The organism is Kitasatospora sp. NPDC003701 (assembly GCF_053587085.1).
Window position 1 is genome coordinate 57,672 of sequence record NZ_JBSFNM010000018.1, and the last position, 57,039, is coordinate 114,710.

The 57,039-nt window shown below is 72.3% G+C and carries 51 protein-coding genes and 1 pseudogene (2 of these 52 running past the window's edge); 33 read left to right on the forward strand and 19 right to left on the reverse strand.

Going from position 1 to position 57,039, the window contains the following annotated elements:
* On the forward strand, window positions 1-1,178 hold the 3' portion of the coding sequence (gene hemG / locus ACWDRR_RS19170; protein WP_449773371.1) for a protoporphyrinogen oxidase. 256 nt of this gene lie to the left of the window's left edge; only the last 1,178 of its 1,434 coding nucleotides appear in the window; its start codon lies off the left edge, out of view; its stop codon occupies window positions 1,176-1,178.
* The gene (hemQ, locus tag ACWDRR_RS19175) at window positions 1,175-1,900 is read left to right on the forward strand and encodes a hydrogen peroxide-dependent heme synthase (RefSeq protein WP_360633713.1); all 726 of its coding nucleotides are present in this window, start codon (window positions 1,175-1,177) and stop codon (window positions 1,898-1,900) included. The genes hemG and hemQ overlap by 4 nt, the downstream gene beginning before the upstream one ends.
* 82 nt (window positions 1,901-1,982) lie before the next feature.
* Here the strand turns inward: hemQ and ACWDRR_RS19180 are convergent, their stop codons facing one another.
* The 3 genes and pseudogenes from ACWDRR_RS19180 to ACWDRR_RS19190 all read right to left on the reverse strand — a co-directional run bounded on the left by ACWDRR_RS19180 (window position 1,983) and on the right by ACWDRR_RS19190 (window position 5,229).
* A complete protein-coding gene (locus ACWDRR_RS19180; protein ID WP_449773443.1) occupies window positions 1,983-2,765 on the reverse strand; it encodes a TIGR04222 domain-containing membrane protein in 783 nt (260 codons plus the stop codon).
* An 86-nt stretch (window positions 2,766-2,851) separates the two neighbouring features.
* The gene (locus ACWDRR_RS19185) at window positions 2,852-3,916 is read right to left on the reverse strand and encodes a TIGR04222 domain-containing membrane protein (RefSeq protein WP_449773372.1); all 1,065 of its coding nucleotides are present in this window, start codon (window positions 3,914-3,916) and stop codon (window positions 2,852-2,854) included.
* 36 nt (window positions 3,917-3,952) lie between these two features.
* Window positions 3,953-5,229, reverse strand: a pseudogene (locus ACWDRR_RS19190) (DUF692 domain-containing protein).
* A 384-nt stretch (window positions 5,230-5,613) separates the two neighbouring features.
* Between ACWDRR_RS19190 and ACWDRR_RS19195 the strand changes: the two are divergent.
* The 8 genes from ACWDRR_RS19195 (at window position 5,614) to ACWDRR_RS19230 (ending at window position 13,402) form a co-directional block, all read left to right on the forward strand.
* Window positions 5,614-6,537 carry a GNAT family N-acetyltransferase gene (locus tag ACWDRR_RS19195; RefSeq protein ID WP_449773373.1) on the forward strand — a complete coding sequence of 308 codons (924 nt, stop codon included), beginning with the start codon at window positions 5,614-5,616 and terminating at the stop codon, window positions 6,535-6,537.
* A 165-nt stretch (window positions 6,538-6,702) separates the two neighbouring features.
* Complete coding sequence (locus ACWDRR_RS19200) at window positions 6,703-7,449, forward strand: hypothetical protein (RefSeq protein WP_449773374.1); 747 nt, start codon at window positions 6,703-6,705, stop codon at window positions 7,447-7,449.
* Window positions 7,450-7,649: 200 nt separating this feature from the next.
* Window positions 7,650-8,675, forward strand: coding sequence for an MBL fold metallo-hydrolase (locus ACWDRR_RS19205; protein ID WP_449773375.1), 1,026 nt, complete (start codon window positions 7,650-7,652; stop codon window positions 8,673-8,675).
* A gap of 106 nt (window positions 8,676-8,781) precedes the next feature.
* Complete coding sequence (locus ACWDRR_RS19210) at window positions 8,782-10,728, forward strand: ATP-binding protein (protein WP_449773376.1); 1,947 nt, start codon at window positions 8,782-8,784, stop codon at window positions 10,726-10,728.
* The gene (locus tag ACWDRR_RS19215) at window positions 10,725-11,153 is read left to right on the forward strand and encodes a roadblock/LC7 domain-containing protein (protein WP_329489993.1); all 429 of its coding nucleotides are present in this window, start codon (window positions 10,725-10,727) and stop codon (window positions 11,151-11,153) included. The genes ACWDRR_RS19210 and ACWDRR_RS19215 overlap by 4 nt, the downstream gene beginning before the upstream one ends.
* A complete protein-coding gene (locus ACWDRR_RS19220; RefSeq protein WP_449773377.1) occupies window positions 11,150-11,503 on the forward strand; it encodes a DUF742 domain-containing protein in 354 nt (117 codons plus the stop codon). The genes ACWDRR_RS19215 and ACWDRR_RS19220 overlap by 4 nt, the downstream gene beginning before the upstream one ends.
* Window positions 11,481-12,119: a GTP-binding protein gene (locus ACWDRR_RS19225; RefSeq protein ID WP_449773378.1), complete on the forward strand. Its 639-nt coding sequence runs from the start codon at window positions 11,481-11,483 to the stop codon at window positions 12,117-12,119. Before ACWDRR_RS19220 ends, ACWDRR_RS19225 begins: the two co-directional genes overlap by 23 nt.
* A gap of 59 nt (window positions 12,120-12,178) precedes the next feature.
* On the forward strand, window positions 12,179-13,402 hold the full coding sequence (locus ACWDRR_RS19230) for a cytochrome P450 (protein WP_449773444.1): 1,224 nt from the start codon (window positions 12,179-12,181) through the stop codon (window positions 13,400-13,402).
* Window positions 13,403-13,483: 81 nt separating this feature from the next.
* On the opposite strand, the gene msrB is transcribed toward ACWDRR_RS19230, so the two are convergent.
* The 4 genes from msrB to ACWDRR_RS19250 form a co-directional block, all read right to left on the reverse strand.
* Window positions 13,484-13,894, reverse strand: coding sequence for a peptide-methionine (R)-S-oxide reductase MsrB (gene msrB / locus ACWDRR_RS19235; protein ID WP_449773379.1), 411 nt, complete (start codon window positions 13,892-13,894; stop codon window positions 13,484-13,486).
* On the reverse strand, window positions 13,891-15,327 hold the full coding sequence (murC, locus tag ACWDRR_RS19240; RefSeq protein ID WP_449773380.1) for a UDP-N-acetylmuramate--L-alanine ligase: 1,437 nt from the start codon (window positions 15,325-15,327) through the stop codon (window positions 13,891-13,893). The genes msrB and murC overlap by 4 nt, the downstream gene beginning before the upstream one ends.
* Before the next feature lie 116 nt (window positions 15,328-15,443).
* Entirely contained in the window at window positions 15,444-15,905 is a 462-nt protein-coding gene (locus tag ACWDRR_RS19245) for an indole-3-glycerol phosphate synthase (protein WP_449773381.1), read from the reverse strand.
* 143 nt (window positions 15,906-16,048) lie between these two features.
* Window positions 16,049-16,834, reverse strand: coding sequence for a pyrimidine reductase family protein (locus ACWDRR_RS19250; RefSeq protein WP_449773382.1), 786 nt, complete (start codon window positions 16,832-16,834; stop codon window positions 16,049-16,051).
* 87 nt (window positions 16,835-16,921) lie between these two features.
* Between ACWDRR_RS19250 and zapE the strand changes: the two genes are divergently transcribed.
* The 4 genes from zapE (at window position 16,922) to ACWDRR_RS19270 (ending at window position 22,288) form a co-directional block, all read left to right on the forward strand.
* On the forward strand, window positions 16,922-18,034 hold the full coding sequence (gene zapE / locus ACWDRR_RS19255) for a cell division protein ZapE (RefSeq protein ID WP_449773383.1): 1,113 nt from the start codon (window positions 16,922-16,924) through the stop codon (window positions 18,032-18,034).
* A 41-nt stretch (window positions 18,035-18,075) separates the two neighbouring features.
* Window positions 18,076-20,175, forward strand: a complete 2,100-nt coding sequence (gene uvrB / locus ACWDRR_RS19260) for an excinuclease ABC subunit UvrB (protein WP_449773384.1) — start codon at window positions 18,076-18,078, stop codon at window positions 20,173-20,175.
* 268 nt (window positions 20,176-20,443) lie between these two features.
* Entirely contained in the window at window positions 20,444-21,025 is a 582-nt protein-coding gene (locus ACWDRR_RS19265) for a TerD family protein (RefSeq protein ID WP_449773385.1), read from the forward strand.
* 282 nt (window positions 21,026-21,307) lie between these two features.
* Window positions 21,308-22,288: a TerC family protein gene (locus ACWDRR_RS19270; RefSeq protein ID WP_449773386.1), complete on the forward strand. Its 981-nt coding sequence runs from the start codon at window positions 21,308-21,310 to the stop codon at window positions 22,286-22,288.
* Between the two features lie 100 nt (window positions 22,289-22,388).
* Here ACWDRR_RS19270 and ACWDRR_RS19275 read toward each other — a convergent pair whose 3' ends face one another.
* Window positions 22,389-23,042, reverse strand: a complete 654-nt coding sequence (locus tag ACWDRR_RS19275) for an MBL fold metallo-hydrolase (RefSeq protein WP_449773387.1) — start codon at window positions 23,040-23,042, stop codon at window positions 22,389-22,391.
* A 128-nt stretch (window positions 23,043-23,170) separates the two neighbouring features.
* On the reverse strand, window positions 23,171-23,947 hold the full coding sequence (locus tag ACWDRR_RS19280; protein ID WP_449773388.1) for a maleylpyruvate isomerase family mycothiol-dependent enzyme: 777 nt from the start codon (window positions 23,945-23,947) through the stop codon (window positions 23,171-23,173).
* A 294-nt stretch (window positions 23,948-24,241) separates the two neighbouring features.
* Between ACWDRR_RS19280 and uvrA the strand changes: the two genes are divergently transcribed.
* From uvrA to ACWDRR_RS19335, 11 genes are all read left to right on the forward strand, one after another.
* Complete coding sequence (gene uvrA / locus ACWDRR_RS19285; protein ID WP_449773389.1) at window positions 24,242-27,145, forward strand: excinuclease ABC subunit UvrA; 2,904 nt, start codon at window positions 24,242-24,244, stop codon at window positions 27,143-27,145.
* Window positions 27,146-27,283: 138 nt separating this feature from the next.
* The gene (locus ACWDRR_RS19290) at window positions 27,284-27,736 is read left to right on the forward strand and encodes a Rieske (2Fe-2S) protein (RefSeq protein WP_449773390.1); all 453 of its coding nucleotides are present in this window, start codon (window positions 27,284-27,286) and stop codon (window positions 27,734-27,736) included.
* Between the two features lie 111 nt (window positions 27,737-27,847).
* Window positions 27,848-29,971 carry an excinuclease ABC subunit UvrC gene (uvrC, locus tag ACWDRR_RS19295; RefSeq protein WP_449773391.1) on the forward strand — a complete coding sequence of 708 codons (2,124 nt, stop codon included), beginning with the start codon at window positions 27,848-27,850 and terminating at the stop codon, window positions 29,969-29,971.
* Window positions 29,972-30,095: 124 nt separating this feature from the next.
* Window positions 30,096-31,001, forward strand: coding sequence for an RNase adapter RapZ (rapZ, locus tag ACWDRR_RS19300; RefSeq protein WP_449773392.1), 906 nt, complete (start codon window positions 30,096-30,098; stop codon window positions 30,999-31,001).
* Between the two features lie 223 nt (window positions 31,002-31,224).
* Entirely contained in the window at window positions 31,225-32,196 is a 972-nt protein-coding gene (locus ACWDRR_RS19305) for a gluconeogenesis factor YvcK family protein (RefSeq protein ID WP_449773445.1), read from the forward strand.
* Complete coding sequence (gene whiA / locus ACWDRR_RS19310) at window positions 32,187-33,167, forward strand: DNA-binding protein WhiA (RefSeq protein ID WP_329490008.1); 981 nt, start codon at window positions 32,187-32,189, stop codon at window positions 33,165-33,167. The genes ACWDRR_RS19305 and whiA overlap by 10 nt, the downstream gene beginning before the upstream one ends.
* A gap of 298 nt (window positions 33,168-33,465) precedes the next feature.
* Window positions 33,466-34,470 carry a type I glyceraldehyde-3-phosphate dehydrogenase gene (gap, locus tag ACWDRR_RS19315; RefSeq protein WP_329490009.1) on the forward strand — a complete coding sequence of 335 codons (1,005 nt, stop codon included), beginning with the start codon at window positions 33,466-33,468 and terminating at the stop codon, window positions 34,468-34,470.
* A gap of 155 nt (window positions 34,471-34,625) precedes the next feature.
* A complete protein-coding gene (locus tag ACWDRR_RS19320; protein WP_449773393.1) occupies window positions 34,626-35,831 on the forward strand; it encodes a phosphoglycerate kinase in 1,206 nt (401 codons plus the stop codon).
* Between the two features lie 4 nt (window positions 35,832-35,835).
* Window positions 35,836-36,621: a triose-phosphate isomerase gene (tpiA, locus tag ACWDRR_RS19325; RefSeq protein ID WP_449773394.1), complete on the forward strand. Its 786-nt coding sequence runs from the start codon at window positions 35,836-35,838 to the stop codon at window positions 36,619-36,621.
* Between the two features lie 88 nt (window positions 36,622-36,709).
* Window positions 36,710-36,946: a preprotein translocase subunit SecG gene (gene secG, locus ACWDRR_RS19330; RefSeq protein ID WP_449773395.1), complete on the forward strand. Its 237-nt coding sequence runs from the start codon at window positions 36,710-36,712 to the stop codon at window positions 36,944-36,946.
* 205 nt (window positions 36,947-37,151) lie between these two features.
* The gene (locus ACWDRR_RS19335) at window positions 37,152-37,439 is read left to right on the forward strand and encodes an RNA polymerase-binding protein RbpA (RefSeq protein ID WP_030308030.1); all 288 of its coding nucleotides are present in this window, start codon (window positions 37,152-37,154) and stop codon (window positions 37,437-37,439) included.
* Between the two features lie 60 nt (window positions 37,440-37,499).
* Here the strand turns inward: ACWDRR_RS19335 and pgl are convergent, their stop codons facing one another.
* The 5 genes from pgl to tkt all read right to left on the reverse strand — a co-directional run bounded on the left by pgl (window position 37,500) and on the right by tkt (window position 44,339).
* A complete protein-coding gene (pgl, locus tag ACWDRR_RS19340) occupies window positions 37,500-38,288 on the reverse strand; it encodes a 6-phosphogluconolactonase (protein WP_449773396.1) in 789 nt (262 codons plus the stop codon).
* Entirely contained in the window at window positions 38,285-39,388 is a 1,104-nt protein-coding gene (gene opcA, locus ACWDRR_RS19345) for a glucose-6-phosphate dehydrogenase assembly protein OpcA (protein WP_449773397.1), read from the reverse strand. The genes pgl and opcA overlap by 4 nt, the downstream gene beginning before the upstream one ends.
* Window positions 39,385-40,941, reverse strand: a complete 1,557-nt coding sequence (gene zwf, locus ACWDRR_RS19350; protein ID WP_449773446.1) for a glucose-6-phosphate dehydrogenase — start codon at window positions 40,939-40,941, stop codon at window positions 39,385-39,387. The genes opcA and zwf overlap by 4 nt, the downstream gene beginning before the upstream one ends.
* Before the next feature lie 61 nt (window positions 40,942-41,002).
* On the reverse strand, window positions 41,003-42,142 hold the full coding sequence (gene tal / locus ACWDRR_RS19355; protein WP_449773398.1) for a transaldolase: 1,140 nt from the start codon (window positions 42,140-42,142) through the stop codon (window positions 41,003-41,005).
* Window positions 42,143-42,239: 97 nt separating this feature from the next.
* The gene (gene tkt, locus ACWDRR_RS19360; RefSeq protein WP_449773399.1) at window positions 42,240-44,339 is read right to left on the reverse strand and encodes a transketolase; all 2,100 of its coding nucleotides are present in this window, start codon (window positions 44,337-44,339) and stop codon (window positions 42,240-42,242) included.
* A gap of 466 nt (window positions 44,340-44,805) precedes the next feature.
* On the opposite strand from tkt, the gene ACWDRR_RS19365 reads away from it, so the two are divergent.
* Window positions 44,806-45,747: a heme o synthase gene (locus tag ACWDRR_RS19365; protein WP_449773400.1), complete on the forward strand. Its 942-nt coding sequence runs from the start codon at window positions 44,806-44,808 to the stop codon at window positions 45,745-45,747.
* Between the two features lie 53 nt (window positions 45,748-45,800).
* Here ACWDRR_RS19365 and ACWDRR_RS19370 read toward each other — a convergent pair whose 3' ends face one another.
* Window positions 45,801-46,442, reverse strand: a complete 642-nt coding sequence (locus ACWDRR_RS19370) for a DUF2461 domain-containing protein (RefSeq protein ID WP_449773401.1) — start codon at window positions 46,440-46,442, stop codon at window positions 45,801-45,803.
* Between the two features lie 72 nt (window positions 46,443-46,514).
* Here ACWDRR_RS19370 and ACWDRR_RS19375 point away from each other — a divergent pair, with 72 nt between their 5' ends.
* On the forward strand, window positions 46,515-46,853 hold the full coding sequence (locus ACWDRR_RS19375) for a hypothetical protein (protein WP_449773402.1): 339 nt from the start codon (window positions 46,515-46,517) through the stop codon (window positions 46,851-46,853).
* Window positions 46,854-46,922: 69 nt separating this feature from the next.
* Here ACWDRR_RS19375 and ACWDRR_RS19380 read toward each other — a convergent pair whose 3' ends face one another.
* On the reverse strand, window positions 46,923-47,924 hold the full coding sequence (locus ACWDRR_RS19380) for a COX15/CtaA family protein (protein WP_449773403.1): 1,002 nt from the start codon (window positions 47,922-47,924) through the stop codon (window positions 46,923-46,925).
* Between the two features lie 263 nt (window positions 47,925-48,187).
* Between ACWDRR_RS19380 and ACWDRR_RS19385 the strand changes: the two genes are divergently transcribed.
* The 3 genes from ACWDRR_RS19385 to ACWDRR_RS19395 all read left to right on the forward strand — a co-directional run bounded on the left by ACWDRR_RS19385 (window position 48,188) and on the right by ACWDRR_RS19395 (window position 51,164).
* Entirely contained in the window at window positions 48,188-49,540 is a 1,353-nt protein-coding gene (locus ACWDRR_RS19385) for a choice-of-anchor A family protein (protein ID WP_449773404.1), read from the forward strand.
* 300 nt (window positions 49,541-49,840) lie between these two features.
* Complete coding sequence (locus tag ACWDRR_RS19390) at window positions 49,841-50,554, forward strand: LAETG motif-containing sortase-dependent surface protein (protein ID WP_449773405.1); 714 nt, start codon at window positions 49,841-49,843, stop codon at window positions 50,552-50,554.
* Between the two features lie 313 nt (window positions 50,555-50,867).
* Window positions 50,868-51,164: a hypothetical protein gene (locus tag ACWDRR_RS19395; protein ID WP_449773406.1), complete on the forward strand. Its 297-nt coding sequence runs from the start codon at window positions 50,868-50,870 to the stop codon at window positions 51,162-51,164.
* Between the two features lie 170 nt (window positions 51,165-51,334).
* Here ACWDRR_RS19395 and ACWDRR_RS19400 read toward each other — a convergent pair whose 3' ends face one another.
* The 3 genes from ACWDRR_RS19400 to ACWDRR_RS19410 form a co-directional block, all read right to left on the reverse strand.
* On the reverse strand, window positions 51,335-51,913 hold the full coding sequence (locus ACWDRR_RS19400) for a maltokinase N-terminal cap-like domain-containing protein (protein WP_449773407.1): 579 nt from the start codon (window positions 51,911-51,913) through the stop codon (window positions 51,335-51,337).
* 152 nt (window positions 51,914-52,065) lie between these two features.
* Window positions 52,066-52,785, reverse strand: a complete 720-nt coding sequence (locus ACWDRR_RS19405; RefSeq protein ID WP_449773447.1) for an ABC transporter permease — start codon at window positions 52,783-52,785, stop codon at window positions 52,066-52,068.
* A gap of 47 nt (window positions 52,786-52,832) precedes the next feature.
* Complete coding sequence (locus tag ACWDRR_RS19410; protein WP_449773408.1) at window positions 52,833-53,759, reverse strand: ABC transporter ATP-binding protein; 927 nt, start codon at window positions 53,757-53,759, stop codon at window positions 52,833-52,835.
* A gap of 277 nt (window positions 53,760-54,036) precedes the next feature.
* Between ACWDRR_RS19410 and ACWDRR_RS19415 the strand changes: the two genes are divergently transcribed.
* The 3 genes in view from ACWDRR_RS19415 to sufD are tightly spaced (at most 57 nt apart) and all read left to right on the forward strand, a layout consistent with a single transcriptional unit that may run on beyond the window.
* The gene (locus tag ACWDRR_RS19415; RefSeq protein ID WP_449773409.1) at window positions 54,037-54,879 is read left to right on the forward strand and encodes a helix-turn-helix transcriptional regulator; all 843 of its coding nucleotides are present in this window, start codon (window positions 54,037-54,039) and stop codon (window positions 54,877-54,879) included.
* 9 nt (window positions 54,880-54,888) lie between these two features.
* Window positions 54,889-56,304, forward strand: coding sequence for a Fe-S cluster assembly protein SufB (gene sufB, locus ACWDRR_RS19420; protein WP_449773410.1), 1,416 nt, complete (start codon window positions 54,889-54,891; stop codon window positions 56,302-56,304).
* A gap of 57 nt (window positions 56,305-56,361) precedes the next feature.
* Window positions 56,362-57,039, forward strand: the 5' portion of a protein-coding gene (gene sufD, locus ACWDRR_RS19425; RefSeq protein ID WP_449773411.1) for a Fe-S cluster assembly protein SufD. Its footprint extends 570 nt past the window's final position; the window shows 678 of its 1,248 coding nt (coding positions 1-678); the start codon lies at window positions 56,362-56,364; its stop codon lies off the right edge, out of view.

A 57,039-nucleotide genomic window follows, 5' to 3' on the forward strand; every position in this document is an offset into this window, starting at 1 on the left:
CGCCCACCACCGCCAAGGCCGCGATCTGGACCAGGGGCGCCCTGCGCCCGCTGCCCGGCGGCCAGGTGATGGGCGTCCCCGGCGACCTGGCGGCGCTCGCCGCCTCCGAGGTGCTCAGCGCCGAGGGCCTGGAGCGGGCCCGGCACGAGGGGGCCACCGAGGTCACGGACGACGTCGCGATCGGGCGGTACGTCGCGGACCGGCTGGGCCGCGAGGTGGTGGACCGGCTGGTCGAACCGCTGCTCGGCGGCGTCTACGCCGGGCACGCCGACGAGATCTCGCTGCGCGCGGCCGTGCCGCAGCTGCTGGAGATCGCGCGGGGCGGGGGCTCGCTGGTCGAGGGCGTGCACGAGCTGGCCACCCGGCCGAGGACCGTCGGCACCCCCGTCTTCCAGGGCCTGCGCGGCGGCATCGGCACGCTGCCCGAGGCGGTCGCCGCGGCCTGCGCCGAGGCCGGCGTCGAGCTGCGCACCCGCACCGCGGTGGACGGGCTGCACCGGACCGCCGGCGGCTGGCGGGTGGTCACCGCCGGGGGCGGGGCCCTGGAGGCGGACGCCGTCGTGCTCGCGGTGCCCGCGCCCGCCGCCGCCCGGCTGCTGCGCCCGGAGGTACCGGGGGCGGCCACCGAGCTGGACACCGTCGAGTACGCGGGGATGGCGCTGGTCACCCTGGCGTTCCGGCGGGCCGACCTGCCGGAGCCGCCGGCCGGCAGCGGTTTCCTGGTGCCGCCGGTGGACGGCCGCCGGATCAAGGCGTCCACCTTTTCCTCCAACAAGTGGGGCTGGCTGGAGCGCTCGGCCCCCGACACCTTCGTGCTGCGCACCTCGCTCGGCCGGCTGCGCGAGGAGCAGCCGCTGGAGCTGTCGGACGAGGAGCTGGTGGCGCAGTCGCTGGCCGACCTGGGCGAGGCGATCGGTCTGACCGCCCGTCCGTACGACACCGCCGTCACCCGCTGGCGGTCCGGCCTGCCGCAGTACCCCGTCGGCCACCTGGACCGGGTGGCCCGGATCCGGGCGGCCGTCGGCCGGGCGGGCGCGCTGGCCGTCTGCGGGGCCGCCTACGACGGAGTGGGCATCCCGGCCTGCATCGCGAGCGCGCGGGCGGCCGTCGCCGCGCTCGACGAAGTGTTGACCCCGACGACCGGGGAGAACGTCACGGAGAGGACAATGGGCGCATGACTGAGACCGTTGAGCAGCAGCCGGAGCAGCAGCCCGAGAAGAAGAAGGCGCGCGACCTGAACCAGGTCATCCGCTACACCATGTGGTCGGTGTTCAAGCTCAAGGGCGAGCTGCCCGAGGACCGGACCGCCCTGGCCGCCGAGGTGGACGAGCTGTTCGCACAGCTCGCCGCCAAGGACGTCACGGTGCGCGGCACCTACGACGTCTCCGGTCTGCGGGCGGACGCCGACATCCTGGTCTGGTGGCACGCGGCGGACTCGGACGACCTCCAGGAGGCGTACAACCGCTTCCGCCGCACCGGCCTCGGCCGCGTGCTGGAGCCGGTCTGGTCCAACATGGCGCTGCACCGCCCGGCGGAGTTCAACAAGTCGCACATCCCGGCCTTCCTGGCCGACGAGCGCGCGCGCGACTACGTCTGCGTCTACCCCTTCGTCCGCTCCTACGAGTGGTACCTGCTGCCCGACGCCGAGCGGCGCGCGATGCTCGCCGAGCACGGCCAGATGGCGCGCGGCTACCCGGACGTCCGGGCCAACACGGTGGCCTCGTTCGCGCTCGGCGACTACGAGTGGCTGCTCGCCTTCGAGGCGGACGAGCTGCACCGGATCGTCGACCTGATGCGCGACCTGCGCCCGTCCCGGGCCCGGCTGCACGTCCGCGAGGAGGTCCCGTTCTTCACCGGGCGCCGCAAGCCGGTCAGCGAGCTGCTGAACGGCCTGGTCTGACGCGTTCGCCCAGGGGCCGGCCCTCCCCGTCGCGGGGGGAGCCGGCCCCTCGGCGCCCTCCGGTGCTCCGGCCGCCGGCCGGTCAGCTCCGGTGCGGGCGCAGGGCCGCGCGCAGGCGGGCGTCCGGGAGCGCGGCGGGGCCGATCATGGCGACCGCGGTGAGCAACTCGCGCTCGTCGTCGTCGGTGAGGCCGTGCTGGCGCGGCGGACGGACTTCGCGCAGCACCTCCTGACCGATCGGGGAGGCCCAGCGGGTGTAGGGGTAGACGTCGACCCGGGCCATCAGCAGGGTGCCCGAGGTCAGCACCAGCGGCAGGGAGAACCAGGCCAGCGGCGTCAGCGCGTCACCGCCGGAGAGCCCGCCGACGGCCAGCGCGGCGGCCAGCAGCACCAACGAGAACAGCAGCGCCTGCCGGACCTGCCGGACCACCAGGACGGTCTGCCGCTGCACCAGCACCGGGGTGGCCAGGCCGGCCAGCGCGAGGCGGCCGCCGATCTCCAGCACGGTGGGGTGGACGGACATCGCCCGGCGCAGGTCGTCCGTCCGGCACTGGCCCTCGGGCCCGACGGCCGCGACCACCGCCCGCTCCAGGCGGCTGCGGCCCCTGGGGTCGACGACGGTGGTCCAGCCGGTGTGGGCGAGGTGCAGCCGGCCCCGGGAGGCCATCAGGACCAGGGCCAGCTCGACCACCCGGTCCGGGCCGCCCGCCAGGTAGGCCGTCTCGTACAGCCCGATCCCGACCGCCTCGGGCGGCCGGAGCCCCTCCTGCCCGGCGAGTGCGTCGGCCGTCGCCGTCATCCGGACCAGCCGGATGCAGGAGAGCACAGCGGTGACGCAGGCCGGGATCAGGAAGAGCAACCACATGGGCCTGTTGTAGACCTGCGGCGGCTCCGGGCGGAACGAATTTCCGCTCCGCGAGACCGAACTGTGACTCGGGAGGACACCGGGCCTCAGGATCCGCAGCTGCTGCCGCCACCGCAGCTGGAGGACGAGGACCCGCAGCTGCTGGAGCCGGAGCCGCAGCTCGACGAGGACGAGGAGCCGCAACTCGACGAGGAGGAGCCGCAGCTGCTGGATCCGCAGCTCGACCCCGAGGAGCCCGAGCCGGAGCCGCTGCCGCACCAGGTGACGCTTCCGCCGCAGGAGGAGCCGGCGGAGGAGCACGAGGTGGTGGTGTAGGACGAGGACGAGGACGACGAGGAACCGCCCGTCGCCAGGGACTTGGCGGCCGCCAGGTCGGCCGCGGCGGCGAGCAGCGCCTCCTGCAGCTCCGCGTCGTCCAGCCCGGAGGCGGCCAGCCCGCCGAGCGCGATCGCGCCGATCAGGGCGCTGCCGGCCGACCGCGGCGCCAGCCCGGTAGTGGGCTTCCACGGCTTGCCGACGGCCATCAGGGCGAGCTGACGCCGGCCGGCCGGGGTGATCCGGCCCTTGAGCGGCCAGGTCACCAGCAGCGACACCAGACCGAACAGCAGCGCCACGGGCGGCAGCCAGAGCGACGGGTGCTCCGCCTCGCCGTTGTCGACCAGGTAGGCGACGACGGTGGTGGCCACCATGAGCAGCAGGGCCAGCCAGAGCAGCCGCCGGGCGGTCCTGGCCTGGCGCATCAGGACGGGCCGGCGCAGCAGCCCGCGGTCGGCGAGCCGGTCGCCGAGCTCCTGCACGGCCGGCGCGCGCATCACCTCGCGGCGCAGAGCGGTGAGGTCCCGCTGCCGGGTGGGCCCGACGGCCTCGATGATCGCCAGGTCGACGGCGTCGTAGGGCTGCTCGGTGGTCAGGGTGACCAGGCCGGCCCGGTTGACGACGACCCGGCCGGCCTGGTGCATCCGGACGAGAGCGGTGTCGAAGACCCGGCCGGGACCGCCGGAGAGGAACGCGGTGTCCAGCAGCGGCAGGCCGCGGCCGGGCAGGCCCTTGGCCTGCGGTACCCGCTTGACCAGCTTCTTGGTGTGCGAGGCGTACGACGCGGCCGTGAACAGCAGCATCGCCGGGATGACGAAGTAGACGTTGTGCCACATGGGCGGTTCCCCCGGAACGGTGTGGGTGGTTCTGGTTCAGTGCCGCGGGCCGGGCCGCAGGGCCCGGCGCAGGCGGGTGAGCGGGCCGGGCGGGCGCTCGGGTGCGGGGCCCCGGAGCCACTGTTCCAGGGCCCGCCGCTGCTCGGCGCCGAGCCGCCCGGCGTCCGGCCCCGTGCCGTCGGGGCCCGCGTCCGGGCCAAAGGCGAGCGCCCACTCGGCGAAGGCGCGGGCGTCGGCGCGGTAGCCGCCGGTCTGCGGGTGGGTGCCCGCGTAGGCGAGGAACAGCGGCCGGTACTGCCGGCCGAGCAGGCGGGGCAGCTCCGGGGCCACCTTGGCGGTGGTGTCCCGGCGCTTGGCGGCCAGACCGGCCGACTGCGCGCGGACCTGGGCCGGGTCGAAGCCGGGCGGGACGGGCCCGCCGGCCACCAGGGCGGCCAGCAGCTCCTCCTGGCGCCGGGCCAGCGCGGCGCGGGCGGCGGTGAGGTCGCCGGCCTCGTCCGTCGGGGTGGTCATCCGGTCCGGCCCCCCTCCAACACGCGGCGGACGGCGTCCAGTTCGGCGGCCAGCTCGGCGGGCGGCGGGAAGTTGGCGTCCCGTTCCAGCAGGACGCCGGGCGGCGCGACCCGGGCGCACAGCTCGGCCAGCACCTCCAGCACCGGCTCGGTGACGGGGTGGGCGTGGGTGTCGTGCCAGACGCCGTCGATCATGGTGCCGCCGGCCACGTGGACGTAGGCCAGCGCCTCCAGCGGCAGGCGGTCCAGCTCGGTGGCCGGGTCCAGACCGAGGTTGACCCGGTTGGTGTGCAGATTGGCGACGTCGATCAGCAGCCGGACGCCGGTGCGCTCGACCAGCTCGGCGAGGAACTGCCCCTCGGTCAGCTCGTCGTCCGGCCAGGCCAGCTGGGCGGCGATGTTCTCCAGGGCCAGCGGCACCGGGAGGTGGTCCTGCGCGATCCGGACGTTCTCGGCGATCACCTTGAGGGCGTCGCGCGAGCGGGGGACGGGCAGCAGGTGCCCGGCCTCCAGACCGCCGGCCCGGACGAACGCCAGGTGCTCGGTCACCAGCGGGGAGCCGAGCGCCCCGGCCGCCTCGGCGAGCCGGTCGAGCCGGGCCGGGTCGGGCCGGTCGGCGCCGCCGAGGCCGAGCGAGACGCCGTGCGGGACCACGGTGACGCCGCGGGCCCGCAGGATCCGCAGCGACTCGGGGAGGTGGTCGGCGCAGATGTTCTCCGCGACCACCTCGACCCAGTCCAGGCCGGGTTGCCGCTCGACGACGGTGTCGATCTCGCTGCGCCAGCCGAGGCCGACGCCCAGCGTGGTGCCGGTGGTTCCCGTGGTGCCGGTCGTGCCGGCCGCGTCCGTGGTGCCGGTCGTGCCCGCTGCGTGCGCGGCGGCCCGGGCCGGAGCGGCGGGCGTCCTGCGCCGGACGGCAGGAGAGGTCATGGTTCGCCCCCTTCGGAGGGCTGGGTGGGAAGCCGTCGGCCGACGCGGGCGCCGTCGCCAGGATCGGGCCGGGCTGTGCTGCTGAGGATGTCCCCGGCTGGGGCGGCTGCCAAGCCCCACCCGGTCTTCTCAGAGCATTATTTGAGCTTGTCGACCCGGTGATGAGGGACTTTGGTCCCGTTCGCGCCGCAGTCCCGCCGGTGGGGCGGAAATTCGGAGGCGAACCGGATGCCGGGCGGTTACCGTGACCCGCCTATGACGACACTGACGATTCGTGACTTCCGCCCCGCCGACGCCGGGGCCGTCGCGGCCGCCCACCGGGCCGGCCGTGAGCACCTGGTGCTCACCGCCGAGGTCTTCACCTGGCTGAACGCCCGCCGGGCCGGGGGCGAGCACTTCCGTACCTTCGTCGCCGAGCTGGACGGCGAGGTGGTCGGCTCGGTCCGGTGCGGCGTGGTCGTCGGCACGACCACCCGGGGCGTCGGCTACGCCAACGGCAGTGTGCTCCCGGCGTTCCGGCGGCGCGGGGCGTTCACCGCGCTGCTGGCGGCGGCCGAGCGGCACCTGGCCGGGCACGGCGTGGTGGAGGTGCACAGCTGGGTGGACGAGGAGCCGCAGTCGCGGGCCTTCGCCGTCGCCCGCGGCTACACGGAGGGGCGCCTGGCCCACTTCGCCGGCCGGGACCTCACCCTGCCGCTGCCCGGCGTCCCGGCGCTGCCGCCCGGTGTCGAGCTGCGCCCGGCCGCCGACTGGGCGGACGACCCGTACCCGATCTTCGTGATCGAGGCGGACGCGATCCGGGACGAGCCGGGCGAGGTCGAGATGGACGCCGCCGACTACGAGGCGTTCCTCACGGGGGAGTGGGCCCGGCCCGACCTCGACCGCGAACTGACCGTGGTGGCGGTGGTGGAGGGCGAGCCGGCCGCGTTCAGCGCGGTGCAGACGGACGGCGCCGAGCGCTACTGGTCGGCGTTCACCGCCTGCCGGCGGGCCTTCCGCGGCCGGGGGCTGAGCAAGCTGGCCAAGGCGGAGTCGCTGCGCCGGGCGAAGGAGGCCGGCTACCGCCGGGCCTACACCAGCAACGACGCGACCAACGCGCCGATGCTCGCGATCAACGCGTGGCTCGGGTACGAGCGGTGCGCGAACGAGCGGAAGTTCACCAAGCGGTTGGACGGCTGACGAGCGGGGAAGGGGAGGCGGATTTGGTTCACTCGAAGGGGTGAACCAGGCGCGCTTTCCGCGCGAAGCGCCGGGTGGGCTGCAGTGTCGAGAGTTCCTGGTGTTCTACGGGGCATCACCTCACGGCAGACAGTTCGTGCCCGAGTCTTCCGTGCGGGGGATGGTATGGAGATCCTGCTTCAGGTCCTGGTCGGGTTCGTTCCGGCCGTGATCGGCTTTCTTGCGGCCCGCTCCCTCGCCCGTACCCGGTTGTTCCTGCGGTACGGCTTCCTCCGGGTCCTGCTCGCCCCGTACAGCCGGGTCCAGATCGTCACCCCCAGCATCGAGGCGGCGGAGTTCGCCTTCGCCAAGGACGGCCGCCCGCTGATCAGCCGGGGGCCGAAGAACGTCCTCTTCATGCCGATGGCCGAGGCGCGGGCGATAGCCCAGCTCACCGATCTGCTCCGGAAGATCAACCGCAAGGCGACGATCGAGCTGGTCACGGCCGGGGCGCAGGACCCGAGGATGCCGACGTTCTCGATCGGCGGCCCGAGCGTCAATCCGTACTCGGCGACCGTGCTCGGTGCGGGATTTCCGGACTTCTGCATCGAGTACCCGGAGGCGGCCCGGGCCCGCTGGGGCGGCATGACCTTCGAGGCGCAGTACAACGCGGCCGACGAACTGATCCGGGACCACGGTTTCGTCTTCGTCACCCGCACCACGCGGCACGCACCCTGCATCGTGCTCTGCGGGGTCTTCGCCTTCGGCTCGGCGATGGCCGTCGAGGCGCTGGCGGCCGCCACCCGCAAGTCGCCGCTGGCGGCGCTGTTCCGCGCCGGGGAGAAAGGATTCGCCGCCGTCGAGGGCCGGGTGATCGGTCTCGACACGGTCGATGTGACCGTCGAGGTCTGCCGGTTGCTGCCGGCGGTCTGAGCGGGCGCGTTCCGGGGCCCCGGCGCCGCCCGGTCGCCTCGGCGGCGCCGCCCGGACACCCCCGTCCTGCCCCTTGAGACGGTGTGGTCCAGACCGCACCGGTGCGAATCGGGACAGGTCGGGAGGGTCTGGGGCAGGAAGTGGCTTGAATAGCAAGGGTTTTGCTTCACTGTCATCACATCATCGGCATAATCGCGCCCATGACGATCAGCCGCGCGAACGTGAGCGCGATTGCCGAAGACCTGTACGTGTGGCTTCCGCCGAAGCGGGGCTGGGGCCTGGCCAACTGCGGGCTGCTGGTGTCGCCGCGGACCGCACTCTGGATCGACACGCCCTACGACCCCTCCCTCGCCGCGGAGTTCCTCGCGCAGAGCCGGCAGCGGCTGGCCGACGGAGTGGACGTCGACCGGGTGATCGTCACCCACGCCAACGGCGACCACCTCTGGGGCGCCGGGGTGGTTCCGGACGCCGAGGTGATCGCCACCCGGGAGGCGCTGGACCACATCCACTACGAGCCGACCCCGAAGCAGCAGCACGCGCTGGTCGTGGGCAGCGACCCGGCCTCGCCGCTCGGCGGCTACCTCCGGGAGCACTTCGGCCCGTTCGACTGGTCGCAGACCGATCCCGTCCACCCGCACACCGTCTTCAGCGGCGAGCTGGAGCTGCGGGTGGGGGAGTACCCCGTGCAGATCACCGGTCTGCCGTCCGCGCACACCGGCGGGGACCTGATGGTCCATCTGCCGCACCAGCGGGTGGTGTTCACCGGCGACGTGATCTTCGGCTCGACGCCCGAGCAGCCCGGTGACCACCCCTCGCACTGGGCCGGCCCGCTGGAGAACATCATCGGCGCCTGCGAGCGGGCGCTGGCCACCGGCGCCGAGATCTTCGTCCCCGGGCACGGCCCGGTGCTCGACCGGTCCGGCGTCGAGGCCCACATCGGCTACCTCGGGTACGTCCGCGACCGTGCGCACGCGCTGCAGCGCGCCGGGATACCGGCCCTGGACGCCGCCCGGCGGATCATCGCCGAGCAGCGCCACCCCGAACTCGGCCTGCCCGAGCGGCTGGTGCTCACCGTCGCGGCCGAGTACCGGCACCTGGACGGCAGCGCGGTGCCGAACGTCCTGGAGGCGATGGGCCAGGTCGCCCTGGTGGCGCGGGAGCTGGCCCAGGACGCCGTCCGCGCGCCGCGCTCCCGCCCCAGGCGGTTCCCCTCCTCGCCGGCCTGACCGTCCGGCCGTCCGTCGGCCCGGTCCGTCCGTCGGCCCGTCCGGCGCCGGCCCGCCGGCCCCGCCACCTCCGTACCCCTTCGAGCGAGGACTTCCGAGGACTTCGATGACCCAGATCGCGCTGCTCGCCCTCGCGGTGACCGCGGTCGCCGCACTCGCGGCGGCCGCTGTCCTGGCCCGCGGCCGGGCCCGGGCCCTCGCCCGGGCCACCGCCGCCGAGGCGGCCACCGCCCACGGCGAGGAGCGCACCCGCGCCGCCGAGGGCCGGCTGGCCCGGGGCGAGCAGCAACTGCGCGAGGCCCAGACGGCCGCCCGCCGGGCGGACGAGGAGGCCCGGCGGGTCGAGACCAGGGCGCTCGCCGCCGAGGGCCGGGTCCGCGAGGCGGAACAGCACACCGCCGCCGCGGAGCACCGCGCGGCCGAGGCGGAGCTGCACGCCCGCGCGGCCGAGGAGCGCACCGCCGAGTCCGGGCGCAGGCTCGCGGCCGCCGAGGAGCGGGCGGCCGCCCTGCTGGCCGAGGTCGGCCACCTGGCCGGGGAGCGGGTGGCGGCCGCCGCGCTGCGGCTGAGCCACCCCAACGCGCCCGTCACCGGGCCGCTGGACGCGCGGGCCGTGGGGCCGGAGGCGGTGCAGGCCCTGCAGGCCGTGCTGGACGCCTCGGCCGCCGCCGTCACCGACGAGCGCGAGCGGGTCGACGCCGCCGCCCGGTCCGCCATGCGCGGTGCCACCTCCAAGATCCAGACCCTGCTCTACCAGATCCAGAGCCTGGTCCAGCAGCTCCAGCACGACAACGACGATCCGCGGCTGCTGGAGGTCGACTTCCGCAACGAGGTCGCGCTGCGCCGGATCCAGACCATCGCGGTGCTCTGCGAGGCCTGGCCCGGGCTGGCCCGGACCGACTCGCCGCTGGCCGAGGTGGTGGTCGGCGCGCTCTCCCGGGTGCCCGGCTACGCCCGGATCAAGGTGGCCAACCACCTGCGCGAGGGCCGGTTGGCCGTGGTGGCCCGGGCCGCCGAGCCGCTCGCCATCGCGGTCGCCGAGCTGCTCGCCAACGCCACCTCGTACTCGCACCCGGAGACCGACGTCCCGGTCACCGTCCAGCAGGGTGGTCGCGGTGCGCTGGTGATCATCGACGACAGCGGCATCGGCATGGAGGAGGACCAGCTGGGCCGGGCCCGCCGGCTGCTGGCCGGTCCGGCGCAGGTGCTGCTCACCGAGCTGGGTAACCCGCCCAAGACCGGCTTCGCGGTGGTCGGCAAGCTCGCCCGGCAGTACGGGTTCTCCTGCCACATCGAGCCCTCGCCGTACGGCGGCATGCGGACCATCGTGCGGATCCCGGCCGCCCTGCTGACGGTCGTGGACGAGGAGCAGCCGCTCTCCGTGCTCACCCCGCTGCCGCTGCGGGCCGGGGCCGGTCCGGCTCCCGCGCCCACCGTCCAGGCGGTGCCGGCCCCGCGCGAAGGATCGGACGATCCGAACGGGCAGGACGTGCCGGAGCGGCACGATGTGCCGGACGGGCACGACCTGCCGACCCGGCACACCGTGCCGGCCATGCACGTCGTGCCACCGGTGCGGGACGTGTCCTTCGACGACAGCGGTCTGCCCAGCCGGCGCCGGCGCCAGCCGCTCGCCCCGCAGGCGCCGGCGGCCCGGGCGTCCGGTGAGGCGGCCGCGCGGGCCACCGGGCCGGCGGACGGAACGTCGGCGCAGGCCCCGGGCGGCGGCGTGGAGCCCGCGCCCACCGGCCGGCCCGCCCGGACGCCCGAGCGGGCCGCCGCCTGTTGGGAGGCACTGCAGCAGGGCACCGGCTCCGGCCGGGCCGCGGTCGCGCAGGCGGCCGCGACGGCCGCCGCGGCCGACGGGGCCGCCGACGCAGTCCCCGACCGCACGAGCACTACCGGTGCCACCACGAGCACCGGCGCCGACGCCACCACGAGCACCACCAGCGCCGAGGCCGACGGAGCGGAGGCCGCCGACCACACCGGCTCCGCCGACCGCCCGGGCCAGACCGGCCACCGCCCCGCCCAGACCTCCGAAGGAGCCGAGCAGTGAGCACGCCCAGCCCTACCGCCACCGATGAGATCTCGTGGGTGCTGACCCCGCTGCTGGAGCTGCCGGGCGTCCTGCACGCGGTGATCGCGACCGGTGACGGCCTCGTCGAGGGCGCCTCGGCCGGCCTCGGCCGGGCCTCGGCGGAGCGGGTCGCCGCGATGACCGCCACCGTGCACGCCGCCGCCCGCGCGTTCACCACCGCCTTCACCGACGTCGAGCAGCCCCGGCTGGCCCAGACCGTGGTGGAGTCGGAGCTGGGCTTCGCCATCGTCGTCCCGGCCGGTGAGAACACCTCGCTGGCGGTGTTCACCACCCCGGAGGCCCAACTCGGCAACGTGGCCTACCAGATGCAGGTGCAGGTCGCCGCTCTGGGCCGCGCACTGGCGAGCCCGGCCCGGCAGCAGGACACCACCGCCCGGTCATGACCGCCGTACCCCGCAGGCGGATGGTCCCCGCCTACCTGGCCACCGGCGGCCGGACCAGGTCCGGTGCGGCGGGCTTCGACCGGCTCACCGTCCTGTACGCGGCCGGCACGGAACCGCCGCAGGAGCTGGAGGACGAGCACCGGCGGCTCTGGGAGTTGCTGCGCCCCGGCGCGCTGACCGTGGTGGAGGCCGCCGCCCACCTGTGCCTGCCGGTCAGCGCCACCGTCTTCCTCGCGGCCGACCTGGTCGAGACGGGCTGCTTACGGGCCCGTGCCCCGATCCCCCGCGCACAGCAGACCGACCGCTCCATCGTCGAGAGGCTCCTCGTTGGACTCCGCACGCTCCGGTAGCCCGACCGGCCGGACCGACCGGGTGGGCTACCTGCCCGACCGGGACCAGACGCTGATGAAGCTGGTGGTCGCCGGTCCGTTCGGCGTCGGCAAGACCACGTTGATCCGCACCCTGTCGGAGATCCCCACGCTGCACACCGAGGAGGCGATGACCGAGACCGGCGCGCCCGTCGACGACGCGCAGGGCCTGCCGGGCAAGACCACCACCACGGTCGCGGTCGACTTCGGCCGCCTCACGCTGCCCGGTCAGGTGGTGCTCTACATGTTCGGCACCCCCGGCCAGCGCCGGTTCTTCCCGCTCTGGCAGGACATCGCCCGCGGCGCGCTCGGCGCCCTGGTGCTGGCCGACACCCGCAGGCTCGCCGACTCCTTCGAGATCATGGACATGGTCGAGGAGCAGGGCCTGCCCTACGCGGTCGCCGTCAACTGCTTCCCCGGCGCGCCCGCGCACCCGATCGAGGTGCTCCGGGCCCATCTGGACCTGCACTCCGCCACCCCGCTGGTGCTCTGCGACGCCCGTGAGCGCGGCTCCAGCCTCGACGCACTGATCGCGCTGACCGAGCACGTCCTGCACGGTCTGCCCGCCGCACCCGACGCCGCCCCGGAGCAGCCGTGACCAGCACCGACGCACCCGTGACCAGCACCGACGCACCCGTGACCGACGAGGGCGCACCCGTGACCGACGAGGGCGCCGGCACGGCCGGCACCGCGGCCGGCGCCCGTCCGGTCCCGATCCACGGCCCCGCCTTCGCCGCCGACCCGCAGCTCGTCTACGAGCGGCTGCGCCGCTACGGCGCCGTCGCCCCGGTGGAGATCGCCCCCGGCGTGGAGGCCCTGCTGGTCACCGACTACCAGGCCGCGCTGGACCTGCTGCGCGACACCGACACCTTCTCCAAGGACTCCCGCGCCTGGCAGCGGACGGTCTCGCCGACCTCCCCGCTCCTGCCGGTGCTCGGCTACCGCCCCACCGCCTTCTTCAGCGACGGCGAGGTGCACGCCCGCTACCGCCAGGTGATCACCGACGGCCTGGCCCTGCTCGAACCGCACCTGCTCCAGCGCCGGGTCGCCGAGGTCGCGCACCGGCTGATCGACGCCTTCGTGGCCACCGGTTCGGCCGATCTGATCGCCCAGTACGCCCAGCAGCTGCCGGTGTTCGTGTTCAACACCTGGTTCGGCGTGCCCGAGGAGCACAGCGCCCGGCTGGTGGCCGGCATCGCCGGCATGATGGAGTCCACCGAGAAGGCCGTCGCCGCCTACGGGGACCTCGTCTCCGTGGTCACCGGCATGGTCGCCGAGCGGCGCGAGCGCCCCCGGCACGACCTCACCTCGTGGTTCCTCACCCACCCGGCCGGGCTGGACAACGACGAGGTGGTCCGGCAGATCACCCTCACCATGATCGCCGGGCACCAGCCGACCACCAATCTGATCGGCAACGCGCTGCTGCGGCTGCTCACCGACGCCCGGTACGCGGGCTCGCTGTTCGGCGGCGCCATGACGGCCTACCAGGCGATCGACGAGGTGCTCTGGCACGAGCCGCCGCTGGCCAACCTCTCCGCCCACTACCCGCGCTACGACATCACCTTCCACGGCCGGGAGATCCCCGCCGGCTCGCTGGTGCTGGTCTCCTACGGGGCGGCCAACTCGCAGGCCGCGCCGGCCACCGACGGCGCCGAACTGCGCAGCGGCGAGTCCGCCCACCTGGCCTGGGCGGCCGGCCCGCACGCCTGCCCGGCCCGCGACCCCGCGCTGCTGATCGCGATCACCGCGATCGAGCAGCTCACCAGCCGGCTGAGCGACCTCGAACTGAGCACCCCGGCCGAGGACCTCCGCTGGCGCCCGGGCCCCTTCCACCGCGCCCTGGTCCACCTCCCGGTCCACTTCCACCCGGTCGGCGGGTAGCCGGCCAGGCCGCGGGCCCGGGCGCCGGACAGCCCGCGGGCCCGGGAGCCGAAGCGACTCCCGGGCCCGCGGGCGGTGCCGTCAGCTCTCGTCGGCCGGGCGCAGCGTCAGCGAGATGCTGTTGATGCAGTACCGCTGGTCCGTCGGCGTGCCGTAGCCCTCGCCCTCGAAGACGTGGCCCAGGTGCCCGCCGCAGCGGGCGCAGCGGACCTCCACCCGGCGCATGCCGAGCGTGGTGTCCTCGATGTACTGCACCCGGTCCTGGGCGAGCGGGGCGTAGTAGGACGGCCAGCCGCAGTGGCTGTCGAACTTGGTCTCCGAGCTGAACAGCTCCGCCCCGCAGGCGCGGCAGCCGTAGACGCCGACCGTCTTGGTGTCGGTGTACTCACCGGTGAACGGGCGCTCGGTGCCGGCCTCGCGGAGCACGTGGTACTCCTCGGGGCTCAGCTCGGCACGCCACTCGGCGTCGCTCTTCTCGATCTCGTAGCTCATCGCAGACTCCCGGTCGGCAGGTCTCGGACGTCGGTGGAAACGCTCGCGAGGTGCTCAAGGATTTCCGGCCCGAGGTTGGTGACGTCGCCGGCGCCCATGGTGAGCAGCAGGTCGCCGGGCCGGGCCAGGCCGGCCAGCAGGGCGGGGGCGGCGTCGAAGGCGTGCTCGGCGGTGACGTCGGCGCCGGCGCGCTTCGCCGCGTCGATGATCAGCTCGCTGGTGACGCCGGGGATCGGGTCCTCGCGGGCCGGGTAGATGTCGAGCACCACCGAGGCGTCGGCGAGGGCTAGCGCCCGGCCCATCTCCTCGGCGAGCTGCTGGGTGCGGCTGAACAGGTGCGGCTGGAAGACCACGAGCACCCGTCCGGCGCCGTCCAGGCCCTCCCGGATCGCCTCCAGGTCGGCGGTCATCTCGGTCGGGTGGTGGGCGTAGGAGTCGACCACCTGGACGCCGGCCGCCTCGCCCTTCAGCTGGAGCCGGCGCCGCACGCCGGTGTAGGCGCCGATCGCCTTGGCGAGGTCGGCGGCCGGCACGCCCAGCGCGACACCGGCGGCCAGCGCGGCGACCGCGTTGTGGGCGTAGTGCCGGCCGGGCACCGAGACGGTGAAGGCCAGCTCGGCGCCGTCCAGCCGCACGGTGACCTCGCTGGTCATGCCGTGCGCGACCACCGACAGGACGCGGACGTCGGCGTCCTCGGCGGCGCCGACGGTGACGACGTTCAGGCCCTCGCGGGCGGCGACCCGGGCGGTCAGCTCGCGGGCGCCGTCGTGGTCGGCGGAGACCACCAGGGTGCCGCCGGGGGTGATCCGGCCGACGAAGGTCTCGAAGGACTCGTAGATCTCTTCGATCGAGGCGTAGTTCGCATGGTGGTCGAGCTCGACGTTGAGCACGATCGCCACCTCGGGCGCGTACTTGTGGAAGCTGCGGTCGCTCTCGTCCGCCTCGGCGACGAAGATCTCGCCGGTGCCGTGGTGGGCGTTGGAGCCGGGCGCGTCGAGGTCGCCGCCGATCGCGTACGAGGGGTCGAGGCCCAGCTCGCCGAGGGCGACGGCGAGCATGCTGGTGGTGGTGGTCTTGCCGTGGGTGCCGGCCACGGCCAGCGCCCGGCGCCCGCCCATCAGCGCGGCCAGCGCGTCGGAGCGGTGGACCACCGGGACGCCCCGCTCGCGGGCGGCGGCCAGCTCCGGGTTGTCCGCGCGGATGGCGCTGGAGACGACCACGCTGCTGACGCCGTCCGGCACGTGCTCGGCGGCGTGGCCGATGTGCACGCTGGCGCCGAGCGCGCGCAGCGCCAGGACGGTCTCGGACTCCTTGGAGTCGCTGCCGGAGACGCTGGCGCCGCGCACCGCGAGGATCTTCGCCAGGCCGGACATCCCGGCGCCGCCGATACCGATGAAGTGCGGGGCGTGCAGGTCGTGCGCGGCGTCGTTCAAGGCAAGGCTCCGTACGGGCGGGGGCAGACAAGGGGCACAGCGGGTACAGCGGACAGCGGGCGAATCGTCCTCGCGGACGGGCCGCAAGGACGATTCTGCACCACCGGCGGGTCCGTTCAGGAGTCGCTGGCGAACAGTCGCAGGACCGGGACGCCCACCTTGTGCCGGGCCTGGGAGGCCCAGTCCCGGTGGAAGAACTCCTCCACGAAGTGCGGCGAGGTGAGCACCACGACCTCGTCGGCGCGGTGCTCCTCGACCACCGCGCGCAGCCGCTCCAGCGGCTTGTCCTCGACCAGCTCGCCGACCGCCTCGGCACCGGCCCGGCGCAGGTGGCGCAGGCTGTGCTCGAGCGATTCGCTGGCCACCGTCGGCCCGCTCTCGGACTCGTCGTGCTCGCGCACCACCTTGTCGAGGTGGCCGAGGGCGACGTCGTCCAGCGCCCGCAGCAGCTCGTCCTGCTTGCCGCGCGGTTGCATCAGGACGACGAAGGACACCTTCTCGTCGCTGTGGAGCGTGGTGACCAGCTCCACATCGGCGTCGGAGAGCGCCTTTTCGATCATCAGTACCGTCTTGAACACGTGAGTCCCTTCCAGTGACCGGCCCCCGGGCCCCGGCATCGCATCCCATACTGCCCGGCGGGAAGCTTTCCGCACGCTGCCCGTCGGGCCCGCGGGCCACGCGGGCGGCGGTCCCGGAGGAGAGCGGGATCACTGCCCGGCGGTCACGGGGCCGGTGGCGCGGCGTGCGGGTGAAGACGCAGGTAGCGGGTGAAGAGGAATCCTTTCTGCTCGATCAATGAGACCAGTCGCATCTGCTGCACGTCAGGCATTTCCGCATCGTGGATGATGCGCGGCGCGTCGCCGCCGGTGATCAGCGGCGCCACCGACAGGCACAGCTCGTCCAGCAGGTCCGCGGCGGCCAGCTGCCCCAGCAGCCGCGGGCCGCCCTCGCTCAGCAACCTCGTCCAGCCCCGTTCGGCCAGCGCCGCGACCGCCGCCGGCAGGTCCACCGAGCCCTTCCCGGCCACCACCACGTCGGCCACCTCGGCCACCGCGCGGCGGCTCCGCGCCGGTGCGTCCTCGGTGGTGATCACCACCGTCCGCACCAGCGGCTCGGTGAACAGCGGCGCCGCCAGGTCCAGCCCCAGCGAGCGGCTGACGATCGCGATCACCGGCGCCGGGGCCTGCCCGGCCGCCCGGCGCGCCCCGGCGAAGTCGGCCCGGGCCCGGCCCGGCCGGTACCCCTCGGCGCGGACCGTCTCGGCCCCCACCAGCACCACGTCCGACAGCGCCCGCAGCACCCCGAAGATCCGCTTGTCGGCGTCCCCGGACAGCCCCTCGGACAGGCCCGCCAGCTTCGCCCCGCCGTCCAGCCCGGCCACCATGTTGGCCCGCAGCCAGGGCCGGCCGTGATTCACCTGGTCGGGGTACGCGTAGACGGCGGCCAGCGACTCCAGCGACGCCGGATCGGCGAGCGGTCGGGACAGCGGGCTGATCAACTGTTGCATGCCGTCCAGTCTCGTCGTCCGCCGGGCGACAATCCACCGGCGGCCCTCCGCCCGCCCGGCGCGGCGGCAGGCGTACCCTCTAGTACCGTGCCCGCAGCCGCCCCCCTCCCCGACGCGCCGACCGAGCCGATAGCGACCGCAGACGCGGCCTCCGCTCCCATCGCGCTCACCGACCGGCGCCCCGTCGTCCCCGCCGAGCGCCTGGTCGCCGAGATGGTCCCGCCACCGCGCTTCTCCGTCGTCAGCTTCGGGACGTACCTCCCGGACCCGAACCAGCCCAGCCAGTACGAGGCGGTCCAGGTCCTGGAGCAGTTCGCGGGCACCCTCAACGGCGGTGACGCCGCCCCGAAGCGGAGCTGGTTCCGCCGCGGCGCCCCCGCGCCCACCGGCCCCGCCGGGGTCTACCTGGACGGCGGCTACGGCGTCGGCAAGACCCACCTGCTGGCCTCGCTCTGGCACGCCGCTCCCGGCCCCAAGGCGTTCGGCACCTTCGTCGAGCTGACCAACCTGGTCGGCGCGCTCGGCTTCCAGCAGGCCGTCCGGACCCTCTCCGGGCACCGCCTGCTCTGCATCGACGAGTTCGAGCTGGACGACCCGGGCGACACCGTGCTGGTCTCCACCCTGCTCGGCCGCCTGGTCGACAACGGCGTCAAGCTCTGCGCCACCTCCAACACCCTGCCGGAGAAGCTCGGCGAGGGCCGGTTCGCCGCCGCCGACTTCCTGCGCGAGATCCAGGGCCTCTCCGCGCACTTCCGCCCGATGCGGATCGACGGCCAGGACTACCGCCACCGCGGCCTGCCGGACGCCCCGCCGCCGTACGACGACGCGACCGTGGCCGCCGTCGCCGACCGCACCCCGGGCGCCTCGCTGGACGACTTCCCCGCGCTGCTCGACCACCTCTCCGCCGTCCACCCGAGCCGCTACGGCGCGCTGCTGGACGACGTTCAGGCGGTCTGCCTGCGCGGTGTGCGACAGGTCGACGACCAGTCCACCGCGCTGCGCCTGGTCGTCCTCGCCGACCGGATGTACGACCGCGAGCTGCCGATCACCGCCTCCGGGATCCCCTTCGACCAGGTCTTCCCCGAGGAGATGCTGCGCGGCGGCTACCGCAAGAAGTACCTCCGGGCGGTCTCCCGCCTGGTCGCGCTGGCCCGGGACAGCGCCCGCGAGGCCAACCGGGACACCGGCCGGGAGAGCTGAAAGCGGCTCGCGTTGTCAGTGGTGGGTCGTACGGTGGACACGTGCGACCCATCACGAGTATTGAGCGGTCAGTGGCGCCCTTCGAGGTCGTCAGCCCCTTCCAGCCCAACGGCGACCAGCCCGCCGCCATCGCCGAGCTGGAGCGCCGCATCCGCGGCGGGGAGAAGGACGTCGTCCTGCTCGGCGCCACCGGCACCGGCAAGTCGGCCACCACGGCCTGGATGATCGAGAAGCTGCAGCGCCCCACCCTGGTGATGGCGCCGAACAAGACCCTGGCCGCCCAGCTGGCCAACGAGTTCCGCGAGCTGCTGCCGAACAACGCGGTCGAGTACTTCGTCTCGTACTACGACTACTACCAGCCCGAGGCGTACGTCCCGCAGACGGACACCTACATCGAGAAGGACTCCTCGATCAACGAGGAGGTCGAGCGGCTGCGCCACTCCGCGACCAACTCGCTGCTCACCCGCCGGGACGTGATCGTGGTCGCGTCGGTCTCCTGCATCTACGGCCTCGGCACCCCGCAGGAGTACGTCGACCGGATGGTCCGGCTCCGGGTGGGCGAGGAGATCGACCGCGACGTGCTGCTGCGCCGCTTCGTCGACATCCAGTACACCCGCAACGACCTCGCCTTCACCCGCGGCACCTTCCGGGTGCGCGGCGACACCATCGAGATCTTCCCGGTCTACGAGGAGCTCGCCCTGCGGATCGAGATGTTCGGCGACGAGATCGAGGCGCTGTACACCCTGCACCCGCTGACCGGCGAGATCATCAGCCAGGACGACTCCGTCCACGTCTTCCCCGCCTCGCACTACGTGGCCGGCCCGGAGCGGATGGAGCGGGCGGTCAACGGCATCGAGAAGGAGCTGGAGGAGACGCTCGCCCGGCTGGAGAAGCAGGGGAAGCTGCTGGAGGCCCAGCGGCTGCGGATGCGCACCACCTACGACATCGAGATGCTCCGCCAGATCGGCACCTGCTCGGGCGTGGAGAACTACTCGATGCACTTCGACGGCCGCGAGCCCGGCTCCCCGCCGAACACCCTGCTCGACTACTTCCCGGAGGACTTCCTCCTGGTCATCGACGAGTCGCACGTCACCGTCCCGCAGATCGGCGCGATGTACGAGGGCGACGCCTCCCGCAAGCGCACCCTGGTCGAGCACGGCTTCCGGCTGCCCTCCGCGATGGACAACCGCCCGCTGAAGTGGGAGGAGTTCCTGGAGCGGATCGACCAGACCGTCTACCTCTCGGCCACCCCCGGCCCGTACGAGCTGTCCCGCGGCGACGGCCAGGTCGAGCAGATCATCCGCCCGACCGGCCTGATCGACCCGGAGGTGATCGTCAAGCCGACCGAGGGCCAGATCGACGACCTGGTGCACGAGGTCCGCACCCGGGTGGAGCGGGACGAGCGCGTCCTGGTCACCACCCTCACCAAGAAGATGGCCGAGGACCTCACCGACTACATGCTCGGCCTGGACATCCGGGTCCGGTACCTGCACAGCGACGTCGACACGCTGCGCCGGGTCGAGCTGCTGCGCGAGCTGCGGGCCGGCCGGTACGACGTGCTGGTCGGCATCAACCTGCTCCGCGAGGGCCTGGACCTGCCCGAGGTCTCCCTGGTGGCGATCCTGGACGCGGACAAGGAGGGCTTCCTGCGCTCCGGCACCTCGCTGATCCAGACCATCGGCCGGGCCGCCCGCAACGTCTCCGGCCAGGTCCACATGTACGCGGACCGGATCACCCCCTCGATGGAGAAGGCGATCGAGGAGACCAACCGCCGCCGGGTCGTGCAGCAGGCCTACAACAAGAAGCACGGGATCGACCCGCAGCCGCTCCGCAAGAAGATCGGCGACATCCTGGACACCCTCGCCCGCGAGGAGGTGGACACCGACGAGCTGCTCTCCTCCGGGTACCGGGGTTCACCGGGCAAGGGCAAGGGCAAGGCCCCGGTGCCGGCGCTGGGCGCGGACCGCAAGCCGGCCAAGAGCCTGCCGGCCGCCGAGCTCGCCGAGCTGATCCAGTCGATGACGGACCGGATGCACGCGGCCGCGACGGACCTCCAGTTCGAGGTCGCGGCCCGGCTGCGGGACGAGGTCAAGGAGCTGAAGAAGGAGCTCCGGCAGATGCGCGAGGCGGGGATGGCGTAGCGGCGGGCCGGCCGGTCCGGTGGCACCCGCACGGCCCGTGCCGGGCTTGGCCGGTTCTGGCACCGGTCAAGCCCGGCGGTGTCTCAGCCTTGCCACAAACGGGTAGACGCTGACCGGTGCGCCCGACCGCAGGCCCTAGGCTGGCCTGCGGTGCCGCCCGGGTCGGGCGGTCGCACCAGGGGGCCTCAGCCGGGGGACGGCAAGGGGGTGTTCCACCGTGAAGCCGGCGCGGAGACCGACCGCGTGGCTGGGCAGAGAGGACAATGCCGTGTCGGTGAACCTTGCCAAGGGGCAGCAGGTCAGCCTGCAGAAGGGTTCGGGCGAGTCGCTGACGGTCGTCCGGATGGGGCTGGGCTGGAAGGCGGCGCCGAAGCGGGGCCTCTTCGGCAGCCGGACGCGGCAGATCGACCTGGACGCCTCGGCGCTGCTGTACGCCGAGCAGACCCCGTCCGACGTGGTCTTCTTCCAGCACCTGGAGAGCGACGACGGCTCGGTCCGGCACACCGGGGACAACCTGGTCGGCGGCACCGGGGCGGGCGAGGACGACGAGTCGATCCTGGTCGACCTGGCCCATGTGCCGGCGCACATCACCCAGGTGGTGTTCACGGTCAGCTCGTACACCGGGCAGACCTTCGCCGAGGTGCAGAACGCGTACTGCCGGCTGGTGGACGACTCGACCGGGCTGGAGCTGGCCCGGTACGAGCTGGCCGGCGGGGGCCCGCACACCGGGCAGATCATGGCGAAGGTGTTCCGCGAGCCGTCCGGCGGCTGGGGGATGCTGGCGATCGGCGCACCGGCCCGGGGCCGGACCTTCCAGGACCTGCTGCCGGCCATCGAGCCCTTCCTCTAGGCCGCGGCCGCGGGCGGGCGGCGCCGTTCCGGTCGCGGGCGGCGGCCCCCGGGCGGCGGTCGCGCGGGGTCGTTCTTTACCTTCTTTACCTTCTCTTGGTTCTTCTGTTAGCCTCGTGGGAGCGGAGGGGAGTATTCCCTCGCAGTTGTCCCGTCATCACGGGCGCCCCCGAAGCGGCGTCCCGGGGCGCTGGTCCGCGGGCGCGTCGCAGTGCGCCCGGCGGGCGGAAGAGACCTCCGGCAGTGACGATGACTGTCTCGCCTACCTGCCGGAGGAGCAGTAGTGGACGTTTCCGTAAGCATGTGGATCGGCACGATCGGTGTGCTGTTGGCCCTGATCGTGGCCGACTTCTTCATCGGCGGCCGCAAGCCGCACGAGGTGTCGGTCAAGGAAGCCGGTATCTGGACCACGGTCTGGATCGTGCTGGCCGCCCTCTTCGGCGGGTTCCTCTGGTGGCACTCCGGCTCGAAGCCGGCCGGTGAGTTCTTCGCCGGGTACATCACCGAGAAGTCGCTCAGCGTCGACAACCTGTTCGTGTTCATTCTGATCATGGGCAAGTTCGCGGTGCCGAAGATCTACCAGCAGCGCGTGCTGATGTTCGGTGTGATCATCGCGCTGGTGCTGCGCGCGGTCTTCATCGCCGGCGGCGCGGCCCTGGTGGCGCAGTTCTCCTGGGTGTTCTTCATCTTCGGCGGCTTCCTGGTCTGGACGGCCTGGAAGCTGATCAAGGAGGCCCGGGCCGACGAGGAGGACGAGGAGTTCGAGGAGAACCGCCTGCTCAAGTCGATCGAGCAGCGCTTCCCGTCGACCGACAAGTACCACGGCACCAAGCTCTTCATCCGGGAGAACGGCCGTCGGCTGATGACGCCGATGCTGATCGTCATGCTGGCGATCGGCACCACGGACGTCCTGTTCGCCCTGGACTCGATCCCCGCGATCTTCGGCCTCACCCAGGACCCGTACATCGTCTTCACCGCCAACGCCTTCGCCCTGATGGGTCTGCGCCAGCTGTACTTCCTGATCGGCGGACTGCTGAAGAAGCTGGTCCACCTCTCGTACGGCCTGTCGGTGATCCTGGGCTTCATCGGCGTGAAGCTGGTGCTGCACGCGCTGCACGAGCAGGGTGTGCACGTCCCCGAGATCGGCATCCCGTTCTCGCTGGGCTTCATCGTGGTGGTGCTGGCCGTCACCACGGTGACCAGCCTGATCGCCGCGAAGAAGCAGGAGCGGGCCGGGGAGTCCCCGGAGAAGATCGACGCCTGAGCCCCGGGCGGCCCGGACCCCGGGCCGCCCGGGCCGGGGCCCCGACGACGGCGGGCCCGCGACCGAGCAGTGGTCGCGGGCCCGCCGTCGTCGTACCGGGCTACCAGCCGCGCTCGCGCCACTCCCGGAGGTGCGGGCGCTCGGCGCCGAGGGTGGTGTCGTTGCCGTGGCCGGGGTACACCCAGGCCTCGTCCGGGAGGACGTCGAAGAGCTTCTCGTTGACGTCGCGATAGAGGCTCTCGAAGGCCGCCTTGTCGCCCCGGGTGTTGCCCACCCCGCCCGGGAAGAGGCAGTCGCCGGTGAAGACGTGCGGGTGGCCCTGCGGGTCGTCGTAGACCAGCACGACGGCGCCGGGGGTGTGGCCGACCAGGTGCCGGACGGTCAGCTCGATCTGCCCGAACCGCAGCGGCTCGCCGTCCTCCAGCAACAGCCCGGTGGGGACGTCGATGCCCTCGGCGTCGTACCGCCCGGCGGCGGTGCGGGCGCCGGTGGCCGCGACCACCTCGGCGAGCGCGCCCCAGTGGTCGTGGTGGCGGTGCGTGGTCACCACGGTGCCCAGGCCGTCCCCGACCGTCTCCAGCAGCACCGGTGCGTCGGCGGCGGCGTCGATCAGCAGCTGCTCGTCGGTGGCCCGGCAGCGCAGCAGGTAGGCGTTGTTGTCGTACGGGCCGACGGCCGCCTTGGTGATGATCAAGTGGGCCAGCTCGCGCACGTCCGGCGGCCCGCCGACCTTGACCGCTCCGTGGTACGTCATCCGTCCGCTCCTCGTCGTGTCGGGGCCGCCGTCGGCGTCGCCCCTCCTGCCAGCATCGTCGCGCGGCCGGGCCGCGTCTTGTGGATCTTCCCGCGGGCGGGCCCCGGCCGGGGCCCGCCCGGCGTGACTCAGCCCAGCGCCGGGAGCGCGGGCAGCGCGGCGCGGCCGTCGGTGAGCTGGACGCCGCCGCGGTGGACCTGCAGGCCGTCGCCGTCGGAGCGGCCGGAGAGCCAGGCGGTGAGCGCCCGCACCGGGCCCTCGGCGGTCAGCCCGGGCCCGCCGTCGGCCGTGCCGATCACGGCCCGGTCCGCGGAGTCGTCGGCGACCAGCTCGACCGCGGGCAGGCCCTCGGCGCCGGCCAGCCGGGCGGCCAGGCGGTGGAACTCGGCCACCGCGAAGGCCTCCGGCCAGTGCGCGGGGGTGTAGCCGGCGGCCAGGTCGACGTGGTGGTATTCGACCTCCATCAGCCGCTTCCACGGGATGTCGACGGCCGGGAAGACGTACCCGGTCCGGTGGCGCACCTCGGCCGTCCAGGCCTCGTCGGGCAGCAGCGCGGCGGCCGCGGCGAAGCTCCGGTCCGATTCGGTCAGGTCGTCGAGCTGGACGGCCGGCGGGCGCCCGGCGCCGTCCTCGATGCCCTGGTCGCGGGCCTCCTCGCTGCTGTACTGGGGGATGTCGGTGCCCGTCCGGGCGCCGTTCAGGAGGTTGACCAGCGAGTCGGCGTTGCGGGCGAGGTGGGCGAGGACGTGGCCCCTGGTCCAGCCGGGCAGGGCGGAGGGCCCGGCGACGGACTTCTCGTCGAGCGTCGTCACGGTGTGCAGCAGGTGCCCGGTGGCGACGGCGACCAGGCGCAGCCGCTCGTCCGCGAGGGCCGCGGCGGCGGCGGGGTTCTGCGGGTCGGTCATCGGATGCGGCCTCCGTCGGAGTGGTCGGCAGCGTTGCCCGCATGGGCTCTCGCTCGTTGACGAGGGTGACGCTATCTCCGATGTCGCGGCTGAGCAGGCCTTTTCTCGAACAGCCGCCGTCAACTTCAGTGGAGATCATCACTCGTTCGGGTGGACTCCACTGGACAAGCTCGATAATCGAACGCGTGAGCTATAGGCTGGCTGCCGCATCCTGGAAGTAGCACACGAAGCTGCGGCACGAAGCAGCCCCTCTCGTTGCAAGACATCTCGCCCCGGAGAAAGGCGCCAGAAGCAGTGGCCGACCGCCTCATCGTCCGCGGTGCTCGCGAGCACAATCTCAAGAACGTCTCGCTCGACCTGCCCCGCGACTCCCTCATCGTCTTCACGGGCCTCTCCGGGTCCGGCAAGTCCTCGTTGGCCTTCGACACGATCTTCGCCGAGGGGCAGCGCCGCTACGTCGAGTCGCTGTCCTCCTACGCCCGGCAGTTCCTCGGGCAGATGGACAAGCCCGACGTCGACTTCATCGAGGGCCTCTCCCCGGCCGTCTCGATCGACCAGAAGTCCACCAACCGCAACCCGCGCTCCACCGTGGGCACCATCACCGAGGTCTACGACTACCTGCGCCTGCTGTTCGCGCGGATCGGCAAGCCGCACTGCCCGCACTGCGGCCGCCCGATCGCCAAGCAGTCCCCGCAGGCCGTCGTGGACAAGGTGCTGGAGCTCACCGAGGGCACCCGGTTCCAGGTGCTCAGCCCGGTGGTGCGCGAGCGCAAGGGCGAGTTCGTCGACCTCTTCGCCGACCTCCAGTCCAAGGGCTACGCCCGGGCCCGGGTGGACGGCGAGACGATCCAGCTCGCCGAGCCGCCGAAGCTCAAGAAGCAGGAGAAGCACACCGTCGAGGTGGTCATCGACCGCCTCACCGTGAAGGGCAGCGCCAAGCGTCGCCTGACCGACTCGGTGGAGACGGCCCTGCGGCTGGGCGGTGGCATGGTCGTGCTCGACTTCGTCGACCTCCCGGAGGACGACCCGGAGCGCGAGCGGATGTACTCCGAGCACCTCTACTGCCCGTACGACGACGTGTCGTTCGAGGAGCTGGAGCCGCGCTCGTTCTCCTTCAACTCGCCGTTCGGCGCCTGCCCGGACTGCTCCGGTCTGGGCAACCGGATGGAGGTCGACCCGGAGCTGGTCGTCCCGGACGAGGAGAAGTCGCTGGACGAGGGGGCCATCCACCCCTGGTCGGGCGGCCACACCAAGGAGTACTTCCAGCGCCTGATCGACGCGCTCGCCGGCGAGCTGGGCTTCCGGACGGACCTCCCCTGGGCCGGGCTGCCGGCCCGCGCCAAGAAGGCGCTGCTGTACGGCCACAAGCACCAGGTCGAGGTGCGCTACCGCAACCGCTACGGCCGGGACCGCTCGTACACCACGGGCTTCGAGGGCGCGGTGCCGTTCATCCAGCGCCGGCACACCGAGGCGGAGAGCGACAGCAGCCGCGAGCGCTTCGAGGGCTACATGCGCGAGGTGCCCTGCCCGACCTGCCAGGGCACCCGGCTCAAGCCGGTCGTGCTGGCGGTCACCGTCGAGGGCCGGTCCATCGCGGACGTCTCGGCCATGTCGATCAGCGACTGCTCGGACTTCCTCGGCGCGATGAAGCTCAACGCCCGGGACAAGCAGATCGCCGAGCGCGTCCTGAAGGAGGTCAACGAGCGGCTGCGGTTCCTGGTCGACGTCGGCCTGGACTACCTCTCGCTCAACCGCGCGGCCGGCACCCTCTCGGGCGGCGAGGCCCAGCGGATCCGGCTCGCCACCCAGATCGGGTCGGGCCTGGTCGGCGTGCTCTACGTGCTGGACGAGCCCTCGATCGGCCTGCACCAGCGCGACAACCACCGGCTGATCGAGACCCTGGTCCGGCTGCGGGACATCGGCAACACCCTGATCGTCGTCGAGCACGACGAGGACACCATCAAGATGGCCGACTGGGTGGTCGACATCGGCCCCGGCGCCGGCGAGCACGGCGGCAAGGTGGTGCACTCCGGCTCGCTCAAGCAGCTGCTCGCCAACAAGGAGTCGCTGACCGGCCAGTACCTCTCCGGCAAGCGCTCCATCCCGATCCCGGCCGCCCGCCGCGAGCGGGACAAGAAGCGCCAGCTGACCGTGCACGGCGCCCGCGAGCACAACCTCAAGGACGTCACGGTCGGCTTCCCGCTCGGCACCTTCACCGCGATCACCGGTGTCTCCGGCTCCGGCAAGTCGACGCTGGTCAACGACATCCTCTACACCCACCTCGCCCGGGAGCTGAACGGCGCCCGCAGCGTGCCGGGCCGGCACACCCGGATCACCGGCACCGACCAGGTGGACAAGGTCGTGCACGTCGACCAGTCGCCGATCGGCCGCACCCCGCGCTCCAACCCGGCCACCTACACCGGTGTGTTCGACCACGTCCGGCGGCTCTTCGCCGAGACGCAGGAGGCCAAGGTCCGCGGCTACCTGCCCGGCCGGTTCTCGTTCAACGTCAAGGGCGGCCGCTGCGAGAACTGCTCCGGCGACGGCACGATCAAGATCGAGATGAACTTCCTGCCGGACGTCTACGTGCCGTGCGAGGTCTGCCACGGCGCCCGGTACAACCGGGAGACGCTGGAGGTCCACTACAAGGGCAAGTCCATCGCCGAGGTCCTGGACATGCCGATCGAGGAGGCCCTGCACTTCTTCGAGGCCGTCCCGGCGATCGCCCGCCACCTGCGGACGCTCAACGACGTCGGCCTCGGCTACGTCCGGCTCGGCCAGTCCGCGCCGACCCTCTCCGGCGGTGAGGCACAGCGCGTCAAGCTCGCCTCCGAGCTGCAGAAGCGCTCCACCGGGCGGACGGTCTACGTGCTGGACGAGCCCACCACCGGCCTGCACTTCGAGGACATCAGCAAGCTGATCAAGGTGCTCTCCGGGCTGGTGGAGAAGGGCAACACGGTCATCGTCATCGAGCACAACCTCGATGTGATCAAGACCGCCGACTGGATCGTCGACATGGGCCCCGAAGGCGGCTCCGGCGGCGGCATGGTGGTGGCCGAGGGCACTCCGGAGCAGATCGCGGCCGTCTCCGAGAGCCACACCGGCAAGTTCCTGCGGGACATCCTCCCGGGCGAGTTCAACGACGCCCCGGCGCCGGTGAAGGCCCCGCGCAAGCGGGCCGTCGCCAAGAAGAAGTAGCACCGCGCGGCAGGCGGCGCGACACCGACCCGGCCGCCCCGTTCTCGGGGCGGCCGGGTAAGGGGCGCATAGACTCTGCGCCGACCCGTGCGGCAGCGAGCCCGCGGCGAACCCGCAGCGAGACCAGGAGCGAACCACATGTCCGAGGCCCCCGAGAGCCCGCTGGGCGAGAGCCCCGCCACCTCCCGCCGCACCCTGCTCTGCGGAGCCGCGGCCGTCCTCGCGGCCGGTGGCGGCGCGCTGGCGGTCTCCGGCTGCTCCTCCTCGTCCTCGTCCACCTCCTCCGGGGCCAAGACCCCGGTGGACGTCGGTCCGGCCGCCGCCGTGCCGGTCGGCGGCGGCACCGTCTACCGCGACCAGAAGATCGTGGTGACCCAGCCGACCGCCGGCGAGTACAAGGCGTTCAGCGCCAAGTGCACCCACGCCGGCTGCATCGTCGACCAGGTCAAGAACCAGAAGATCCAGTGCCCCTGCCACGGCAGCATGTTCGCCATCGGCGACGGTGCGGTGCTGGACGGGCCGGCCCCCACCCCGCTCCCCGCCTACGCCGTGACGGTCGAGGGCGGCAACCTCAAGGTGACGCCGAGCTGAAGCAGTTGATCTCCACCCAGTCGATCACCACCCGGTCGATCACCGTCCGGTCGATCTCCGCCTTGTTGATCTCCCCTCCGAAGCCCCGGCCCGACTCGGTACGGTGGACCCATGGCTGACCCGTCCACCTACCGCCCCGCTCCGGGCGCGATCCCGACCTCCCCGGGCGTCTACAAGTTCCGTGACGCCCACGGGCGGGTCATCTACGTCGGCAAGGCCAAGAGTCTGCGACCCCGGCTGTCGTCCTACTTCCAGGACCTCGCCGGCCTGCACCCGCGGACCGCGACGATGGTGACGACGGCCGCCTCGGTGGAGTGGACGGTCGTCTCCACCGAGGTCGAGGCGCTCCAGCTGGAGTACTCCTGGATCAAGGAGTTCGATCCCCGCTTCAACGTCAAGTACCGCGACGACAAGAGCTATCCGGAGCTGGCGGTCACCCTCGACGAGGAGTACCCGCGGGTCCAGGTGATGCGGGGGGCGCACAAGAAGGGCGTGCGCTACTTCGGCCCGTACGGGCACGCCTGGGCGATCCGCGAGACGGTCGACCTGCTGCTGCGCGTCTTCCCCGTCCGCACCTGCTCCAACGGCGTCTTCAAGCGCGCCCGCCAGGTCGGCCGGCCCTGCCTGCTCGGCTACATCGGCAAGTGTGCCGCGCCCTGCGTCGGCAAGGTCTCGGCCGACGAACACCGCGCGCTGGCCGAGGACTTCTGCGACTTCATGGCCGGCCGCACCGGCAACTACCTGCGCCGGCTGGAAGAGCAGATGCAGGAGGCCGCCGAGGAGATGGAGTACGAGAAGGCGGCCCGGCTGCGGGACGACATCGGGGCGCTGAAGCGCGCGATGGAGAAGAACGCCATCGTCCTCGCCGACGCCACCGACGCCGACCTGCTCGCCCTCGCCGAGGACGAGTTGGAGGCCTCCGTGCAGATCTTCCACGTCCGCGGCGGCCGGGTCCGCGGCCAGCGCGGCTGGGTCACCGACAAGGTCGAGGACGTCGACACCGCGGCCCTGGTCGAGCACGCCCTGCAGCAGCTCTACGGCGGCGGCGACGGCACCGTGCCGCGCGAGGTGCTGGTGCCCGCGCTGCCGGAGCCCGCCGGACCGGTCCGGGAGTGGCTGTCCGGCCTGCGCGGCAGCCAGGTCGACCTGCGGATCCCGCAGCGCGGCGACAAGAAGGACCTGATGGCCACCGTGCAGCGCAACGCCCAGCAGGCGCTGGCACTGCACAAGACCAAGCGCGCCTCCGACCTCACCACCCGCAGCCGCGCCCTCCAGGAGATCGCCGACGCGCTGGAGCTGGACTCCGTCCCGCTGCGGATCGAGTGCTTCGACATCTCCCACCTGCAGGGCGAGGACGTGGTCGCCTCGATGGTGGTCTTCGAGGACGGCCTGGCCCGCAAGAGCGAGTACCGCCGGTTCCAGATCAAGGGCTTCGAGGGCCAGGACGACGTCCGCTCGATGCACGAGGTGATCGGCCGCCGGTTCCGCCGCTACCTCCAGGAGCGCGAGCAGACCGGGGAGTGGGCCGTTCCCGAGGCCGACGACCCCGGCGCACCGGACGGTCCCGCCACCGCCGACGGCCACGCCGCCGCCCTGCCCGACGGCGCCGCCGGCCCGCAGGCCCCGGCCGGCCCGGTGGACCCCGAGACCGGCCGCCCGCGCCGTTTCGCCTACCCGCCGCAGCTGTTGGTCGTCGACGGCGGCCAGCCCCAGGTCGCCGCCGCCAAGCGCGCCCTGGACGAGCTCGGCATCGACGACGTCGCCCTCTGCGGCCTGGCCAAGCGGCTGGAGGAGGTCTGGCTGCCCGGCGAGGACGACCCGGTGGTCCTGCCGCGCAGCAGCGAGGGCCTCTACCTGCTCCAGCGGGTCCGCGACGAGGCGCACCGGTTCGCGATCACCTACCAGCGCAGCAAGCGTTCCAAGCGACTCACCGCCGGGGAGCTGGACTCCGTCCCCGGCCTCGGCGAGACTCGCCGCCAGGCACTGCTCAAGCACTTCGGCTCGCTGAAGAAGCTCCGCGCGGCCACCGTCGACGAACTCTGCGCCGTACCCGGCATCGGACGCCGCACGGCGGAGACTGTTGCCGCAGCGTTGTCGTCCCGTCCACCCGCGACACTCGCCGTGAACACCGCCACCGGCGAGATCATCGACGACAGTGCCGACGCGGCCGGCCCGGCAGCCGGCGGCGCGGCCGACGCAGCACCCCAGACCGCACCATTCCGGGAGACGCCATGACGGTCGACGCCGCCCGTCAGCCGGCGCGCCCCGCGCTCACTCGCCCGAGTGAGCCGGGGAAGCGTGGCCGCGCCGCGCGCGTTCTCCACAGCAGAACCACCGAAAGCGGGGAACCGAAGTGACGATGTCCGACGATGGCGGCACCGCCCGGCCGCAGGCCCAGGCAGAGAACGTCCCGGAGCTGGTGATCATCTCCGGCATGTCCGGAGCCGGCCGCTCGACGGCGGCCAAGTGCCTGGAGGACCTGGGCTGGTTCGTGGTGGACAACCTGCCGCCCGCCCTGATCCCGACCATGGTCGACCTCGGCGCCCGCTCCCAGGGCAACGTGGCCAGGATCGGCGCCGTGGTGGACGTCCGCGGCCGCCAGTTCTTCGACGACCTGCTCACCTCGCTGGACGAGCTGGAGAAGCGCGGCGTCCGGTTGAGCGTGGTCTTCCTGGACTCCTCCGACGACGCCCTGGTCCGCCGCTTCGAGAGCGTGCGCCGCCCGCACCCGCTCCAGGCCGACGGCCGGATCGTGGACGGCATCGCCCAGGAGCGCGACCTGCTGCGCGAGCTGCGCGGCGAGGCCGACCTGGTGATCGACACCTCCAACCTCAACGTCCACCAGCTGCGGGCCAAGCTCGACGCCCAGTTCGCCGACCACGACGAGCCCGAGCTGCGCGCCACCGTGATGTCCTTCGGCTTCAAGTACGGCCTGCCGGTCGACGCCGACCTCGTGGTGGACTGTCGCTTCCTGCCGAATCCGCACTGGGTGCCCGAGCTCCGCGCCCGGACCGGCACCGACTCCGACGTCGCCGACTACGTCTTCCAGCAGCCCGGGGCCAATGAATTCCTCAACGGCTACGCCGAGCTGCTGCGCATCATCACCGAGGGGTACCGCCGCGAGGGGAAGCGTTATATGACGCTTGCCGTAGGCTGCACCGGTGGCAAGCACCGCAGCGTCGCGATGTCCGAGCGGCTGACGAAGCGTCTCATCGCGGACGGAGTGGAAACGGTGCTCGTCCACCGTGACATGGGACGGGAGTAGCCGCCTCACCCCTGCCGGGCCGCCGGCGGAGGCCGGCGGCGGGCAAGAGGAACGCGAGGTGGGTGTGACGGGATACGTGCCCGGGCGGCAGCTCCAGAACAAGACCGCCGACCGGACGGGGGTCCCGTCGCGCGGCGCGAGTCCCAGTCGGCCGCGGACCGGCCAGGTCCGCACCAGCCCGGCCCGTACCAGTCAGGCACCCCGCGGCAACCAGGCACCCCGGATCGCCGCGCTGGGCGGCGGCCAGGGCCTCTCGGCCTCGCTCTCCGCGCTGCGCCGGCTCACCACCGACCTCACCGCCGTGGTCACCGTCGCCGACGACGGCGGCTCCAGCGGCCGGCTGCGCGAGGAGCTCGGGGTGCTGCCCCCGGGGGACCTGCGCAAGGCGCTGGCCGCGCTCTGCGGCGACGACGACTGGGGCCGCACCTGGTCCGAGGTGATCCAGCAGCGCTTCACCGGCACCGGTGGGCTGGGTGGCCACGCCGTCGGCAACCTGCTGATCGTCGCGCTCTGGGAGAAGCTGGGTGACCCGGTCGCCGCCCTGGACTGGGTGGGCCGGCTGCTGAACGTCCAGGGCCGGGTGCTGCCGATGTCGGCGGTGCCGCTGGACATCGAGGCGGTCGTGCGCGGCCACGACCCGGCCAGTCCGGGTGAGCTGTCCGCCGTCCGGGGCCAGGCCAGCGTCGCGGTGACGCCCGGCACCGTGCAGTCGATCCGGCTGCTGCCGGACGGGCCGCCGGCCGTCCCGGAGGCCGTCACGGCCGTCCGGGAGGCGGACTGGGTGGTGCTCGGTCCCGGCTCCTGGTTCACCAGCGTGCTGCCGCACCTGCTGGTGCCCGAGCTGGCCGAGGCGCTCACCGAGACCCGCGCCCGCCGCCTGCTCACCCTGAACCTGGCCCCCCAGCCCGGCGAGACGGAGGGCTTCACCCCGCAGCGCCACCTGGAGGTCATCGCCGACCACGCACCCGCCCTTGCGGTGGATGCGATCCTGGTGGACGAGCGCGCCGTCACCGGCGGCGCCTTCGGCCAGGCGGACCTGGCCGGCCTGGAGAAGGCCGCGGAGCGGATGGGCGCGGCCCTGGTGCTCGGCCGGGTCGCCCGTACCGACGGCACGCCGCGACACGACCCGGAGCTCTTGGCGGCCGCGTACGACCGGATTTTCCGGACACATGGAAGGATCGGGCCATGGCGATGACTCCAGCGGTGAAGGACGAAATCAGCCGGCTCCCGGTCACCCGGGCCTGCTGCCGCAAGGCGGAGGTCTCGGCGATCCTGCGATTCGCGGGCGGGCTGCACATCGTGAGCGGCCGCATCGTGATCGAGGCGGAGCTGGACACGGGGGCGGCGGCACGACGCCTGCGCAAGGACCTCCTGGAGATTTTCGGACACTCCTCGGACCTGGTGGTGATGGCGCCCGGCGGTCTGCGGCGCGGCAGCCGCTACGTGGTGCGCGTGGTCAAGGACGGCGAGCTGCTGGCGCGGCAGACCGGTCTGGTGGACGGCCGGGGTCGGCCGATCCGCGGTCTGCCCCCGGCCGTCGTCTCCGGGGCGACCTGCGACGCCGAGGCGGCCTGGCGGGGCGCCTTCCTGGCGCACGGCTCGCTCACCGAGCCCGGCCGCTCCTCCTCGCTGGAGATCACCTGCCCCGGTTCCGAGGCGGCCCTCGCCCTGGTCGGCGCGGCCCGCCGGCTCGGCATCCCGGCCAAGGCCCGCGAGGTGCGCGGCGTGGACCGGGTGGTGATCCGCGACGGTGACGCCATCGGCGCGCTGCTGACCCGCCTGGGCGCGCACGAGTCGGTGCTGGCCTGGGAGGAGCGCCGGATGCGGCGCGAGGTGCGGGCGACCGCCAACCGGCTGGCCAACTTCGACGACGCCAACCTGCGCCGCTCGGCCCGGGCCGCCGTCGCGGCCGGCGCGCGGGTGCAGCGCGCGCTGGAGATCCTCGGCGAGGAGGTGCCCGACCACCTGGCCGCGGCCGGCCAGCTGCGGATGCAGCACAAGCAGGCCTCGCTGGAGGAGTTGGGCGCCCTGGCCGACCCGCCGCTGACCAAGGACGCGGTGGCCGGCCGGATCCGCCGGCTGCTGGCGATGGCCGACAAGCGCGCCTCCGAGCTGGGTCTGCCCAGCACCGAGGCCAATCTGACCGACGAGATGGCGCTCAACTAGCGATCACGCCGAGTGACGGGTGAGACGGCCGGTGTCCGGATTCCGGGCACCGGCTGTTCCGTGTCCGGACGGTGGGACGAGGCGGCTCCGACCCCCCTTCCGCGGGCCGCTACCAACTGCCCCCGACGGCAAGGACACAAGCCCTGCTCGTGACCTCTTGACACGCCACGCCAAGGCGTCCGACCCGGCCTGATGTGCCCTCCCAGGCCTCGGAGAGGTAGGGTCATAGGCGGTCGGGGACCTCCCAAATTCCACCCCGTCGGCATAGCTCCGGCGTACCTAACGAGGAGATCGGTTCGTGACGATCCGGGTAGGCATCAACGGATTCGGCCGCATCGGCCGCAACTTCTTCCGTGCGGTTAAGGCCCAGGGCGCGGACATCGAGATCGTCGGTGTCAACGACCTGACCGACACCAAGACCCTGGCGCACCTGCTCAAGTACGACTCCATCCTGGGTACCTTCCCGGGCGAGGTCTCGCACACCGAGAACAGCATCACCGTCGACGGCAAGACCTTCAAGGTCATCGCCGAGCGTGACCCGGCCAACCTCCCCTGGGGCGAGCTGGGCGTGGACATCGTGATCGAGTCCACCGGCATCTTCACCAAGGCCGAGGCGGCCAAGAAGCACATCACCGCCGGTGCCAAGAAGGTCATCATCTCGGCGCCCGCCACCGACGAGGACGTCACCATCGTGATGGGCGTCAACGACGAGAAGTACGACGCCGCCAAGCACGACGTGATCTCCAACGCCTCCTGCACCACGAACTGCGTGGCGCCGCTGGCCAAGGTGCTCAACGAGAACTTCGGCATCGTCAAGGGTCTGATGACCACGGTGCACGCGTACACCAACGACCAGGTCACCCTGGACTTCCCGCACAAGGACCTGCGTCGCGCCCGCGCCGCGGCCCTCAACATCATCCCGACCTCCACCGGTGCCGCCAAGGCCACCGCGCTGGTCCTGCCGGAGCTGAAGGGCAAGCTGGACGGCACCTCGCTGCGCGTCCCGGTCCCCACCGGTTCGATCACCGACCTGGTCGTCACCCTTGAGCGCGATGTCACCGTCGAGGAGGTCAACGCGGCCTTCCAGAAGGCGTCCGAGGGCTCCCTCAAGGGCATCCTGCAGTACACCGAGGACCCGATCGTCTCCTCCGACATCGTGAACTCGCCGTTCTCCACGATCTTCGACTCGCTGATGACCATGGTCCAGGGCAACCAGGTCAAGGTCTTCGGCTGGTACGACAACGAGTGGGGCTACTCGAACCGCCTCGTCAACCTGACCACCCTCGTCGGCGGCCAGCTCTGACGCAGCGGGAGCTGACGTGAAGTAGGGGGGAGGGCCCGGACATTGTGCACCACCGTCCGGGCCCTCCGTCTGCGCACCCTCAACCTCAACTCCCAGGCGGCCCGCCGTTGTGCCGCTGCCAACAGCGCAACCATCTCCCCAGGAGACCGAAGACCGTGAAGACCATCGAAGACCTCGACGTCGCCGGCAAGCGCGTGTTCGTTCGCGCCGACCTGAACGTCCCGCTGTCCGACGGCACGATCACCGACGACGGCCGGATCCGCGCCGTCGCCCCGACCATCGCCAAGCTCGTCGAGCGCGGTGCGAAGGTCGTCGTCGCCTCCCACCTCGGCCGCCCGAAGGGCGAGCCCGACCCGCAGTTCTCCCTCGCGCCGGTGGCCGTCCGCCTCGGCGAGATCCTCGGCACGCCGGTCTCGTTCGCGACCGACACCGTGGGTGAGAGCGCGAAGGCCACCGTCGCCGCCCTGGCCGACGGCGAGGTCACGCTGCTCGAGAACCTGCGCTTCAACGCCGGTGAGACCAGCAAGGACGACGCCGAGCGCGGCGCCTTCGCCGACCGGCTGGCCGAGTTGGCCGAGCTGTACGTCGGCGACGGCTTCGGCGCGGTGCACCGCAAGCACGCGTCGGTGTACGACCTGCCGGCCCGCCTGCCGCACGCCGTCGGCGACCTGATCGCCACCGAGGTGGGCGTGCTCAAGCGCCTCACCGACGAGGTCGAGCGTCCGTACGTGGTCGTGCTCGGCGGCTCCAAGGTGTCCGACAAGGTCGGCGTGATCGACAACCTGCTCGGCAAGGCCGACCGCATCCTCATCGGCGGCGGCATGGCGTACACCTTCCTCGCGGCCCTGGGGCACGAGGTCGGCATCTCGCTGCTGCAGAAGGACCAGATCCCGGTCGTCCTGGAGTACCTGGAGCGGGCGAAGGCGAACGGCGTCGAGTTCGTGGTGCCGGTGGACATCGCGGTCTCCGGGTCGTTCCCCGACACCAAGACCCACAAGCCGGTCGAGGACTTCGAGGTCGTCGACGCCGACAAGATCCCCGCGGACAAGGAGGGCCTGGACATCGGCCCCCGGACCCGGGAGCTGTTCGCCGCGAAGCTGGCCGACGCCAGGACGGTGTTCTGGAACGGCCCGGTCGGTGTCTTCGAGCACCCGACCTTCGCCGAGGGCACCAAGGCCGTCGCGCAGGCCCTGCTCGACAGCGACGCGTTCACCGTGGTCGGTGGTGGCGACTCCGCCGCCGCCGTCCGCATCCTGGGCTTCGACGAGACGAAGTTCGGGCACATCTCGACCGGCGGTGGCGCCAGCCTTGAGTACCTGGAGGGCAAGACGCTCCCCGGTCTCGCCGCCCTGGAAGGCTGAGGCAATGACTGAGCGTCTCCCGCTGATGGCGGGCAACTGGAAGATGAACCTCAACCACCTTGAGGCCATCCAGCACACCCAGAAGCTGGCCTTCGCGCTGGCCGACAAGGACTACGAGTCGGTCGAGGTCGCCGTTCTGGTGCCGTTCACCGACCTGCGCTCGGTGCAGACCCTGGTCGACGGCGACAAGCTGAAGATCAAGTACGGCTCGCAGGACATCTCGCAGCACGACTCCGGTGCCTACACCGGCGAGATCTCCGGCCCGATGCTGTCCAAGCTGAAGTGCACCTTCGCGGTGATCGGCCACTCGGAGCGCCGCCAGTACCACGGCGAGAACGAGGAGATCGTCAACGCCAAGGTCAAGGCCGCCTACCGCAACGGGATCACCCCGATCCTCTGCATCGGCGAGCCGCTGGACATCCGCAAGGCCGGCACCCACGTCGAGTACACCCTGGCCCAGCTCGACGGCGCGCTGCAGGGCGTCCCGGCCGACCAGGCCGAGTCGATCGTGGTCGCGTACGAGCCGGTCTGGGCGATCGGCACCGGCGAGGTGGCGACCCCCGAGGACGCCCAGGAGGTCTGCGCGGCCATCCGCGCGCGGATCGCCGAGCTGTACGACGCCCCGCTGGCCGAGAAGGTCCGCGTGCTGTACGGCGGTTCGGTCAAGTCCTCCAGCGCGGCCGGCCTGATGGCCAAGCCCGACATCGACGGCGGCCTGATCGGCGGTGCCTCCCTGGACGCCGACGAGTTCGTCAAGATCGTGCGGTACCGTGACCAGGCAGTAGGCTAACGCCGCCGCAGCAACGTAGGCTTTGGGGCCGGACCGCATCGTGGCGGCCCGGCCCCTTCGCCGAAGATACGAGAGAGTTGGTCCCGCCGTGGTTCTCGGGTTCTCGATTGCCCTGATCATCTTCAGCCTGCTGATGATCCTCCTGGTGCTGCTGCACAAGGGGAAGGGTGGCGGCCTGTCCGACATGTTCGGTGGCGGCGCGATGTCCACCGGCGGCGGCTCGGCCGTGGCCGAGCGCAACCTGGACCGCATCACGGTCATTGTCGGGGTTGCCTGGTTCGCATGCATCATCGTGCTCGGCCTGGTGCTCAAGTACAAGAGCTGACGTATCTCTGACGCCCTGTCGCCCCGCGGCCTATGCTGGAACGGTCCGGGGCGGAGTCGGTGGCGGTGCATCCTTAACTCCTGCTTACACTAGGACGACTTTCGCCACCGACGCGCACCGCGGCGGGTCGGCGCACCAGCACGCAGGGAGTCAGACCGTGGCAAGTGGCAACGCCATCCGTGGCAGCAGGGTCGGAGCCGGCCCGATGGGCGAGGCGGAGCGCGGCGAATCCGCCCCCCGTAACCGGATCTCCTTCTGGTGTGCCAACAAGCACGAGACCCGTCCCAGCTTCGCCGCGGAGGCGGTCATCCCGGACACCTGGGACTGCCCGCGCTGCGGATTTCCGGCCGGTCAGGACGAGCACAACCCGCCGGCCCCCTCGCGCAACGAGCCCTACAAGACCCACCTCGCCTACGTCCGTGAGCGGCGCACCGACGCCGACGGCGAGGCGATCCTCGCCGAGGCGCTGGCCAAGCTGCGCGGTGAGATCTGAACACCTGACCAACGCCGAAGGGCGCCACCGTCGAGAACGGTGGCGCCCTTCGGCATTCGATCAGGCCGAGGCCGGCGGGTACAGCTGCGGCGGGAGCTGGGCCGCGGCGGCGCGGTCCAGCAGCCACAGCGTCCGCCCGCGCCCGTACGCGCCCGAGGCGGGTGCCTGGAGCTCGCCGGGGCCGGACAGTGCCAGCGCGACGGCGCCCGCCTTGTCCTCGCCGGCCGCCAGCAGCCAGACCTCGCGGGCCGCCCGGATGGCCGGGAGGGTGAGCGAGATCCGGGTCGGCGGGGGCTTGGGCGCACCGCGCACGCCGACCACCGTCAGCCCGGTCTCCCGGACGCCCGGGTGCTCGGGGAAGAGCGAGGCGACATGGGTGTCCGGGCCGACGCCGAGCAGCAGCACGTCGAAGGCGGGCACGCCGAGGCGGTCGCCCGGTCCGGCGGCCTTGGCCAGCTCCTCGGCGTAGCGGGCCGCGGCGGCCTCCACGTCCGAGCCGTCCGCACCGTCGGAGGCGGGCATCTCGTGCACCCGGGCCGGGTCGAGCGGGACGGCGTCGAGCAGCTCCGCCCGGGCCTGGACGGCATTGCGCTCGCCGTTGTCGGCGGGCAGGAAGCGCTCGTCGCCCCACCAGAGGTCCAGCCGGGCCCAGTCGACCGCGTCCCGGGCGGGGGAGGCGGCGATGGCGGCCAGCAGGGCGTTGCCGTTGCGCCCGCCCGTGAGCACCACCGAGGCGGTGCCGCGGGCGGCCTGGGCGTCCACGATCCGGGTGATCAGCCGGGCCGCGGCCGCCTGGGCCATCAGCTCCTTGTCCCGGTGGACGACCAGCTGCGGGGTCGCGGCCGTCACGAGCCCGCCTTCTTGGCGGCGCGCTTGGCCGGGGCCTTCTTCGCGGGGGCGGCCTCGCCGGTCTCCTCCGCCGCGTCCAGGACCTTGGCGGTCACCCGGGTCGGGTTGGCCACCGCGGCCTCGGAGACCACCGCCTGGGCGGCCTGCTCGGCCGCCGCCGTCTCGGCGTTGGCCGGCTCGTGCAGCCGCTCGACGGGCGTGCGGACGGCCGTCGCGTAGATGTCGTCCGGGTCGAGCCGGCGCAGCTCCTCCGCGATCAGCTCGGCCGTCTCGCGGCGCTTCAGCGCCACCTGGCGGTCCGGCGAGCCGGGCATGGAGAGCGTGCCCATCAGGCCGTCCGGGCGGTCCAGGGTGATGTCCCCGTCCTTGGTGCGCAGGTGCACCGCGGTGATGCCCGGGCCGCCGGTGACGACCCGCTCGACCGGCACGTGCAGCCGGTTGTGCAGCCAGAGGCCGAGCAGCTCGACGCTGGGGTTGTACGACTCGCCCTCGACCACCGCGGCGGTGACCTGGGAGGGCCGCTGGTCCAGCGCGGCGGCCAGCATCGAGCGCCAGCCGGTGATCCTGGTCCAGGCCAGGTCGGTGTCGCCCGGGGTGTAGCTCTGGGCCCGCTGGGCGAGCTGGCCCACCGGGGACTCGGCGGTGACGGCGTCGGTGATCCGGCGCTGGGCGATCGAGCCCAGCGGGTCCTGCGCCGGGTGCAGCGGCGCGTTCTCGGGCCACCAGACCACCACCGGAGCGTCCGGCAGCAGCAGCGGCAGGACGACCGACTGGGCGTGCGCGGCGAGCTCGCCGTGCATGCGCAGGACGACCGTCTCGCCGGAGCCGGCGGCGGTGCCGACCAGGATCTCGGCGTCCAGGCGGGTCTCGGCCCGGGCCCGGGGCGAGCGCCCGGCCCGCTTGATGACCGCCAGGGTCCGCGAGGGGTGCTCGCGGGAGGCGTCGTTGGCGGCCTTGAGGGCGTCGTAGGCGCTGCCCTCGTCGGTCACGATCACCAGGGTGAGCACCATGCCGGCGGCGGTGGAGCCGCTGGCCCGGCGCGCCTCCATCAGCGTCGCGTTGATCTTGCTGGACGTGGTGTCCGTGAGGTCGATCTTCATGGCCGGCGCCAGCTCCTGCCGTCTCGTGCGAGCATCTCGTCGGCCTCGACCGGGCCCCAGGTCCCTGCCGGGTACTGGGCGGGCCTGCCGTGGGTGTCCCAGTACTTCTCGATCGGGTCGAGGATCTGCCAGGAGAGCTCGACCTCCTGGTGGCGCGGGAACAGGTTGGCGTCGCCGAGCAGCACGTCGAGGATCAGCCGCTCGTAGGCCTCCGGGCTGGACTCGGTGAAGGACTCGCCGTAGGCGAAGTCCATCGTGACGTCCCGGACCTCGAAGGAGGTGCCCGGCACCTTGGAGCCGAACCGCACCGTCACGCCCTCGTCCGGCTGGACCCGGATGACCAGGGCGTTCTGTCCCAGCTCCTCGGTCGCGTAGGAGTCGAACGGCAGGTACGGGGCGCGCTGGAAGACCACCGCGATCTCGGTGACCCGCCGGCCGAGCCGCTTGCCGGTGCGCAGGTAGAACGGCACGCCCGCCCAGCGGCGGTTGTTGATCTCCAGCTTGATGGCCGCGTAGGTGTCGGTCTTGGAGTCCGGGTTGATGCCGTCCTCGTCGAGGTAGCCGCCGACCTCCTCGCCGCCCTGCCAGCCGGACGCGTACTGGCCGCGCACGGTGTGCTTGCCGAGGTCGGCCGGGAGCTTGACGGCGCTGAGCACCTTGAGCTTCTCGGCCACCAGCGCCTTGGGGTGGAACGACGCCGGCTCCTCGATGGCGGTGAGCGCCATCAGCTGGAGCAGGTGGTTCTGGATGACGTCCCGGGCCGAGCCGATGCCGTCGTAGTAGCCGGCCCGCCCGCCGATGCCGATGTCCTCGGCCATGGTGATCTGCACGTGGTCGACGTACGACCGGTTCCAGATCGGCTCGAACATCTGGTTGGCGAAGCGCAGCGCCAGGATGTTCTGGACGGTCTCCTTGCCCAGGTAGTGGTCGATCCGGAAGACCTCGTCACGCGGGAAGACCTCGTGGACGATCCGGTTCAGCTCCTGGGCGCTCTCCAGGTCGTGGCCGAAGGGCTTCTCGATGACGGCGCGCCGCCAGGAGCCCTGCGGCGGGTCGGCCAGGCCGTGCTTCTTCAGCTGCTGGACGACCGTCGGGAAGAACTTCGGCGGCACCGAGAGGTAGAAGGCGAAGTTGCCGCCGGTGCCCTGGGCCTTGTCGAGCTCCACGATGGTCTCGCGGAGCTTGTCGAAGGCGTCGTCGTCGTCGAAGGTGCCGTGGACGAAGCGCATGCCCTTGGCGAGCTGCTGCCAGACCTCTTCGCGGAACGGCGTCCGGGCGTGCTCCTTGACCGCGTCGTGGACCTCCTTGGCGAAGTCCTCGTCCTTCCACTCGCGGCGGGCGAAGCCGATGAGCGAGAAGCCCGGCGGCAGCAGGCCGCGGTTGGCCAGGTCGTAGATGGCCGGCATCAGCTTCTTGCGGGACAGGTCACCGGTGACCCCGAAGATGACCAGGCCGGACGGCCCCGCGATGCGCGGGAGCCGCCGGTCGGTGGGGTCACGAAGCGGGTTGACGGGGGCGGGCGGCGAGTCGACCGCGTCCGAGTCCGATGTCAACTCAGGGAAATCAGTGCTCACTTGATGTGCTCCGCTTTCGTGCGCTGGCTGTGAGCAGGGGTCACTTCTCGGCGGCGAAGGAGGCGAGCGAGGCGGTGACGGTGTCGAGCAGCTCGTTCCAGGACTGCTCGAACTTCTCGACGCCCTCGTCCTCCAGCACCTGGACGACGTCGTCGTAGTCCACGCCGGCGGCGGCGATGGCGTCCATCACGGCCTTGGCGTCGGCGTAGTTGGGGACGATGGTGCCGCCGGTGATCACGCCGTGGTCGCCGGTGGCCTCCAGGGTGGCCTCGGGCATGGTGTTGACGGTGCCCGGGGCGATCAGCTCGGTGACGTACAGGGTGTCCGGCAGGGCCGGGTCCTTGACGCCGGTGGAGGCCCAGAGCGGGCGCTGCGGCTTGGCGCCGGCGGCCTCCAGGGCCTTCCAGCGGGCGCTGCCGGCGGTCTTGCCGTCGACGCTGCCGAAGATCTCCTCGTACGCCTGGTAGGCCAGGCGGGCGTTGGCCAGGGCGGCCTTGGAGCGCAGCTGCTTGGCCTCGCCGCCGATCTTGTCGAGGCGCTTGTCGATCTCGGTGTCCACGCGGGAGACGAAGAAGGAGGCGACCGACTCGATCTGCGAGAGGTCCAGGCCCTTGGCCTTGGCGGCCTCCAGACCGGTCAGGAAGGCGTCGATCACCGCGCGGTAGCGCTCCAGCGAGAAGATCAGCGTGACGTTGACGCTGATGCCCTTGCCGATGACCTCGGCGATCGCGGGCAGGCCGGCCTTGGTGGCGGGGATCTTGATGAAGACGTTCGGGCGGTCGACGAGCCACCAGAGCTGCTTGGCCTCGGCGACGGTCGCGGCCGTCTCGTGGGCCAGGCGGGGGTCGACCTCGATGGAGACCCGGCCGTCGCGGCCGTTGGAGGCGTCGTAGACCGGGCGCAGCACGTCGGCGGCGTCGCGCACGTCCGAGGTGGTGATCATGCGGACGGCCTCGTCGGTGGTGACCTTGCGGACGGCGAGGTCACGCAGCTGGCCGTCGTAGGAGGAGTCCCCGCCGCCGATGGCCTTCTGGAAGATGGTCGGGTTGGTGGTGACACCCACCACGTGCTTGTTCTGCACCAGCTCGGCGAGGTTGCCGGTGTTCAGCCGCTTGCGGCTGAGGTCGTCCAGCCAGATCGCCACGCCTTCGTCGCTGAGGCGCTTCAGTGCGTCAGTCATGGTGCTCAGTCCTTCTTCTGTCTTCATCTGTCTGTCTGTGGGGTCGTCAGACGGGCCGCGTACCCGCTGTGCGGGCGGGCACGCGGCCCCGGTGGTGCTAGCGGTTGACGGCTTCGAGCGAACGCAGCGCGTTGTGGGCCTCGGCGACGACCCGCTCGGCGGTCAGGCCGAACTCCTCGAAGAGCACCTTGTAGTCGGCGGAGGCGCCGAAGTGCTCCAGCGAGACGATCCGGCCGTGGTCGCCGACCAGCTCGCGCCAGCCCTGGGCGATGCCGGCCTCGACCGAGACGCGGGCCTTGACCGACGGCGGCAGCACGCTGTCGCGGTAGGCCTGGTCCTGCTCGTGGAACCACTCGAAGGACGGCAGCGAGACCACGCGGGTCGCGGTGCCCTCGGCCTCCAGGACCTCGCGGGCCTGGACGGCCAGCTGGACCTCGGAGCCGGTGGCGAGCAGGATCAGCTGCGGGTCGCCGGTGGAGGCCTCGGCCAGGATGTAGCCGCCCTTCGCGGTGCCCTCGGCGGAGCCGAAGACCTCGCGGTCGAAGGTCGGGACGTTCTGGCGGGTGAGCGCCAGGCCGACCGGGCCCGGGTGGCTGGTCTGCCGCTCGATGACGGTGCGCCAGGCGACGGCCGTCTCGTTGGCGTCGGCCGGGCGGACCACGGTCAGGCCCGGGATGGCGCGCAGCGAGGCGATCTGCTCGACCGGCTGGTGGGTCGGGCCGTCCTCGCCGAGGCCGATCGAGTCGTGCGTCCAGACGTAGGTGACCGGCAGCTTCATCAGCGCGGCCAGCCGGACGGCGGGGCGCATGTAGTCGGCGAAGACCAGGAAGGTGCCGCCGAAGACCCGCGTCCTGCCGTGCAGGGCGATGCCGTTCATGGTCGAGCCCATGGCGTGCTCGCGGATGCCGAAGTGGATCGTCCGGCCGTAGGGGCTGGCCGACTTCAGCGGGTTGCCCTCGGGGAGGAAGGAGCTCTCCTCGTCGATGGTGGTGAGGTTGGACTCCGCGAGGTCGGCCGAGCCGCCCCACAGCTCCGGGATCACCGCGCCGAGCGCCTTGAGGGTCTCGCCGGACGCCTTGCGGGTCGCGACGTCCTTGCCGGCCGCGAAGACCGGGACGGCCTTCTTCCAGCTCTCGGGGAGCTCGCCGGCCTGGATGCGGTCGAACTCGCCGGCGCGGTGTGGGTTGGCGGCGCGCCAGGCGTCGAGCGAGCGCTGCCACTCGTCGCGGGCGGCCTTGCCGCGCTTGATCACCAGGCGGGCGTGCTCGATGACCTTGTCGCTGACCTCGAAGGTCTTCTCCGGGTCGAAGCCCAGGACCTTCTTGGTGGCGGCGATCTCGGCGGCACCGAGCGCGGAGCCGTGCGCCTTGGCGGTGTTCTGCGCGTCCGGGGCCGGCCAGGCGATGATGGTGCGCATCGCGATGATCGACGGGCGGGAGGTCTCGGCCTTGGCCGCGGCCAGCGCCTCGGCCAGCACGGCCACGTCGATGTCGCCGTTGGACTTCGGGGCGACCCGCTGGACGTGCCAGCCGTACGCCTCGTAGCGCTTGAGCACGTCCTCGGAGAAGGCCGTCTCGGTGTCGCCCTCGATCGAGATGTGGTTGTCGTCGTAGAGCGCGACCAGGTTGCCCAGCTTCTGGTGGCCGGCCAGCGAGGACGCCTCGGCGGAGATGCCCTCCTCCAGGTCGCCGTCGGAGACGATCGCCCAGATGGTGTGGTCGAACGGCGACTCGCCGGCCGGGGCCTCCGGGTCGAACAGGCCGCGCTCGAAACGGGCGGCCATCGCCATGCCCACGGCGTTGCCGATGCCCTGGCCCAGCGGGCCGGTGGTGGTCTCGACACCCGCGGTGTGGCCGTGCTCGGGGTGGCCCGGGGTGCGGCTGCCGGCGACCCGGAAGGCCTTGAGGTCGTCCAGCTCCAGGCCGTAGCCCGAGAAGTAGAGCTGGGTGTAGAGGGTCAGGCTGGTGTGCCCGGGAGAGAGGACGAACCGGTCGCGGCCGACCCATGCCGGGTCGGTCGGGTCGTGGCGCAGGAAGCGCTGGAAGATCAGGTACGCCGCCGGGGCCAGCGACATGGCCGTCCCGGGGTGTCCGTTGCCGACCTTCTGGACCGCGTCCATCGCCAGGACGCGGGCGGTGTCGACCGTCCGCTCGTCCAGCTCGGACCACTCGAATGCATTCGTCGGCGTCGTGCTCACCCTGTCTCAGGGCTCCTTCCGTTGTGAAGAGTGACCCCGTGAAGGGGACCGGGTCGGCCACGTCGCTGGGGCCGGACATTGGGTGGTGCCGGTCACGGAGGGTAGATCCCGCTTCTCGGTGCGAGCCTACCGTCCGGGTCGAGGCTCACCCTCCGTGCTGAGACAACCGTGATTTCCGTATGGCGATTCCCACGAGGGTTCGAAGGGTGCTTTTGTCCCAGGCTCTCCTGGTTTCATGGCCTCTGCCCGCCCGATGGTCAGGACGGGGGACAGGCATCGCAGCAGGTCGGCTTCGTGCGTTCGGCCAGGGGTTCACCCGGGGGTGTGCGTTCCGCCCCGCCGGGGGACCCCGGAGCCGGTGGGGAGATATGGAGCGTCTAAGGTGGCGTGGTACGCGCAGAGCGGACGATTCGGGAACTTCGTTCCGGTGGACGCCTGCGAAGATTCATCTTCAGTTGGGGTGTTAGTGACCGCCGTCGAATCCCGTCCCGCCGGGGTCACCGGGGCGACGCCTGCGCACCGGCCGTTCGGGGCCCGTGTCGGCGCATTCGTCGCACTGACCAAGCCTCGGATCATCGAGCTGCTGCTGATCACCACCGTGCCGGTGATGTTCCTGGCGCAGCGCGGCGTTCCGAATCCGCTGCTGGTGCTGGAGGTGGTCGTCGGCGGCTACCTGTCGGCCGGCGGCGCCAACGCCCTCAACATGTACATCGACCGCGACATCGACGCGGTGATGTCGCGCACCGAGCGGCGGCCGCTCGTCACCGGGATGGTGTCGCCGCGCGAGGCGCTGGTGTTCGGCATCGCGCTGGCGGTCGGCTCCACCCTCTGGCTGGGCTACCTGGTCAACCCGCTGTCCTCGCTGCTCGCGCTGTCGGCCCTGTTGTTCTACGTGTTCGTCTACACGCTGGGGCTGAAGCGGCGCACCGCGCAGAACATCGTCTGGGGCGGGATCGCCGGCTGCATGCCGGTCTTCGTCGGCTGGGCGGCGGTCACCAACTCGGTGTCCTGGTCGGCGCTGGTGCTCTTCCTGGTCATCTTCTTCTGGACGCCGCCGCACTACTGGCCGCTGTCGATGAAGGTGCGCGAGGACTACGAGCGGGCCGGCGTGCCGATGCTCCCGGTGGTCAAGGGCAACCTGGCGGTCGCCAAGCAGATCGTCATCTACTCCTGGGTCATGGTCGCCGTCTCGCTGGCGCTCTGGCCGCTGGCCGAGACCAGCTGGCTGTACCCCGTCTCGGCGGTGCTGCTGGGCGCGGCCTGGCTGAAGGAGGCGCACGGGCTGTACGCCCGGGCCAAGGCCGGTGTGGTCGGCGCGAAGCTCAAGGAGATGCGCCTCTTCCACTGGTCGATCACCTATCTGACGCTGCTGTTCGTGGTGATCGCGGTGGACCCGTTCGTGAAGTAGCCGCCGCACGTCGAAGGGGCCCCGGTCTTCGGACCGGGGCCCCTTCGCGTTCGTCAGCGCGGTGCCGCTTCGGACGGTCCCACCCGGTCGTCCAGCCACTCCTTGAGCGGCCGGGAGGCCCGCAGGAAGCCGGTGATCCGCTCGTGGGCCGCCCGGGTGCCGAGCCAGGCCGCCGGCGGCCACTCCTGCCAGGCGACCAGCCCCTTGTGGCGGAGCAGCTCGATCCGCGGGTGGTCCCTGGGGTAGCCGCGCGGGGCGGACTTCAGGCTGTCCCGGCCGACCACCTCCGGGCCGGCACCGCGGACCCGGGCGATCACCCGCTCCAGCTCGGCGCCGCCGACGTCCTCGGCGACGGCCGCCCGGTAGCGCGCCAGCTGGTCCGGGGCGAGCTGGTAGAGCCCGTTGCCGCAGGCCAGGCCGTCGGCGGAGAGCTGGATGTAGCCGCCGGCCGCCAGGTGGGCGCCGATGTGCGTCTTGTACGGGGACTTGTCGGCGCTGAACCGGACGTCCCGGTTGGGGCGGAAGATCTTGCCCGGCCCGAACTCGGGCTCCAGCTCGGCGAGCAGCTGCTCCATCGGCTCCCGTACGACGTGCTCGTACCGGTCCTTGTGGGTCTGCCAGAAGGTCCTGGAGTTGTCGGTCTCCAGGTGCTCGTAGAACTCTAGGGCCTCGGCCGGCCAGCCTTGGAAGGTCACCGCTCCAGTATGTGGTCCGGTGCACAGCCCGGTCCCGTCGCCAGCTCCGCTACCGATGGGTAGCATGCGGGCATGAGCAGCGCAGAGACCGCAACCCCCGCCGCGCCGGACGCCCGCGTCGAACGCCGCGCCAAGCGCATCGCCAAGCACCTGACCGCCTTCGCCCGGCAGCACGGCGGCAGCGCCGACGGTGTCGTCGAGTACGTCGGCGCGGTCGCCACCCGGATCGTCGTGGTCGGCGCGGACGGCGCCTGGGGCGACCAGGTCGCCCCGAGCTACGCCGTCGGCCGCCGGGCCGCCGAGCTGGCCGGGGTCACCCTGCACGACGACTTCGAGGGCGAGCTGGGCCTGCGGGTGAAGACCGGCCCGTACGAGTGGAAGCGGATGGCGGGCATCCAGATCGGCGGCTGACGCCGGCCCCGGACATGCGCGAGGGGCCCCGGGTGATCCCGGGGCCCCTTCGCGTGCGCGCGTCCGGGCTCAGACGGCGGCGGTCCGCGGTGCCTGGGCGGGCAGCGGCGCGGCGGGCGCGTCCTCGTCCGCGCGGACCCGCAGCGCCAGCGGGACGCGCAGCACGGCGATCCAGGTGAGCGTGGCGCCCAGCATGTGCAGGCCGACCAGGAGCTCCGGGACGTCGGCGAAGTACTGGACGAAGCCGAGCACGCCCTGGAGCAGCAGCACCGCGAGCAGCTCGCGGGCCCGGGCGCGGGCGGCCGGCGGGGCCTTCACGGCGGCGAAGACGAAGAGCACCGCGATCGCCAGGCCGACCGAGACGAACGCCAGGTCGGCGTGCACCTGGGCGAGGCGGTCGTAGTCGAGCGGGATCCGCGGCACCAGCTTGTTGTCCTTGGGCGTCCCCGGGTGGTGCCCGGCGCCGGTCACCAGCGTCCCGGCCGCCACCAGCAGGCCGATCACGGTGACCAGGACGTAGGAGAGCCGGATGATCGGGCGGGCCACCGCCGGCTGCGGCGGGCCGTCGCCCTCCCGGGACCGCTCCCACATCAGCAGCGCGACCCAGACCAGGGCCATCGCGGAGATCAGGTGGACGGCGACGGTGTAGGGGTTGAGGCCGGTCAGCACGGTGATCCCGCCGATCACGGCGTTGCTCATCACCAGCCAGAACTGCGCCCAGCCCAGCGTGGTCAGGCTGCGCCGCCAGGGCTTCGCGGCCCCCTCGGCCGAGGGCCGGCGGTGGCAGCGGGCGGCCAGGATCGCCCAGCCCACGGCCGCGCTCAGGACGTAGGTGAGCATCCGGTTGGTGAACTCGATGATGCCGTGGAGGCCCATTTCGGGCGTCGGCGTGATGCTCTCGCCGGTGCAGCGGGGCCAGGTGGTGCAGCCGAGGCCGGAGGCGGTGAGCCGGACGGCTCCGCCGGTGACGACGATCACCACGCTCATCACCAGCGCGGCGAACGCGGCGCGCCGGACCATGGCGGCGGACGGCCGCCAGCGGTCGGCGAGCAGGGAGAAGGGGGTAGGCACGGGGTCAATCGTAGGCGGCCTTACAGCTGATCTTGGGGCGGGGCGGGGTCGCGCCGGGCGGGCCCCCGCGGCCCGCTGCCGCGGCGCGTCGTCCGGGGCGTCGTCCGGGGCGGCTTCCCCGGGCCGTGCCGGTCGAACGGGACTGTTCGGACAAGATGGACATTGGTCTTGACCAATCACTCGTTCGGCCGACAGAGTGCGGCTTGGTCCATACCTTTTTCCGGACCTCTCCCACCCCCCGCACGTAAGCGGAGATCCTGCACATGCGCATACCCATACCCGCCGCTGCGCTCGCACTCGGCGGATCCCTTGCCCTGGCCGGTCTCGTCGCCCCGGCCGCCGCGCACGCGACCGAGCCCGGCCGGCAGTGCCAGAGCCTCGGAGTCGCGAATCTCTACGGGGAGTTCATCGAGGGCGACGACACCCACACGCCGGACGCCGAGGGCGCGGTGGCCGTCGGCGGCAACGCGGACTTCACCGGCGGCTTCTCGGTCGGCCAGGAGCTGACCGCCGACCAGGTGGCCGCGCTGCCCGGCGGCAACGCGCTGGTCGTGGCCGGCAAGATCACCGGGCACAACACCCAGGTGATGAAGGGCAACGGCGTCTACGGCTCGAAGGCCGCCGGCGCCGTCGTCGACGCGCACCAGGGCAAGATCAGCCAGGGCGCGTCCCCGATCGACTTCAAGGCCGAGTTCGCCAAGCTGCGCTCCGCGTCCACCGCGCTCGCCGCGGCCGCGCCGACCGCCGGCGCCACGATCGAGGCGAAGGGCGCGGACCTCTACCTGAGCAGCGCCGACGCCAAGCTCAACAGCTTCACCGTCAGTGCCGCGACGCTCCAGGGCGCCACCAACGTCTTCGTGAAGGTGCCGGTCGGCTCGGTCACCGTCGTCACCGTGACCGGCGACGGCTACGACATGGCCGCCGCCAGGACCACGGGCTTCCACCTGTGGGACGAGGGCAAGAAGGCGTACGTCCTGGACGACAAGCTGCAGAGCGCGGCGGGCGGGGCGGTCCGGGCCAAGCTGCTCTGGAACTTCCCGACCGCCACCAAGGTGGTCAAGAACAGCCAGGCCGCCTGGGCCGGCACCGTGCTGGCGCCGAACGCCGCCTTCGACCTCGGCAGCGGCGGGCCCGTCAACGGCTCGGTCATCGCCAAGTCGCTGACCGGCAAGGGCGGCGCGGAGACGCACCACTACCCGTTCACCGGCTGCCTGCCCACCGAGGTGCCGCCGACCGGCCCGCCGACCACCCCGCCGACCGTGCCCCCGGTGGTGCCGAGCGGTTCGCCCTCGGCGACCGGCACCCCGAGCGCGTCGACCACCCCGGGCACGCCGGGCGCCTCGGTGACCCCGAGCGCCTCCGGCAGCCCGTCCACCCCGACCGGCGGCAAGCCGAGCCCGAGCGCGTCGGGCAGCCCCTCGGCCGCCGCCTCCCCGTCGGCGGCGGTGGTGCCGAGTGCCTCGGCCAGCCCCTCGGCCGGGGCCAGCACCGGGGGCGGTCTCGCCCACACCGGCTCCGGTCCGGTCGTCCCGCTGGCGATCGGCGGTGCGGTCGTGATCGCCGCCGGTGGCGCGATCGTGGTGGCCGCGCGACGTCGGGCGGCCAAGCAGGCCTGACGGTTCACCGGTTGACCGTTGTGTCGCCCCCGGTGGTCGGAATCGACCGCCGGGGGCGACACTTTTTGGCCACCCTGACGGAATGCGTTCAAGTTTGCCGAATCGGTGTTCTCCGAGGTGGCGGGTGTGATGGGCTGGATCTTGCACAACCGAGGCCGGACGGACAGTCGAAATCCGGTCGTACGGCGGGGTGTGGGGAGGTGCGGGTGTGCCGGTAGAGTCCCCCGGACAGTCGTGGCGGGCCACCGCGAACCCACTCAACAAGCCTGCTGCGCAAGACCGTTCGGAGGGGACAACGAAATGGCGCGACAGCGGCGGCAGATCGGCATCAGGAGCGCGGCACTGGCGGGGACGGCGGCTGTCGCCGTCCTGCTGCCCATGGCACTGGCGACCAGCGCCTCGGCGCACGCGCCGAAGTGGCAGGTGACCTGCGACAAGATCGTGATCGATCTGACCAACTACAGCGACGCGAGCGGTGTGAAGAACGTCGTCAGCCTGACCGTCGACGGCGAGAAGGTGCTCGACCAGAAGCAGTTCGGCAAGGAGTTCCACGGGACGTACCCGGTGAAGGACCACGCCAAGCCGGTCAGTGCCACCTTCGTGGTCACCACCACCGAGGACCCGAAGAACGCCGACTGGAACAAGACGGAGACCAAGACGATCGAGGTCTGCCAGACCCCGACGCCCACTCCGACTCCGACCCCGACTCCCACCCCCACTCCTACGCCCACCCCGACGCCCACGCCCACCCCGACCCCCACCCCCACCCCCACTCCCACGAAGACCGGCACCCCCACGCCGACCCCGTCGCGCACCGCCACCCCGACGGCGACGCCCACTCCCACCCGGACGCCCACCCCGGCCCCGAGCACCACCGCCCCGGGCCCGGTGCTCGCCCAGACCGGTAGCAGCGACTCCACCCCGATCATCGCGGCGGCCGGCGGCGGTGTCCTGCTGCTCGGCGGTGCGATCGTCCTGTTCGCCCGCAAGCGCCGCGGCGGCAGCGAGAGCTGACGCCCGCGCCCGGCAACCACGGCGGCCCCCCGCTCGCACCGTCGAGCGGGGGGCCGCCGCGGTGTGCGGCGCCGGCCCGATCGGACGGCGTGCCCGGAGACCGCGGGCCCGTCCCGTCGAGCTCGACCACGAAGAGGCCGAAGCGCCGCCCCGGCACCTCGGGCACCCCGCGCTCCGGCTCGTCCCGCCAGGAGTGCGGGGTGACCGGTGGCGTTGCCTCGACGGACCCGATCGATCTGGCCGTTCGGAGCGCGACGGCGTAGCGTTTTCAGGTGAGGCAAGGTGCCCGTATCCATCGATACAGGGAGTGCCCATGATCGGCGCCACCGTCACCTTTTCCTACACCGACGACTTCGATCGCTCACGGATAACCGAGGTGGCCGAGAATGCCCGGGGCGTCTTCGAAGGGATGCCGGGCCTGCGGTTCAAGTTCTTCACCTTCGACGAGCAGAAGCGGCAGGTGGTCAACTTCTACGTCTGGGATTCGAAGGAGTCGGCGGAACAGTTCTTCACCGAGGAGTTGCGCGAGCGAGTGACCGGTCTGTACGGCGCGGCACCGGCCATCGCGTTCGTGGAGATCGCCGCGATCGTCGACAACTCGGCCCGGTAGCGGCGCGCTGCGTACCGCGGCCTCGGATCGCGCGCCCGAGCAACCGGGCGAGTGGGCCGAGGAGTCGGTGGCAGCCCGCGGGGGCATGCCTTCGTCGACCGTCGCCCGGCGGGGTGTGAGTTCTCGGGGCAGCAGCGGGGGCCGGAGGGTCGAGAGGCTCGCGTGAGCTCTCAGTTCGGCGCGACGGCCGCGAGCACGCCCCGTACGGCCGTTCCGTCCGGCCAGGACCACCCGGCGACGAGGACGGCGGACGCGTTCTGCGCGGCCTCCGCGGGCCGCAGGACGCGGTTGACCCGGGCGTCGATCCCGTCGCCGGACGCCGTTCCGTGCACGGTGACGGTCGGGTCGGGGGTGTCGCTCTCGCTCTGGTGCTGCGGTACCGCCTCGCCGCGCAGGAGTGCGCGCAACTGCGCCGTCACCACCGGGTCGTGGACGCCGTCGTAGATCCACCGGGTGCCGAGCACCCCGTGCTCGGACGTGCCGATCAACGCCTCGCGGGGGGCGCCCTCCAGTGCCGAACCGCGGTACGCCAGCGGGACCAGGTACGCCACCGGCTGCTGCGCGGAGCCGTCCACCACGATCATGAACTCGATCCCGACCTCGCCCTCCGGATCGTCCAGACGGAACCCGCCGGCCCGCACGAGTTCCGGAGCGTCCGCGTCGCCCAGGTACCAGTCCTGCCGGGGCAGCCAGCCGGTGAGCAGTTCCAGCTTGGTGGGCGTCATGGTGGTGCGGTGGATGGCGGCCATGAGTTCCTTCTCGCGTCGGTCCGGGCCCGTCCTCCGACGGGGTGTGATCGAACCTATCGGGCGGGCGGCCGCGCCGAGAAGCACGGCCCGCCGAGAAGCAACGGCCCCCCGGCTCGAATGAGCCGGGGGGCCGCCCGTGTCGAAGGCCGGGGTCACTCCCAGCGGAAGAACCGGGCCGCGGCCGCGAGGCCGAGGACGGCCCAGGCGGTCAGGATGCCGAGGTCGGCCCAGGGGACGCCGGCGCCGGTCTGGAGGACGGCGCGCAGGCCGTCGGAGAGGGCGGCGATGGGGAGGAGTTCCAGGACCGACTGGACGGCGGACGGGAACCTGCTCAGCGGGACGATCACGCCGCCGGCGAGCAGCAGCAGGACGAAGACCAGGTTGGCGGCGGCGAGGGTGGCCTCCGCGCGCAGCGTGCCGGCCATCAGCAGGCCGAGGCCGGAGAAGGCGGCGGTGCCCAGCACCAGCAGGGCGACGACACTGAACGGGTCGCCCTGCGGGGACCAGCCGAGCGCCAGGGCGATCACGCTCAGCAGCGCGACCTGCAGGGCCTCCGTCACCAGCACGCACCCCGTCTTGGCGGTGAGCAGCGCCCAGCGGGGCAGCGGGCTGGCGCCGAGCCGCTTCAGCACGCCGTAGCGGCGCTCGAAGCCGGTGGCGATGGCCTGCCCCGTGAAGGCGGTGGACATCACGGCCAGCGCCAGCAGGCCGGGGGCCAGGAAGTCGACCCGCTTGCCGGGGCCGTCGACGGCGACGATGTCGACGGCGGAGAACAGCACCAGCAGGACGGTCGGGATGATCACGGTGAGCAGCAGCTGCTCGCCGTTGCGCAGCAGCATCTTCGTCTCGAAGGCGGTCTGCGCGAGCAGCATCCGGCCGACCGGGGCGGCGCCGGGTTCGGGCGAGTAGTCCACAGGGGTCACGAGCGGAGGTCCCGTCCGGTCAGGTCGAGGAAGACGTCCTCGAGGCTGCGGCGCTGCACGGCGAGCCGCTCGGGGAGGATGCCGGTGGCCGCGCACCAGCCGGTGACGGTGGCCAGCAGCTGCGGGGAGACCGGGGCCCCGACGCGGTAGCTGCCGGGTGCGGGCTCGGTGGCGGTGGCGCCCTCGGGCAGCTCCTTGAGCAGGGCGGCGAGGTCCAGACCGGGCGGGCCGTCGAAGCGCAGCCCGGACTCGGCGCCGCCGCGGCAGAGCTCGTCCGGGGTGCCGGTCGCGATGACCCGGCCGCGGTCGACGATGGCGACCCGGTCGGCGAGCTGCTCGGCCTCGTCCATGTGGTGGGTGGTGACGATCACGGTGACGCCGTCCCGGCGCAGGTCGCGGACCAGCTCCCAGGTGGCGCGGCGGGCCTGCGGGTCCAGCCCGGCGGTGGGCTCGTCCAGGAAGACCAGTTCGGGGCGGCCGACCACGGCCATCGCCAGGGCGAGCCGCTGCTGCTGGCCGCCGGAGAGCCGGCGGTAGGTGGTGCGGCCGCAGGAGCCCAGGCCGAGGCGCTCGACCAGGGAGTCCACGTCGAGCGGGTGGGCGTGCAGCTTGGCGGTGTGCCGGAGCATCTCGACGGCGCGCGCGCCCGCGTACACGCCGCCGGACTGAAGCATCACCCCGATCCGGGGGCGCAGCTGCGCGCCCTGGGCGACCGGGTCGAGGCCGAGCACGCGGACGGTGCCGGCGTCGGGGCGGCGGTAGCCCTCGCAGATCTCGATGGTGGTGGTCTTGCCGGCGCCGTTGGGGCCGAGCACGGCGGTGACGGCGCCGCGCGCGAGGGTGAGGTCGAGACCGTCCACCGCCGTCTTGTCGCCGTAGCGCTTGACCAGCCCGGTGACCCGGACCGCGGGTTCGGAGTGCATACCGGCGAGTGTATGAGGACCGAACACGGCGGCCGGACGGGAGGCCGGGCCGGGCCGGTGGAGGCGGCGGAAAGGGCATGGCGGAGGATTGGATTCCGGATCGGCGGGCCTCCCGTACGGCGGGTCCGAGCGGCCCGGGCGGCCGGAGGAACGGTGCCCTCGTGATCGTTTTCGCAGGTCAGGTAAGGCTTACCTGCGTGACAGATGACACGAGTGAGGCCTGCATCACGGGTTGTCCCTTCGGAAGTAATTACGCAACAATCGTGTTGTGAAAAACATGCGCGAGCACGCCCCGGAGCAGGAGGCCGAGTCGGCCCCCGGCTGCGCCGTGCCCGCGACGGCGACCGAGGTGCTGCTCGACGGTCACCGGGCGACCCGGGACCGGGTGGCCCGCTCGATCCTCGACCACGGCCCCTCCTCCGCCACCGACCTCGCGAACCGCCTCGGTCTGACCACCGCCGCTGTCCGCCGCCACCTGGACGGCCTCGCCGCCGCGGGCCTGGTCGACGCCCGCGAGCAGCGGGTCTACGGCAGCCGCGGCCGGGGGCGCCCGGCCAAGGTCTTCGCCCTCACCGAATCCGGTCGGGACGCCTTCTACCAGGCGTACGACCAGCTCGCGGCCGACGCGCTGCGCTGGATCTCCGACGCGGTGGGCGGCGGCGCGGCGGGCGAGGAGGCGGTCGCCGCCTTCGCCCGGGCCCGGTTCGGCAAGCAGGGCGAGAAGTACCTGGACGCCCTGCGCCAGGCCGAGGCCGGTGAGCGCACCGAGGCGCTGGCCCGGGCGCTGAGCGCCGACGGGTACGCTGCCACGGTGCGGCGGGTTCCGTCGGCCGCGGCGAAAGCCCCGGCGGGCGCCCAGCTCTGCCAGCACCACTGCCCGGTCGCGCACATCGCCGAGCAGTTCCCGCAGCTCTGCGAGGCGGAGACCGAGGTCTTCTCCCAACTGCTGGGCACCCATGTGCAACGGCTGGCCACCATCGCCCACGGCGACGGGGTCTGCACCACCTATGTGCCGGCACCCGGTGCCGCATCGTCGCCCTCCCTGCGCACCGCGGGGCCGGGTTCCGATGCAGTGCCGACTGCCGGTACGTCCACCGAAGATTCAGCGTCCGCGCGTTAGGAAGCTCGCATGACTGACACCGTTTCGCACCCGGAGCTCGAAGGCCTGGGCACCTACGAGTACGGCTGGGCGGACCCGGATGCCGCCGGCGCCGTCGCCAAGCGCGGGCTCAGCGAGGACGTCGTCCGCGACATCTCGGCGAAGAAGAACGAGTCCGAGTGGATGCTGAACCTGCGGCTCAAGGGCCTCAAGCTGTTCGGCAAGAAGCCCATGCCCACCTGGGGCTCGGACCTCACCGGCATCGACTTCGACAACATCAAGTACTTCGTCCGCTCGACCGAGAAGCAGGCCGAGTCCTGGGAGGACCTGCCCGCCGACATCAAGGCGACGTACGACCGGCTCGGCATCCCGGAGGCGGAGAAGCAGCGGCTGGTCGCCGGTGTGGCCGCGCAGTACGAGTCCGAGGTGGTGTACCACCAGATCCGCGAGGACCTGGAGGAGCAGGGCGTCCTCTTCCTGGACACCGACACCGCGCTCAAGGAGTACCCGGAGATCTTCAAGGAGTACTTCGGCACCGTCATCCCGGCCGGCGACAACAAGTTCGCCGCGCTGAACACGGCCGTGTGGTCCGGCGGCTCCTTCATCTACGTGCCGAAGGGTGTCCACGTCGACATCCCGCTGCAGGCCTACTTCCGGATCAACACCGAGAACATGGGCCAGTTCGAGCGGACGCTGATCATCGTCGACGAGGACGCCTACGTCCACTACGTCGAGGGCTGCACCGCGCCGATCTACTCCTCGGACTCGCTGCACTCCGCGGTCGTGGAGATCATCGTCAAGAAGGGCGGCCGCTGCCGCTACACGACCATCCAGAACTGGTCGAACAACGTCTACAACCTGGTCACCAAGCGCGCCGTGGCGTACGAGGGCGCGACCATGGAGTGGATCGACGGCAACATCGGTTCCAAGGTCACCATGAAGTACCCGGCCGTCTACCTGATGGGCGAGCACGCCAAGGGCGAGACCCTGTCGATCGCCTTCGCCGGTGAGGGCCAGCACCAGGACGCCGGCGCCAAGATGGTCCACATGGCGCCGAACACCTCCTCCAACATCGTCTCCAAGTCGGTGGCGCGAGGCGGCGGCCGCACCTCCTACCGCGGTCTGATCGAGATCGGCGAGGGCTCCAAGGGCGCCAAGTCCAACGTGCTCTGCGACGCCCTGCTGGTCGACACCATCTCCCGCTCGGACACCTACCCCTACGTGGACGTCCGCGAGGACGACGTGTCGATGGGCCACGAGGCGACCGTCTCCAAGGTCAGCGAGGACCAGCTCTTCTACCTGATGAGCCGGGGCATGACCGAGTTCGAGGCGATGGCGATGATCGTCCGCGGCTTCGTCGAGCCGATCGCGCGCGAGCTGCCCATGGAGTACGCGCTGGAGCTGAACCGGCTGATCGAGCTGCAGATGGAGGGCTCCGTCGGCTGACGTACGGCCGCACGCAGTCCATCCACCAATTTTGAGGAAGAGAGCACTACGACAGCCATGGCTGACACGCCTTTGAATGTCGCCGGGAACACCGCCGGCTCCACCACGGCCGGTTCGATCGAGGTCGGCACCGCCGGGGCGGGCGCGCAGCTCGCCGGTCCCGGCACCGGCCGCGCCACCGTCCAGCAGCCGATCGACGCCCGCGTCGCCGTCAAGCCCTCGTTCGAGGTCGGCGACTTCCCGGTGCCGACCGGCCGCGAGGAGGACTGGCGGTTCACCCCGCTGCACCGCCTGAACGGCCTGCACGACGGCAGCGCCGCCGAGGCGGAGAAGGGCGAGGACAAGGTCGAGCTGAGCCTGCCGGACGGCGTCACCGCCGAGACCGTCGGCCGCGACGACGCCCGCCTGGGCAAGGCCGGCAAGCCGGTCGACCGGGTCGCCGCCCAGGCGTTCAGCGCCTTCGAGCAGGCGCTCGTGGTCACCGTCCCCAAGGAGACGGTGCTCACCGAGCCGGTGAAGATCGACGTGCACGGCGAGGGCGGCACCCGCTTCGCCCACGTGGTGATCGACGTCAAGCCGTTCGCCGAGGCCGTCGTGGTGATCAACCACACCGGGACGGGCACCCGCGCGGCCAACGTCGAGCTGCTGCTCGGCGACGGCGCCAAGCTGACCTTCGTCTCCGTCCAGGACTGGGACCGCGACGCGGTGCACACCGCCCAGCAGACCGCCCTGGTC

Coding starts and splice junctions, on each gene's coding strand:
- tal (WP_449773398.1), bottom strand. CDS start 42,142: ATGACTGACGCACTGAAGCGCCTCAGCGACGAAGGCGTGGCGATCTGG.
- ACWDRR_RS19415 (WP_449773409.1), top strand. CDS start 54,037: ATGCGCGAGCACGCCCCGGAGCAGGAGGCCGAGTCGGCCCCCGGCTGC.
- ACWDRR_RS19220 (WP_449773377.1), top strand. CDS start 11,150: ATGACCGCCGTACCCCGCAGGCGGATGGTCCCCGCCTACCTGGCCACC.
- ACWDRR_RS19385 (WP_449773404.1), top strand. CDS start 48,188: ATGCGCATACCCATACCCGCCGCTGCGCTCGCACTCGGCGGATCCCTT.
- ACWDRR_RS19390 (WP_449773405.1), top strand. CDS start 49,841: ATGGCGCGACAGCGGCGGCAGATCGGCATCAGGAGCGCGGCACTGGCG.
- ACWDRR_RS19180 (WP_449773443.1), bottom strand. CDS start 2,765: ATGTGGTTGCTCTTCCTGATCCCGGCCTGCGTCACCGCTGTGCTCTCC.
- ACWDRR_RS19205 (WP_449773375.1), top strand. CDS start 7,650: ATGACGATCAGCCGCGCGAACGTGAGCGCGATTGCCGAAGACCTGTAC.
- ACWDRR_RS19290 (WP_449773390.1), top strand. CDS start 27,284: ATGTCCGAGGCCCCCGAGAGCCCGCTGGGCGAGAGCCCCGCCACCTCC.
- ACWDRR_RS19400 (WP_449773407.1), bottom strand. CDS start 51,913: ATGGCCGCCATCCACCGCACCACCATGACGCCCACCAAGCTGGAACTG.
- uvrC (WP_449773391.1), top strand. CDS start 27,848: ATGGCTGACCCGTCCACCTACCGCCCCGCTCCGGGCGCGATCCCGACC.
- ACWDRR_RS19195 (WP_449773373.1), top strand. CDS start 5,614: ATGACGACACTGACGATTCGTGACTTCCGCCCCGCCGACGCCGGGGCC.
- ACWDRR_RS19395 (WP_449773406.1), top strand. CDS start 50,868: ATGATCGGCGCCACCGTCACCTTTTCCTACACCGACGACTTCGATCGC.
- sufB (WP_449773410.1), top strand. CDS start 54,889: ATGACTGACACCGTTTCGCACCCGGAGCTCGAAGGCCTGGGCACCTAC.
- rapZ (WP_449773392.1), top strand. CDS start 30,096: ATGTCCGACGATGGCGGCACCGCCCGGCCGCAGGCCCAGGCAGAGAAC.
- opcA (WP_449773397.1), bottom strand. CDS start 39,388: ATGAAGATCGACCTCACGGACACCACGTCCAGCAAGATCAACGCGACG.
- tpiA (WP_449773394.1), top strand. CDS start 35,836: ATGACTGAGCGTCTCCCGCTGATGGCGGGCAACTGGAAGATGAACCTC.
- whiA (WP_329490008.1), top strand. CDS start 32,187: ATGGCGATGACTCCAGCGGTGAAGGACGAAATCAGCCGGCTCCCGGTC.
- ACWDRR_RS19375 (WP_449773402.1), top strand. CDS start 46,515: ATGAGCAGCGCAGAGACCGCAACCCCCGCCGCGCCGGACGCCCGCGTC.
- ACWDRR_RS19250 (WP_449773382.1), bottom strand. CDS start 16,834: ATGCAACAGTTGATCAGCCCGCTGTCCCGACCGCTCGCCGATCCGGCG.
- ACWDRR_RS19410 (WP_449773408.1), bottom strand. CDS start 53,759: ATGCACTCCGAACCCGCGGTCCGGGTCACCGGGCTGGTCAAGCGCTAC.
- ACWDRR_RS19335 (WP_030308030.1), top strand. CDS start 37,152: ATGGGCGAGGCGGAGCGCGGCGAATCCGCCCCCCGTAACCGGATCTCC.
- ACWDRR_RS19275 (WP_449773387.1), bottom strand. CDS start 23,042: ATGACGTACCACGGAGCGGTCAAGGTCGGCGGGCCGCCGGACGTGCGC.
- ACWDRR_RS19200 (WP_449773374.1), top strand. CDS start 6,703: ATGGAGATCCTGCTTCAGGTCCTGGTCGGGTTCGTTCCGGCCGTGATC.
- hemQ (WP_360633713.1), top strand. CDS start 1,175: ATGACTGAGACCGTTGAGCAGCAGCCGGAGCAGCAGCCCGAGAAGAAG.
- ACWDRR_RS19210 (WP_449773376.1), top strand. CDS start 8,782: ATGACCCAGATCGCGCTGCTCGCCCTCGCGGTGACCGCGGTCGCCGCA.
- ACWDRR_RS19280 (WP_449773388.1), bottom strand. CDS start 23,947: ATGACCGACCCGCAGAACCCCGCCGCCGCCGCGGCCCTCGCGGACGAG.
- ACWDRR_RS19405 (WP_449773447.1), bottom strand. CDS start 52,785: ATGCTGCTCGCGCAGACCGCCTTCGAGACGAAGATGCTGCTGCGCAAC.
- msrB (WP_449773379.1), bottom strand. CDS start 13,894: ATGAGCTACGAGATCGAGAAGAGCGACGCCGAGTGGCGTGCCGAGCTG.
- ACWDRR_RS19185 (WP_449773372.1), bottom strand. CDS start 3,916: ATGTGGCACAACGTCTACTTCGTCATCCCGGCGATGCTGCTGTTCACG.